This window comes from Pseudomonas sp. NFPP25 (assembly GCF_900116505.1).
Taxonomy (GTDB): domain Bacteria; phylum Pseudomonadota; class Gammaproteobacteria; order Pseudomonadales; family Pseudomonadaceae; genus Aquipseudomonas; species Aquipseudomonas protegens.
Map to the genome: position 1 here is coordinate 212,836 of NZ_FPBG01000009.1, position 55,924 is coordinate 268,759.

General features: G+C 61.0%; 55 protein-coding genes (1 of these 55 cut by a window edge). 26 read left to right on the top strand and 29 right to left on the bottom strand.

The features are described 5' to 3' along the window. The 8 genes from BM382_RS29965 to BM382_RS30000 all read right to left on the bottom strand — a co-directional run. A protein-coding gene (locus BM382_RS29965) for a glycosyltransferase family 2 protein (RefSeq protein ID WP_072444977.1) crosses the window boundary here: on the bottom strand, positions 1 to 721 show its 5' portion. Its footprint begins 104 nt before the window's first position; the window shows 721 of its 825 coding nt (coding positions 1–721); it begins with the start codon at positions 719 to 721; its stop codon lies off the left edge, out of view. 5 nt (positions 722 to 726) lie between these two features. After that, entirely contained in the window at positions 727 to 1,083 is a 357-nt protein-coding gene (locus BM382_RS29970) for a DMT family transporter (protein ID WP_072444979.1), read from the bottom strand. Then, a complete protein-coding gene (locus BM382_RS29975) occupies positions 1,080 to 1,913 on the bottom strand; it encodes a sugar phosphate isomerase/epimerase family protein (RefSeq protein WP_072444981.1) in 834 nt (277 codons plus the stop codon). Before BM382_RS29975 ends, BM382_RS29970 begins: the two co-directional genes overlap by 4 nt. After that, on the bottom strand, positions 1,910 to 2,704 hold the full coding sequence (locus tag BM382_RS29980) for an NAD-dependent epimerase/dehydratase family protein (RefSeq protein ID WP_072444983.1): 795 nt from the start codon (positions 2,702 to 2,704) through the stop codon (positions 1,910 to 1,912). The genes BM382_RS29975 and BM382_RS29980 overlap by 4 nt, the downstream gene beginning before the upstream one ends. A gap of 2 nt (positions 2,705 to 2,706) precedes the next feature. Beyond that, positions 2,707 to 3,846, bottom strand: a complete 1,140-nt coding sequence (locus BM382_RS29985; protein ID WP_072444985.1) for an FAD-dependent oxidoreductase — start codon at positions 3,844 to 3,846, stop codon at positions 2,707 to 2,709. Beyond that, positions 3,843 to 4,868, bottom strand: a complete 1,026-nt coding sequence (locus BM382_RS29990) for a glycosyltransferase (protein ID WP_072444987.1) — start codon at positions 4,866 to 4,868, stop codon at positions 3,843 to 3,845. The genes BM382_RS29985 and BM382_RS29990 overlap by 4 nt, the downstream gene beginning before the upstream one ends. Positions 4,869 to 5,366: 498 nt before the next feature. Then, the gene (gene trmA / locus BM382_RS29995; protein ID WP_011063596.1) at positions 5,367 to 6,446 is read right to left on the bottom strand and encodes a tRNA (uridine(54)-C5)-methyltransferase TrmA; all 1,080 of its coding nucleotides are present in this window, start codon (positions 6,444 to 6,446) and stop codon (positions 5,367 to 5,369) included. Next, positions 6,443 to 7,735: an NCS2 family permease gene (locus BM382_RS30000; protein WP_015637118.1), complete on the bottom strand. Its 1,293-nt coding sequence runs from the start codon at positions 7,733 to 7,735 to the stop codon at positions 6,443 to 6,445. The genes trmA and BM382_RS30000 overlap by 4 nt, the downstream gene beginning before the upstream one ends. 206 nt (positions 7,736 to 7,941) lie before the next feature. On the opposite strand from BM382_RS30000, the gene BM382_RS30005 reads away from it, so the two are divergent. Next, positions 7,942 to 8,391, top strand: coding sequence for a DUF4879 domain-containing protein (locus tag BM382_RS30005; protein WP_072444989.1), 450 nt, complete (start codon positions 7,942 to 7,944; stop codon positions 8,389 to 8,391). 66 nt (positions 8,392 to 8,457) lie between these two features. Then, positions 8,458 to 9,009 (top strand): DJ-1 family glyoxalase III, encoded by a 552-nt coding sequence (locus BM382_RS30010; protein ID WP_065363647.1) that lies wholly within the window; start codon positions 8,458 to 8,460, stop codon positions 9,007 to 9,009. A 3-nt stretch (positions 9,010 to 9,012) separates the two neighbouring features. Here BM382_RS30010 and BM382_RS30015 read toward each other — a convergent pair whose 3' ends face one another. Both BM382_RS30015 and BM382_RS30020 read right to left on the bottom strand, forming a co-directional pair. Beyond that, entirely contained in the window at positions 9,013 to 9,303 is a 291-nt protein-coding gene (locus BM382_RS30015; protein WP_072444991.1) for a HigA family addiction module antitoxin, read from the bottom strand. Positions 9,304 to 9,318: 15 nt separating this feature from the next. Continuing rightward, positions 9,319 to 9,597 carry a type II toxin-antitoxin system RelE/ParE family toxin gene (locus BM382_RS30020; protein ID WP_011063591.1) on the bottom strand — a complete coding sequence of 93 codons (279 nt, stop codon included), beginning with the start codon at positions 9,595 to 9,597 and terminating at the stop codon, positions 9,319 to 9,321. 437 nt (positions 9,598 to 10,034) lie between these two features. On the opposite strand from BM382_RS30020, the gene BM382_RS30025 reads away from it, so the two are divergent. Then, positions 10,035 to 10,319, top strand: coding sequence for a hypothetical protein (locus tag BM382_RS30025; RefSeq protein ID WP_041774485.1), 285 nt, complete (start codon positions 10,035 to 10,037; stop codon positions 10,317 to 10,319). Positions 10,320 to 10,365: 46 nt separating this feature from the next. Here the strand turns inward: BM382_RS30025 and BM382_RS30030 are convergent, their stop codons facing one another. Further along, positions 10,366 to 11,604, bottom strand: a complete 1,239-nt coding sequence (locus BM382_RS30030) for an MFS transporter (RefSeq protein ID WP_015637113.1) — start codon at positions 11,602 to 11,604, stop codon at positions 10,366 to 10,368. 572 nt (positions 11,605 to 12,176) lie between these two features. Between BM382_RS30030 and BM382_RS30035 the strand changes: the two genes are divergently transcribed. From BM382_RS30035 to BM382_RS30045, 3 genes are all read left to right on the top strand, one after another. Then, positions 12,177 to 13,616, top strand: coding sequence for a cytochrome ubiquinol oxidase subunit I (locus BM382_RS30035; protein ID WP_011063588.1), 1,440 nt, complete (start codon positions 12,177 to 12,179; stop codon positions 13,614 to 13,616). Between the two features lie 3 nt (positions 13,617 to 13,619). Next, entirely contained in the window at positions 13,620 to 14,627 is a 1,008-nt protein-coding gene (cydB, locus tag BM382_RS30040) for a cytochrome d ubiquinol oxidase subunit II (RefSeq protein WP_011063587.1), read from the top strand. A 112-nt stretch (positions 14,628 to 14,739) separates the two neighbouring features. After that, entirely contained in the window at positions 14,740 to 14,907 is a 168-nt protein-coding gene (locus BM382_RS30045; RefSeq protein ID WP_011063586.1) for a DUF2474 domain-containing protein, read from the top strand. Positions 14,908 to 15,003: 96 nt separating this feature from the next. Here the strand turns inward: BM382_RS30045 and BM382_RS30050 are convergent, their stop codons facing one another. Further along, positions 15,004 to 16,128 carry a methyltransferase gene (locus tag BM382_RS30050; RefSeq protein WP_072444993.1) on the bottom strand — a complete coding sequence of 375 codons (1,125 nt, stop codon included), beginning with the start codon at positions 16,126 to 16,128 and terminating at the stop codon, positions 15,004 to 15,006. 214 nt (positions 16,129 to 16,342) lie between these two features. On the opposite strand from BM382_RS30050, the gene BM382_RS30055 reads away from it, so the two are divergent. Next, positions 16,343 to 17,119 (top strand): ferredoxin--NADP reductase, encoded by a 777-nt coding sequence (locus BM382_RS30055; RefSeq protein WP_019095097.1) that lies wholly within the window; start codon positions 16,343 to 16,345, stop codon positions 17,117 to 17,119. 47 nt (positions 17,120 to 17,166) lie between these two features. Here the strand turns inward: BM382_RS30055 and mscL are convergent, their stop codons facing one another. Beyond that, entirely contained in the window at positions 17,167 to 17,580 is a 414-nt protein-coding gene (gene mscL, locus BM382_RS30060) for a large-conductance mechanosensitive channel protein MscL (RefSeq protein WP_011063583.1), read from the bottom strand. Between the two features lie 287 nt (positions 17,581 to 17,867). Between mscL and katB the strand changes: the two genes are divergently transcribed. From katB to BM382_RS30080, 4 genes are all read left to right on the top strand, one after another. Next, entirely contained in the window at positions 17,868 to 19,409 is a 1,542-nt protein-coding gene (gene katB / locus BM382_RS30065; RefSeq protein ID WP_053160119.1) for a catalase KatB, read from the top strand. 66 nt (positions 19,410 to 19,475) lie between these two features. Further along, a complete protein-coding gene (locus BM382_RS30070; RefSeq protein ID WP_015637109.1) occupies positions 19,476 to 20,036 on the top strand; it encodes an ankyrin repeat domain-containing protein in 561 nt (186 codons plus the stop codon). A 45-nt stretch (positions 20,037 to 20,081) separates the two neighbouring features. Next, a complete protein-coding gene (gene radA / locus BM382_RS30075) occupies positions 20,082 to 21,449 on the top strand; it encodes a DNA repair protein RadA (protein ID WP_011063580.1) in 1,368 nt (455 codons plus the stop codon). Positions 21,450 to 21,489: 40 nt separating this feature from the next. Continuing rightward, entirely contained in the window at positions 21,490 to 22,212 is a 723-nt protein-coding gene (locus BM382_RS30080; protein ID WP_011063579.1) for a hypothetical protein, read from the top strand. Between the two features lie 7 nt (positions 22,213 to 22,219). Here the strand turns inward: BM382_RS30080 and BM382_RS30085 are convergent, their stop codons facing one another. Together BM382_RS30085 and BM382_RS30090 are read right to left on the bottom strand one after the other, a co-directional pair. Next, complete coding sequence (locus BM382_RS30085; RefSeq protein ID WP_011063578.1) at positions 22,220 to 22,588, bottom strand: PilZ domain-containing protein; 369 nt, start codon at positions 22,586 to 22,588, stop codon at positions 22,220 to 22,222. Positions 22,589 to 22,642: 54 nt separating this feature from the next. Next, complete coding sequence (locus tag BM382_RS30090; protein WP_015637107.1) at positions 22,643 to 23,104, bottom strand: methyltransferase family protein; 462 nt, start codon at positions 23,102 to 23,104, stop codon at positions 22,643 to 22,645. A gap of 216 nt (positions 23,105 to 23,320) precedes the next feature. Between BM382_RS30090 and BM382_RS30095 the strand changes: the two genes are divergently transcribed. The 3 genes from BM382_RS30095 (at position 23,321) to yjiA (ending at position 26,687) form a co-directional block, all read left to right on the top strand. Next, positions 23,321 to 25,387, top strand: a complete 2,067-nt coding sequence (locus BM382_RS30095; RefSeq protein WP_011063576.1) for a carbon starvation CstA family protein — start codon at positions 23,321 to 23,323, stop codon at positions 25,385 to 25,387. Between the two features lie 16 nt (positions 25,388 to 25,403). Next, positions 25,404 to 25,601, top strand: coding sequence for a YbdD/YjiX family protein (locus BM382_RS30100; RefSeq protein ID WP_007937254.1), 198 nt, complete (start codon positions 25,404 to 25,406; stop codon positions 25,599 to 25,601). A gap of 114 nt (positions 25,602 to 25,715) precedes the next feature. Then, complete coding sequence (gene yjiA, locus BM382_RS30105) at positions 25,716 to 26,687, top strand: GTPase (protein ID WP_019095101.1); 972 nt, start codon at positions 25,716 to 25,718, stop codon at positions 26,685 to 26,687. 6 nt (positions 26,688 to 26,693) lie between these two features. Here the strand turns inward: yjiA and BM382_RS30110 are convergent, their stop codons facing one another. The 5 genes from BM382_RS30110 to BM382_RS30130 all read right to left on the bottom strand — a co-directional run bounded on the left by BM382_RS30110 (position 26,694) and on the right by BM382_RS30130 (position 35,122). Continuing rightward, entirely contained in the window at positions 26,694 to 27,389 is a 696-nt protein-coding gene (locus BM382_RS30110; protein WP_011063574.1) for a GntR family transcriptional regulator, read from the bottom strand. Positions 27,390 to 27,424: 35 nt separating this feature from the next. After that, positions 27,425 to 28,138, bottom strand: coding sequence for a FadR/GntR family transcriptional regulator (locus BM382_RS30115; RefSeq protein WP_041119954.1), 714 nt, complete (start codon positions 28,136 to 28,138; stop codon positions 27,425 to 27,427). A 79-nt stretch (positions 28,139 to 28,217) separates the two neighbouring features. After that, complete coding sequence (locus BM382_RS30120) at positions 28,218 to 29,531, bottom strand: C4-dicarboxylate transporter DctA (RefSeq protein ID WP_011063572.1); 1,314 nt, start codon at positions 29,529 to 29,531, stop codon at positions 28,218 to 28,220. A 352-nt stretch (positions 29,532 to 29,883) separates the two neighbouring features. Then, complete coding sequence (glyA, locus tag BM382_RS30125; RefSeq protein WP_019096025.1) at positions 29,884 to 31,137, bottom strand: serine hydroxymethyltransferase; 1,254 nt, start codon at positions 31,135 to 31,137, stop codon at positions 29,884 to 29,886. Between the two features lie 196 nt (positions 31,138 to 31,333). Continuing rightward, entirely contained in the window at positions 31,334 to 35,122 is a 3,789-nt protein-coding gene (locus tag BM382_RS30130; protein WP_092137501.1) for a bifunctional diguanylate cyclase/phosphodiesterase, read from the bottom strand. Between the two features lie 342 nt (positions 35,123 to 35,464). On the opposite strand from BM382_RS30130, the gene ettA reads away from it, so the two are divergent. After that, positions 35,465 to 37,129, top strand: a complete 1,665-nt coding sequence (gene ettA, locus BM382_RS30135; protein WP_011063569.1) for an energy-dependent translational throttle protein EttA — start codon at positions 35,465 to 35,467, stop codon at positions 37,127 to 37,129. Positions 37,130 to 37,416: 287 nt separating this feature from the next. Beyond that, complete coding sequence (gdhA, locus tag BM382_RS30140) at positions 37,417 to 38,754, top strand: NADP-specific glutamate dehydrogenase (protein ID WP_019093991.1); 1,338 nt, start codon at positions 37,417 to 37,419, stop codon at positions 38,752 to 38,754. Between the two features lie 6 nt (positions 38,755 to 38,760). Here gdhA and BM382_RS30145 read toward each other — a convergent pair whose 3' ends face one another. The 4 genes from BM382_RS30145 to BM382_RS30160 all read right to left on the bottom strand — a co-directional run bounded on the left by BM382_RS30145 (position 38,761) and on the right by BM382_RS30160 (position 42,276). Beyond that, on the bottom strand, positions 38,761 to 39,252 hold the full coding sequence (locus tag BM382_RS30145) for a GreA/GreB family elongation factor (protein ID WP_019093992.1): 492 nt from the start codon (positions 39,250 to 39,252) through the stop codon (positions 38,761 to 38,763). A gap of 73 nt (positions 39,253 to 39,325) precedes the next feature. Continuing rightward, positions 39,326 to 39,682 (bottom strand): hypothetical protein, encoded by a 357-nt coding sequence (locus BM382_RS30150; RefSeq protein ID WP_011063566.1) that lies wholly within the window; start codon positions 39,680 to 39,682, stop codon positions 39,326 to 39,328. 159 nt (positions 39,683 to 39,841) lie between these two features. Next, positions 39,842 to 41,695, bottom strand: a complete 1,854-nt coding sequence (locus BM382_RS30155) for an Lnb N-terminal periplasmic domain-containing protein (RefSeq protein ID WP_026020072.1) — start codon at positions 41,693 to 41,695, stop codon at positions 39,842 to 39,844. Between the two features lie 92 nt (positions 41,696 to 41,787). Beyond that, complete coding sequence (locus tag BM382_RS30160) at positions 41,788 to 42,276, bottom strand: DUF3015 domain-containing protein (protein WP_011063564.1); 489 nt, start codon at positions 42,274 to 42,276, stop codon at positions 41,788 to 41,790. Positions 42,277 to 42,552: 276 nt separating this feature from the next. Here BM382_RS30160 and BM382_RS30165 point away from each other — a divergent pair, with 276 nt between their 5' ends. Together BM382_RS30165 and BM382_RS30170 are read left to right on the top strand one after the other, a co-directional pair. Further along, positions 42,553 to 44,991, top strand: a complete 2,439-nt coding sequence (locus tag BM382_RS30165) for a Lon protease family protein (RefSeq protein WP_015637098.1) — start codon at positions 42,553 to 42,555, stop codon at positions 44,989 to 44,991. Positions 44,992 to 45,205: 214 nt separating this feature from the next. Then, complete coding sequence (locus BM382_RS30170; RefSeq protein WP_015637097.1) at positions 45,206 to 45,547, top strand: PA4575 family protein; 342 nt, start codon at positions 45,206 to 45,208, stop codon at positions 45,545 to 45,547. 3 nt (positions 45,548 to 45,550) lie between these two features. Here the strand turns inward: BM382_RS30170 and BM382_RS30175 are convergent, their stop codons facing one another. Continuing rightward, positions 45,551 to 47,377: a hypothetical protein gene (locus tag BM382_RS30175; RefSeq protein ID WP_019093993.1), complete on the bottom strand. Its 1,827-nt coding sequence runs from the start codon at positions 47,375 to 47,377 to the stop codon at positions 45,551 to 45,553. Between the two features lie 162 nt (positions 47,378 to 47,539). Here BM382_RS30175 and BM382_RS30180 point away from each other — a divergent pair, with 162 nt between their 5' ends. From BM382_RS30180 to BM382_RS30190, 3 genes are all read left to right on the top strand, one after another. Continuing rightward, complete coding sequence (locus BM382_RS30180; protein ID WP_015637095.1) at positions 47,540 to 48,028, top strand: TIGR00645 family protein; 489 nt, start codon at positions 47,540 to 47,542, stop codon at positions 48,026 to 48,028. Positions 48,029 to 48,163: 135 nt separating this feature from the next. Beyond that, positions 48,164 to 48,469, top strand: a complete 306-nt coding sequence (locus BM382_RS30185) for a DUF6482 family protein (protein WP_011063559.1) — start codon at positions 48,164 to 48,166, stop codon at positions 48,467 to 48,469. 127 nt (positions 48,470 to 48,596) lie between these two features. Beyond that, complete coding sequence (locus tag BM382_RS30190; protein ID WP_007924751.1) at positions 48,597 to 49,214, top strand: BamJ family beta-barrel-assembly machinery protein; 618 nt, start codon at positions 48,597 to 48,599, stop codon at positions 49,212 to 49,214. Between the two features lie 90 nt (positions 49,215 to 49,304). Here BM382_RS30190 and BM382_RS30195 read toward each other — a convergent pair whose 3' ends face one another. The 3 genes from BM382_RS30195 to BM382_RS30205 all read right to left on the bottom strand — a co-directional run bounded on the left by BM382_RS30195 (position 49,305) and on the right by BM382_RS30205 (position 51,202). Beyond that, positions 49,305 to 49,574 carry a PA4570 family protein gene (locus BM382_RS30195; RefSeq protein ID WP_011063558.1) on the bottom strand — a complete coding sequence of 90 codons (270 nt, stop codon included), beginning with the start codon at positions 49,572 to 49,574 and terminating at the stop codon, positions 49,305 to 49,307. Positions 49,575 to 49,778: 204 nt separating this feature from the next. After that, entirely contained in the window at positions 49,779 to 50,120 is a 342-nt protein-coding gene (locus BM382_RS30200) for a zinc ribbon domain-containing protein YjdM (RefSeq protein WP_011063557.1), read from the bottom strand. 113 nt (positions 50,121 to 50,233) lie between these two features. Continuing rightward, a complete protein-coding gene (locus tag BM382_RS30205) occupies positions 50,234 to 51,202 on the bottom strand; it encodes a polyprenyl synthetase family protein (protein ID WP_011063556.1) in 969 nt (322 codons plus the stop codon). Between the two features lie 378 nt (positions 51,203 to 51,580). Here BM382_RS30205 and rplU point away from each other — a divergent pair, with 378 nt between their 5' ends. The 5 genes from rplU to BM382_RS30230 all read left to right on the top strand — a co-directional run bounded on the left by rplU (position 51,581) and on the right by BM382_RS30230 (position 55,390). Continuing rightward, entirely contained in the window at positions 51,581 to 51,892 is a 312-nt protein-coding gene (gene rplU / locus BM382_RS30210; protein ID WP_003228361.1) for a 50S ribosomal protein L21, read from the top strand. A 35-nt stretch (positions 51,893 to 51,927) separates the two neighbouring features. Beyond that, on the top strand, positions 51,928 to 52,185 hold the full coding sequence (rpmA, locus tag BM382_RS30215) for a 50S ribosomal protein L27 (protein WP_003228360.1): 258 nt from the start codon (positions 51,928 to 51,930) through the stop codon (positions 52,183 to 52,185). A 195-nt stretch (positions 52,186 to 52,380) separates the two neighbouring features. After that, entirely contained in the window at positions 52,381 to 53,604 is a 1,224-nt protein-coding gene (gene cgtA, locus BM382_RS30220; protein WP_011063554.1) for an Obg family GTPase CgtA, read from the top strand. Positions 53,605 to 53,790: 186 nt separating this feature from the next. Then, entirely contained in the window at positions 53,791 to 54,909 is a 1,119-nt protein-coding gene (gene proB, locus BM382_RS30225) for a glutamate 5-kinase (RefSeq protein WP_011063553.1), read from the top strand. A gap of 19 nt (positions 54,910 to 54,928) precedes the next feature. Then, complete coding sequence (locus BM382_RS30230; RefSeq protein ID WP_011063552.1) at positions 54,929 to 55,390, top strand: CreA family protein; 462 nt, start codon at positions 54,929 to 54,931, stop codon at positions 55,388 to 55,390. A 116-nt stretch (positions 55,391 to 55,506) separates the two neighbouring features. On the opposite strand, the gene rpsT is transcribed toward BM382_RS30230, so the two are convergent. After that, positions 55,507 to 55,785 carry a 30S ribosomal protein S20 gene (rpsT, locus tag BM382_RS30235; protein WP_007924739.1) on the bottom strand — a complete coding sequence of 93 codons (279 nt, stop codon included), beginning with the start codon at positions 55,783 to 55,785 and terminating at the stop codon, positions 55,507 to 55,509. Positions 55,786 to 55,924: the final 139 nt, after the last annotated feature.

Genomic DNA, 55,924 nt, shown 5'->3' on the forward strand with positions numbered 1-55,924 from the left:
CGACGGGATATTTTCTGGCAGCAGGAAGCTCTACACATTTAAATCCTAATTTTGGCGCACGGTAGGATAGATAGGCGAGCAACTCATATTTTGAGAAAATATCTCTGAATATTGAAATCTCTGGATCAATGAGCATTTTTCGGCTGTAGGCTCTAAATCCTTGGGTTGTATCAGTCCATTTGAAGCCGGAGGCTAGACTCAGACAGGGCGCATGAATGAAACGAATGGCAAAGTCTCGGGACTTTGGCGTGTTTTCAGCGATACCTCCAGCAATGAATCGTGAGGCCTGAACAAAGTCCACTCCCTCTCTCAGAGCTGAAATAAATCTTGGTATTGCTTCAGGATCATCTTTATCATTGCCATCTATGGTAACGATGCCCTCATATCCCTGCTCAAGTGCGAACGCGTAGGCACAGCGAAGCTGGGCGCTGAGTTTTCCTGGGCCTGTTTTCTCGATCAATCCCCGGACACCCACTTCTTTCAAAGCGTCGAGGTTCAGGGAGCCATCCTTGCTGCCGCCATCTACAATAAGGATATCTGCTATTCCGGAAATCTTCTGGATCTCCATTTTTTTCAGAAGATTTTTAATGCGTTGTCCTTCATTGATCACGGGAATAACAACGCACCAAGGTTGTTGCCGGCCAAGCCAAAGGAGAGTTTTCATTGCAGGCACTTGCCATGTTTCATGTCCTGCAATAGAGGTGGTGGATGCTTTATTCATAAGTTTCAAGCTACTCGATAAGTGATGAGCACGACCCCGGTAATCACCAGCAAGATGCCTGCGGCAGTGGTCCAGTGAAAAGGTTCTCGGAAGATAACAACCGAAAATAAGGCGACAGTAGCCACTGCACCGGCAGTCAGCACTGGATGAGCGACGTTCAAAGGTAAGCGCCCCAGAGCGGCGGCATATAAAAGAAAAGCCCCTCCATAAAGACCAAGTCCCAACCAGAATGGCCAATTGGTCAGCGCAGACATAGGGTCGGAAATTGAGGGGAATTTACGGGGAGGCATCATGGCTAATTTTACTAAGACGCTTGCCGAAGCATTAGCTGCGATACCTAACAGCAAAATCAGCCATTTCATTGCGTAGCACCTTGGCGCTGATGATAGTATTGAATAGCGCAAGTAAGTGCGCGCTCGACAGAGTTGAGGTGCGGCTCTTCTTTAGTTGCAACCATCTCAATGGAGATCAGATGGTCTGGTAAAAATCTAGAAATGGCGCTAGCTATTGATTGATGATCTGTTTCGTGATCACCAAGAGGCAGTAGATCTGGCTCACTGGCATGGATATGCCCAATCAGACTCGCATCATTACCTAGTACTGCTGTGGCACTTTCGCCGTTAATTGTAATGGCACCAGTATCTAACTGCATCTTTATCGCTGGATGGTTAACTCTTTTCACAACGCGTGCTGTTTCTGCACTTGTAGTCATGAAGTTGGCACCATAGCAAGACGGGTTTGGTTCCAGGCAGATAATTACACCATGTTTCTGGGCTATATCACCTAGACTCGTGAAAAATGGCACGGCAATATTCATGACCTGTTCGTCGTCCAGTCCGGAACGGTCACGGTTTTTTGGAGAGCCAAATACTAGTCGTGTGGCGCCAAGTCCAGAGGCAATACGGCAGACGGCGTCAAGGTGGTTAAGTAACGCTTTTTGTGAGTCTGGCGTGCCAAATACATTCAAGCCTGTTGTTCCAAAAAGCAGAGCCTGCATGCCGGTGATTTCTATGCCCCGGTCGAACCACCACTGCTTGACCTTTGCAATCTCTTCGTCTTTGGCTGCAGTAGGATCGGGAAAATATTTGCCAGGGGCTATATCAATAGCGTCAATACTGTATCGATTCAACAGTTCTGCGATAGCAATGTCTTCAGATACATCCCAAGCGATATTTGAAATGCTGAGCCTCATGATTTGGCCCCCGACGCCAGCTTTAACGTCACCGCTTCTGACTGGGCGTAGGCTCGAATCGCCTGGATCGTTTCACGCGCGTTATATTGATGCCGGCCTTGCACGCCAAATACACTCGCATGACAAGTCTGCATGTCGTAGCGTCCGGGAGTGCTGGCCAGTTCTTGAGTAAAAGTCTTTCCAAACCCTTCAAGTGCGACATTCGCAACACTGATCGGGGCGGAGGTAAGATGAATCAAACGGAGATTTGCATGTAATGCTGTCTGGATGTCGTACCAGAGATTTACCATAGGATAAAATTGAAATACCCCACGACTTTCTATTGCGTGCAAATTATTGTCATTCAGGAAGTCAAAGACAACGTTCTTGCGTAGACCTGGCCCTACCAGCCCGGGTAGTCGAACAATCAGATGATTGGGGAAATGACCTTCCACAAACTTTTCGATTAGTCGGCGGTGCAGGCCATAAGCATGCAGTCCGCTCTCATCGATTGGTGTGGACTCATCTACTTCAACCGGGTTTTTAAAAACGTCGACAGTACTGATCAGAATGAAGGTTTTGCACTTGATTGTGCGAAGGTGTCCTATCAACGCCTCGATTTTCTTGCGATCTTCTTTAGGCTCGCGATTGGCAATCCACTTTTGAGCTGGCGCTCCTGCACAGACTATCGTATCGAATTTCTGACCTTCGATATCTTGAATGTTGGTCGAGCGGTAGAGTCGATCAAATTTTGCTTGCTTGAGAAGCGTGCTTCCTACGTATCCAGAAAATCCAACTAGTGCGTTTGTCATTATCACTCCTTCGAGCTCTTGAACTGTTCCGTGTCGAGCTTTTCAAGTACGTCGTAAATATTATCGATTTTCCCCCCAAGCACTGAATAGCAGCCCGGTAGCTCAGCGTGCTTCTCAAATAGAATGGGGCGGCCATCATCTCCTTCGTTTTTCGAGAGTACGGTCTTTACTTCAAATAATGAGTCAACATATTTGGAGTCAAGAATAGAAGGAAGATACCGCCCGACATCTCTCAACATACGGTCTACTCGAGTTTCCTGATCGTAGTCGTTCAATTTTTGATACGGATCAATTCCAGGCTCATCTTTCCAGCTGAAGTGAGGGGTGTATCGGACATGGGAAAGGGTGTGCAGATTCCGGGCGGGGAAGGGCATCATTGAAAAAAATGGCCCATCCATCACCGTTACGGCAATATTTTCCAGCACGCTCGGTACTTTTATAAGGGCCATTTCAGTAAGTTCATGCTTTAACCCATTTTTGGTGCTTGGGAAATCTCCATGAAGCTGGTTCAAACCACTGTAAGTACAGTTGAAAATGTAGTTGCATTCAAGTATGTCAATACTTTCATCATGATGCTTCGTCGTGACGCTCATGTGCTTTTCAGAAGTTCTATGTATGGCAACGGCATGTGATTGAAAGCGAACTTCAACGCCAAGTTGGTGCAACTCTTGTGTAGCCCAGTGAGAGAGCTTCGTGGTGTCGAAGGCATATTCCTTGGTAACGAAAACCTCTTCAATAAGGCGAGGTTCGAACAAAGATTTCAACTCGAGGTCCGCTGGCGTTATTTCTGCCCCTATCTCGTTGCAGAAGCGTTCGAACTGCTTGCCTGTAACCTTGGAGTTGCGACGCGCGATGGCGTACAGCTTGACGAAGTTCTGCTCAATGGCTTGCGGCCAGTCACGCGCAAACCGAGGTAAGTTGACCCGACTACGGAATGCTGTGGTAAAACTACGAGGGTAGTGGTAGCCATTGTGCACACGCGCCTGGTTATTGTATGAGGCACGAGTCAATAGGTTAGGTTCTTTCTCAAGTAAGACTATTCTGCGCAGTCCGCGTTGCTTTGCAAGATAGATGGCTATTGCCGAACCGTAGAATCCGCCACCAATTACTACGGCGTCTACCTTGTTTTCTCTCGTCGTCATGCGCTAACTCGCTCGGATGTACCAGAGTTATCAAGTGGCGGAAGATTTACCTCTTCGATATTTAGCTTTTCTCTACGGGTCATCCGAGTGCTGGTGAACTCTTGGGCGACATGATATATGGGACCCTCATTGCTAAGGCTTGCCATGTGTAGGATGTACTCGCCCAAAACTAATAGAACTAGCGAGATAAGAAAAAACATACCAGAGTGTTGCAGAGACATGCTGACCCAGCCTGGTGCCACGTCGGTCTTGAAAAGTCCAACGGCAACGACATACAGGGAATAAATTAAGTTAGCGGCTGCACCAAAAAGTGATAGAGATGTCACTAGTCTCATCGGTGCATGCGTAGTGGAAACCAACAAACGCATTCCCCGGTCAATGCTTTCACCAAGCCTTTTCATATTCTCTACAAGCGGTTTTGAACTGTATTCCATATTGATGCGCGAGAACCCACTTGTTGCAGGCAAATGCCGATAGGCAAGAGCGGGCTGTGGATGCTGAAGTATAAAATTGATCACTCGTTTACTAAGCAATCTATACTGTGGGGCGTCGTTGGCAAGATGTATGCCATTGAAGTGTTTGTACAGGTGGTTAAAGGCGGTGTAGGCTGCTCGATATGTATAAGCCTGGCGGGTCTTTTGTTTATTGTTCGCAAATACAACATCAACTCCGCAGAGCGCCTTATCAAGCATCTCAGGGAGAAAGGCGATGTCCTCTGTGAGAGGGTCGATGACTGCAACAAAATCACCTAGGGCATTCTCAAGGCCGACCCAGGACGCTGTGTCAGTATTAACTTCCTTGGTCAGTGCATACACTTGAAGGTTAGGGAGACCGGATTGACTTGTTAGGTCTTTTAGTGTGCTGATGCTGTCGTCGTCGGATGCATTGTCGACGATAATTAACTCGTAATCACTTACGAGTGATGCTAGTTGTAATTCTGCGTTTCGAAGAATACTTTCAAGTTGGGCGCTTTGATTGCGAACGATGTATACGACCGACAAAAAAGTAGGAAATAATGCCATTTTGGTGTCCCTCCCAAACCCGCGTCATGGCGAGAGTTAGCTTCATAGATAGGAAACCTAGATATTAAGCTGCTTGAGGAGGGGAGTCATCACCTGTGAGGTGATTTTATAGGTTCTAGGAGGTATTCCCGTCAATTTGGCTTAGGTGTATTGGAAGTTTTCCGGTTTATCCGCTCCGAGAGCTCTGCTCTTGTCGTTCTCTAGAGAATATGGCCGCAGGCGAGAATTTGCGGGCCTCTCACATTGCCTTATCTGAAAGCGAAGAAGAATAGAATGAGCACTCAGGCGCCATGGCTGGTGATCCCGCCGGCTTGAATTGGTTATCGAAGTGGTAGCGCGAGGCTGCTGTAAGTTGATCCTAATAACCTGTGTGATTCATTGTGATTTGGATCAGCGAAGCTCTGCCTTATCAAAATCAAGGCTGGCTGCGGGGTCAATTGTGCTGCCTTTAATGAAAACAGCCGTCACGAGGACGGCTGTTGGCTATTGCACGGCAAATCAGCGGCGGGTCAGCAGGACCCCGGATTCCATGTGGTGGGTCCAGGGGAACTGGTCGAACAGCGCGCAGCGGGTGATGCGGTGGGTGTCGTGCAACTGGGCGATGTTGGCCGCCAGAGTCTCCGGGTTGCAGGAGATGTACAGGATGTTGTCGAAGCGCCGGGTCAGTTCGCAGGTGTCCGGGTCCATGCCGGCCCGAGGCGGGTCGACGAACACGCTGCCGAATTCGTAGCTCTTCAGGTCCACGCCCTGCAGGCGGCGGAACGGACGAACTTCGTTCAAGGCTTCAGTCAGCTCCTCGGCGGACAGACGCACCAGGGTGACGTTATCCACAGCGTTTTCGCTGAGGTTGCTCAAGGCGGCATTCACCGAGGTCTTGCTGATCTCGGTGGCCAGCACCTTGCGCACCCGGGTGGCCAGGGGCAGGGTGAAGTTGCCATTGCCGCAGTACAGCTCCAGCAGGTCGTCCTGGCGCTCTCCCAGGGCTTCATAGGCCCAGTTGAGCATCTTCTGGTTCACCGTGCCGTTGGGCTGGGTGAAGGCGCCTTCGGGCTGGCGGTAGCTGAAGGTACGCCCGCCGACTTCGAGCTTTTCCACCACGTAGTCCTGGCCGATGACTTCGCGCTTGCCCTTGGAGCGACCGATCACGCTGACCTTGAGGTCGGCGGCCAATTGGCTTGCCGCCTTGTGCCAGTGCTCGTCCAGGGGGCGGTGGTAGCACAGGGTGATCATCGCGTCGCCGGCCAGGGTGGTGAGGAACTCCACCTGGAACAGCTTGTGGCTCAGGGGCGCGCTGGCTTGCCAGGCGGCCTTGAGCCGGGGCATCAACTGGTTGATGCGCTGGCTGGCGATGGGGAATTCCTCGATGAGGATCGGTGTGCGCTTGTCGTCCTGGGAGAACATCGCGTAGTGCCGTTCCCCGGCCTCGCGCCACAGGCGGAACTCTGCCCGCAGGCGGAAGTTCTGCAGGGGCGAGTCGAAGACCTGAGGCTCGGGCGCATCGAAGGGGGCCAGCAGGTCGCGCAAGCGCGCGACCTTGTCATTCAACTGGGTGGTGTAGCTTGCGGCGTCAAAAGTCATGCGGGGTAACCGAGCTTGATCACGAACAGGATCGACAGGATCACCAGGGGCGCGTTCAGCTCACGGGCACGGCCCGACAGCAGTTTGATCACGGTCCAGGCGATGAAGCCGAAGGCGATGCCGTTGGCGATGGAATAGGTGAACGGCATGGCCAGGGCGGTGACGACCACGGGAGCGGCGACGGTGATGTCTTCCCAGTCGATTTCTGCCAGGCCCGAGGTCATCAGCACGGCGACGAACAGCAGGGCCGGTGCGGTGGCGAAGGCGGGTACGCTGGCTGCCAGTGGCGAGAAGAACAGCGCCAGCAGGAACATGATCGCCACCACGATGGCGGTCAGGCCGGTGCGGCCGCCGGCGCTCACGCCCGCCGCGGATTCGATATAACTGGTGGTGGTCGAGGTGCCCAGCAGGGAGCCGGCCATGGCGGCGGTGCTGTCGGCGATCAGCGCCCGGCCCATTTTCGGCATGTGGCCGTCCTTGCCCATCAGGCCGGCGCGCTTGGCGACGCCGATCAGGGTGCCGGAGTTGTCGAACAGATCGACGAACAGGAAGGCGAAGATCACGCTGATCAGGCCGATATCCAGGGCGCCCTTGATGTCCAGTTGCAGGAAGGTCGGGGCCAGGGACGGTGGCATCGAGGTCACGCCGCCGAACGGGGTGACGCCCATGAGAATGGAGACGACGGTCACCGCGAGAATGCCGATCAGCACCGCGCCGCGCACTTTCAGGGCTTCCAGGGCCACGATCAGGGCAAAACCCAGGGCTGCGAGGATGGGGGCCGGTTTGCTCAGGTCGCCGAGGCCGACCAGGGTCGACTCGTTGCCCACGACGATCTGGGCGTTATGCAGAGCGATCAGCGCCAGGAACAGGCCGATACCGGCGGCAATGGCCGAGCGCAGGGGCAGGGGGATGCTGTTGATGATCCATTCGCGGATGCGGAAGATCGACAGCAGGAAGAACAGCACCGCCGAGATGAATACCGCACCCAGGGCCACCTGCCAGGTGTGGCCCATGTGCAGGACCACGGTGTAGGTGAAGAAGGCGTTCAGGCCCATGCCCGGTGCCAGGGCGATCGGGTAGTTGGCGATCAGGCCCATGACGGTGGAACCGATGGCCGCCGCCAGGCAGGTGGCAACGAAGATCGCGCCCTTGTCCATGCCCGTCTCGCCGAGAATGCTCGGGTTGACGAAAAGGATGTAGGCCATGGCCAGGAAGGTGGTCACGCCCGCAAGAATCTCGGTGCGCACGTTGGTGTTGTGTGCCTTGAGTTGAAACAGCCTTTCCAGCATGTCTGCTCCCCGTGGCGCCGCCGGGCGCCGTGAATGTATCGACTCCAACAGCAAAGCACAGACTTTATAAGGTGCCTGCGGATTTGCTCTGGGTCGGAAAAAGCCGCGCATCATACCAGCAGCGTGGGCCAATGGCTGCGATCGTCGGCGATGTTTTGCCGCGCTGGCAAGTAGCGCATACTGCGCCCTGGTTTTAGGGGGGATTTATGCGCAGCACAGTGAAAATGACAGCCCTGGCATTGTTCGGCGCGACAGCCTGCTGGCTGGCGGCCCCGGCCATGGCGCGCTCGGCCCCGCCGCTGAGCCGGGTGGAGATTCTCAAGGTGCTGTCACCTTCCTGCGGCCTGGAGGATGTCTCCGACGGCCGTGAACGGACCCAGTGCGATCACAACGGCCCGAACATCAAGGTCTACGTGCTGGAGATCGGCTACGGTCGCGAGCCCCATGTGACCCTGGACGGCTTCGAGGTCGATGGCACCCGTTCGCCGGTGTGCGAGGACGGCTCCAGCTATGTGCCCTGCGGCAACTCGGGGACTACCGTCGGCTATGTCTATGTCTTCGACCTGGCGGGCAAGCAGGAGGGCACCTTCAGCTTTCGCAACACCTCGCTCAACGCCCCGGGCAACAGCCTGGGCGCGCAGATCTACATCAAGTGACGGCGTCCTGAACGGCAGCCGGCAAAGCTGACTAAGCTCTAAAGACCTCCACGCGGAGTCATCCCCATGACCTTCAGAGCCCTGGTCACCCTTGCCGAAGGCATCGACGACCTGCAAAGCGTGACCCTGATCGACGTACTGCGCCGTGCCGAAGTCGAAGTGCTGGCCGCCAGCGTCGAAGGCCGGCGCATGCTCACCTGCGCCCGGGGCACCCGATTGACCGCCGACGCCATGCTGGTGGACGTGCTGGCCCAGCGCTTCGACCTGATCGTATTGCCCGGCGGCGCGGTGGGCGCCCAGCACCTGGCGGCCCATCAACCGCTGCAGCAACTGCTCAAGGATCAGGCCGCAGCGGGGCGCCTGTTCGCCGGCATCGCCGAAGCCCCGGCCCTGGCCTTGCAGGCGTATGGCGTGCTGCGCCAGCGGCGCATGACTTGCCTGCCCAGCGCCAGCCATCATCTGCTGGGCTGCACCTTTGTCGACCAGCCGGTGGTGGTGGATGGCAACTGCATCACCGCCCAGGGCTCCGCCGCGGCCCTGGCGTTTGCCCTGGCCCTGGTGGAAGCGCTGTGCGGTCGCGGCAAGCGCGCCAAGGTGGCTGGAGAGCTGCTGGTTTAGGGCTCAGCCAACATGGGCCACGATGGGCTCGATCACCGGTTGCAGTTCCTGCTCGGTGTGCCAGATGTCGTAATCGGCCTGTACCGCCAGCCAGACCTTGGCCTTGCCGATTCCGGCGCGCTCCAGCCTGACCGCCAGTTCCGCGCGGATTGGCGCATGGCCGTTCAACACCTTGGACAGGTGCGGGCGGGCGTAGCCGATATGCCGCGCGAGCTCCGTCACGCTGATGCCCAGTTCGGGCAAGATATCCAGGCGCAGGGTGTCACCGGGGTGGGGCGGGTTGTGGATGGGCATGATCCTGCCTCCTGTTCAGTGGTAGTCCAGATAATCCACCAGCTCGATATCCGAACCTACGAAACGAAAGATCACTCGCCAGTTGCCGGACACTACCAGGGACCAGTAGCCAAGCAGGTCGCCCCTGAGCGGGTGCAGCCGCCAGCCCGGCAGATTGAGGTCTGCCGGTTCGCTGGCGTGATCCATGAACGACAGCTGGCGGGCCAACCGGCGTGCATGCTCGGCCCGTATTCCACGAGTCGATCCGGTTTCATAGAAGGCGCGCAGGCCTTTGTGCTGAAAGGACTTGATCATGGGGTGCGAGTGTAAGGCGATACCTTACACGCTTCGTAGCGGTTTTGTATTGCAGAGAATGATCAATAACCTGTTACGAGGCCCCCCACGGGGCGTTTCTTTGTCGCAGCTCGGTTCGACAAGGAGTCGGGCACGGGGCTTGTGAACGGGTAACAAAGGCTAACCAGCCGCTTCTTGCACCGCCCGTCCCATCACCCCTATAGTTCGCGCCGTCGCTGCCAATTCAGCGGCCGGGTTTGGTCACCCGAAATTAGAAGGCGCACGCGCCACCCTGGTTTGCAGGCACTTTTTCGTGTCCGCACGCTTAATGGTGGGCTGTGCGCGGGACACCTTCGGGTGTGCCGGGTGCCTTCTTCCCGGTTGACCAACCTGTGCACAGTCCGCCACCCATCGTTTGGTCACGATTGGGGCGGTCATTCATAAAGAAGGATCTAATGATGAATACCCCGGAAACTGCTGCTCACTATGTGCCGCTTAAATCCAACATAAGCCGGCCAGGTGTGTTTTTTATCAACGCCAATGCCTCCCCTGAGGCGCTGCACGAAGCCGCCGAGCAACGCATGCGCACGGCTGCCAACCTGCTGGAAACCCTCTGCTGCCTGAATTTCAGCCACGGCGATGTGAAGGACATCCCGCACATCATCGACGTGCTCTATGTACTGACCCAGGATGGTTGCGACCTGCTGGAGGCGGCGAAATGGCGAGCCGCTGCTGAAGCTTAGCCCAGCCACTGAGGCTTGAACCTGGCCGCGCCAGCCCGGCGCGGCTTCAGGCCTTGGGTTGCTCGAGCCGTTCGATCATCCGATCGCGCTGGGCCAGGGTCGGGAACAGCTTGATCCAGACGCCGGTCACCAGCAGCGTGCCGACCCCGCCCAGCACCACCGCCGGCACCGTGCCGAACCAGTGGGCGGTCAGCCCGGATTCGAACTCCCCCAACTGATTCGAAGCGCCGATGAACAGGCCGTTCACCGCGCTGACCCGGCCGCGCATTTCGTCCGGGGTTTCCAGTTGCACGAAAGAGGCGCGGATCACCATGCTGATCATGTCCGCCGCCCCTAGCACCACCAGCACCGCCAGGGAAAACCAGAACGAGGTCGAGAGGCCGAAGGCGATGGTGGCCACGCCAAACACCCCGACCGCGGTGAACATCACCCGCCCGACCTTGCGCTCGACGCTAAAGCGCGCCAGCCACAGGGACATCAGCAAGGCCCCCACCGCTGGCGCCGAACGCAGCAGCCCCAGGCCCCAGGGGCCGGTGAGCAGGATGTCCTTGGCGAACACCGGCAGCAGCGCGGTGGCGCCACCCAGCAATACCGCGAACAGGTCCAGGGAGATGGCGCCGAGGATGTCCGGGCGGCTACGGATGAAGCGGATGCCCGCCAGCAGCGAATCGAGGGTGGCCTTGCCCTTGTTCAACGGGGTCTGCCGGGCCGGCAGGTTGAGCATCAGCAGGCAGGCGATCAGGTACAGGACCACGGTGGGGCCGTAGACCCAGACGCTGCCGAAGGCGTACAGCAACCCGCCCAGGGCCGGGGCGACGATGGTCGCCGACTGCTGCGCCGATTGCGCGGCGGCCACCGCCCGGGGAAACAGCGCCGCGGGCACGATGCTCGGCAGCAGGGCCTGGGTGGTGGGCATTTCGAAGGAGCGGGCGCCGCCGAGCAGGAAGGCCAGGATGAAGATCATTTCCCGGGTGACGCTGTCGGTCAGGCTGCCGACGGCCAGGGCCAGGGCGATCAGGGCTTGCAGCGACTGGCAGATGGCCGCCACCCGACGCCGGTCGTAGCGGTCGGCCACATGCCCGGTGTGCAGCATGAACAGCACCCGCGGGGCGAATTCCACCAGCCCCACCAAGCCCAGGTCCAGCACATTGCCGGTCAGTTGGTAGAGGTTCCAGCCAATGGCCACGGTGAGCATCTGGAAGCCGCTGGCGGTAAAGATCCGGGCCAGCCAGAACGCGATGAACGGACGATGGTGACGGAGCAGCAGAGGGTCTTGGCTGGGCATCGGGTGGTAGATCTGAGCGGGTAGTGCCACGAGATTATCACCAAGGTGTAACCAATAGTTGCGGCCCGGGGAAAAATCGTTAGCCGCGCATCTATCTTGTTTTTCGCTCGAACACCTGGTCGCGAACCCTGTAGCCGCTGCCGCAGGCTGCGAACGGCTCCGAAGGAGACGCCAGGATCTTGAATACGCCGCAGGTTCGACGGGAAGTTGCCAGCCAAGGCCCTGCGTACCGAACGCGGCCCGGCCTTTCGCAGCTTCGCAGGCTCAGCAGCGGTTACAGGCGTTTTGTGTGGGAAAAGCCGGGAAAACCCCGGGCTTGAGAGGGTGAGGCAAGCTGTCACGCGGCAAATAACCACAGAGTTGCATGGCGAAATTAGGACTACTCTTTCAACGTTGCTTGATCCAGATCAAAACCTTTTTGCAAAGGCTGATGTGGTGGCCCAAGTGCCAGACTCCCTGCGTAGCGATGGTTTAAAAAAGAACGAATCCGAATTCGCCGCACTCCATATCCGTGGGGGCAGTGGGTGCAGGCCTCTGGCCGGCAGCCGGTATTACCTGATAGAGGAAAGCTTATGTTCGGTTTAGAGGCTCTTGATCTCGCCCGAATTCAGTTCGCGTTCACCATCTCGTTCCATATCCTGTTCCCGGCGATCACCATCGGCCTGGCGAGCTACCTGGCGGTACTCGAAGGCCTCTGGCTGAAGACCCGCGACGACACTTACCGCGATCTCTACCACTTCTGGTCGAAGATCTTTGCCGTCAACTTCGGCATGGGCGTGGTCTCCGGCCTGGTGATGGCCTACCAGTTCGGCACCAACTGGAGCCGCTTCTCGGACTTTGCCGGGTCCGTCACCGGCCCCTTGCTCACCTATGAAGTGCTCACGGCCTTCTTCCTGGAAGCCGGTTTCCTCGGGGTGATGCTGTTCGGCTGGAACAAGGTCGGGCGCAAGCTGCACTTCTTCTCCACGGTGATGGTGGCCATCGGCACCCTGATCTCGACGTTCTGGATCCTCTCGTCCAACAGCTGGATGCAGACCCCCCAAGGCTATGAAATCGTCAACGGCCAGGTGATCCCGGTGGATTGGCTGGCGGTGATCTTCAACCCGTCATTCCCCTATCGCCTGGCGCACATGGCTGTAGCGGCGTTCGTCGCCACGGCGTTCTTCGTCGGTTCGTCCGCAGCCTGGCACTTGCTGCGCGGGCGGGACAACCCGGCCATTCGTCGCATGCTGTCGATGGCCATGTGGATGGCCCTGATCGTGGCGCCGGTGCAGGCGGTAATCGGCGACTTCCATGGCCTCAACACCCTCAAGCACCAGCCGGCGAAAATCGCCGCCATCGAAGGCCACTGGGAAAACGTCGGCAACGAGCCGACCCCGCTGATCCTCTTCGGCTGGCCGGACATGAAGGCCGAGAAAACCCGCTTCGCGGTGGAAATCCCTTACCTGGGCAGCCTGATCCTCACCCACTCGCTGGACAAGCAGGTGCCGGCGCTCAAGGAGTTCCCACCCGAGGACCGGCCCAACTCGACCATCGTCTTCTGGTCGTTCCGGATCATGGTCGGCCTGGGCATGCTGATGATCTTCACCGGCCTGTGGAGCCTCTGGCTGCGCAAGCGCGACACCCTCTACACCTCGCGCCCGTTCCTGTACCTGGCGTTGTGGATGGGCCCGTCCGGGTTGATCGCGATCCTGGCCGGCTGGTTCACCACCGAGATCGGCCGCCAGCCGTGGGTGGTCTATGGCCTGATGCGCACGGCGGATGCCTCTTCCGGCCACAGCTTTGTGCAGATGAGCATCACCCTGGCGCTGTTCGTGGTGGTGTACTTCTCGCTGTTCGGCGTGGGTATCGGCTACATGATGCGCCTGGTGCGCAAAGGCCCGGTTACCAACGAAGGTGCCGAAACCAGCCACGGTGGCCCCGGCCAGAAACGCACCCCGGCCCGTCCGCTGTCCGCAGCCGACGATGACCACGACGCCGACCACGGCACCCGCCTGAACAAGGGGAACTGAGTCATGGGTATTGATCTTCCGCTGCTCTGGGCCGTGATTATCATCTTCGGCATCATGATGTACGTGGTCATGGACGGCTTCGACCTGGGGATCGGGATTCTCTTCCCGTTCGTCAAGGACGACCGCGACCGTGACGTAATGATGAACACCGTCGCGCCTGTCTGGGACGGCAACGAAACCTGGCTGGTACTGGGGGGCGCGGCGTTGTTCGGCGCCTTCCCGCTGGCCTACTCGGTGGTGCTCTCGGCACTCTACCTGCCGCTGATCCTGATGCTGGTGGGCCTGATCTTCCGCGGCGTGGCCTTCGAGTTCCGCTTCAAGGCCAAGGAAGACAAGCGCCACATCTGGGACAAGGCCTTCATCGGCGGCTCGGTGGCGGCGACCTTCTTCCAGGGCGTGGCCCTGGGGGCATTCATCGATGGGCTGCCGGTGGTCAACCGCCAGTTCGCCGGCGGTTCCCTGGACTGGCTGACCCCCTTTACCCTGTTCTGCGGCCTGGCGCTGGTGGTGGCCTATGCCTTGCTCGGTTGCACCTGGCTGATCATGAAGACCGAAGGCAAGCTGCAACTGCAGATGCATGACCTGGCGCGGCCCCTGGCCTACGTGGTGCTGGCGGTGATCGGCGTCGTCAGCATCTGGACGCCCCTGGCCCACGCCGAGATTGCCGCGCGCTGGTTCACCCTGCCGAACCTGTTCTGGTTCCTGCCGGTGCCGATCCTGGTGCTGGTGACCATGTACGGCCTGCTCCGCGCCGTGGCCCGCAACGCCCACTACACGCCGTTCCTGCTGACCCTGGTGCTGATCTTCCTCGGCTACAGCGGCCTGGGCATCAGCCTGTGGCCGAACATAGTGCCACCGTCGATCTCCATCTGGGACGCCGCCGCGCCGCCGCAGAGCCAGGGCTTCATGCTGGTGGGCACCTTGTTCATCATCCCGTTCATCCTGGGTTATACCTTCTGGAGCTACTACGTGTTCCGCGGCAAGGTCACCCACGAAGACGGTTATCACTAGGTAGGAGCCGGCTTGCCGGCGAAGAGGCCTTCGCGCCTTGCGCCGAGCTTGCGGTCGCTTTCGCTGGCACGCCAGCTCCTACGGGAATCCGGGTTAGGCAGGAGTTGAGGTCATGAGCGGTAAACACTCTTTGCAGGAAATCGAACAGGCGGAAAAGAAGCCGCTGTGGCAGCGCCTGGGTTGGCTGGTAATGATCTGGGGTGGCAGTGTCCTGGCCCTGTTCGTGGTCGCCAGCCTGATGCGCATGTTCATGAATGCCGCAGGCCTGACCACCCACTGATCATCCCATCCCGTTGCCTTGCGGCTCGGTTTCAACCCTCCCTTGGTGGAGGGTTTTTTTTGCCTGTCGAAAAGGCCGCTGTGTTCTGGCGAGCCCTTACTTGCGGGCCTTGAGGATGACGAACTTGGGGGTTGCCGCCACTTGCTCGACGCCGCGGAACAGCCGCGCCAGCTTGCTGTGGTAGCCCAGGTGGCGGTTGCCGACGATGTACAGTGCGCCCCCTACCACCAGGGCCTCCCGGGCCTGCTGGAACATGCGCCAGGCGAGGAAGTCGCCCACCACCTGCTGCTGGTGGAACGGCGGGTTGCACAGCACCACCTCCAGGGATTGCGCTGCCTGTCCGGCCAGGCCGTCGCCGGCTCGCATTTGGGCTTCGCGCTCGCCCAGCACGGCCTGCCAGTTCTCCCGGGCCGATTGCACCGCCATGAAGGATTCGTCCACCAGGGTGTAATGGGCCTGGGGGTTGTCCAGGGCGCTGGCAATGGCCAGGACGCCGTTGCCGCAGCCCAGGTCCGCGACCCGGGCGCTGCCGAGGTTCTGCGGCAGGTGCGGGAGGAAGGCGCGGGTGCCGATGTCCAGGCCTTCGCGGCAGAACACGTTGGCGTGGTTGAGCAGCTCGATGGCCGGCTGTTCCAGGCGATAGCGGGTCGGGTAGGGCGACACGACGGGCTGCTTGTCTTGCGGCGTGGCAATCAGCAGCCGAGCCTTTTTCACCGCCAGCGAGGCCTGGACCGGGCCGATGTAGCGCTCCAGCAAATCACCGGCGGCGCGGGGCAGGTGCTTGACCATCGCCGCCGCCACCACCTGGGCGCCGGGGGCCAGTTGCCCTTGCAGGCGGATCAGTTGCTCTTCCAGCAGGGCCAGGGTCTTGGGGACGCGGATCAGCACCCGGTCGAAGGGGCCGGCCAGGGGCTCGCTGGCCGGCACCACGCGCACGGCGTCGAAGGGCAGGCCGTTGCGCACCAGGTTCTTTTCCAGGGCCAGGGCGCCCAGGTAGGAGTCGCCACTGCTGCTGACCTGGACCTTGCCCAGCAGGCTCGCGGCCAGGGCGCCGAAGCTGTCGTTGAGCACCAGCACCCGGGTGTCGCTGGCCGGTTGTTGTTCGGCCAGGTGATTGAGCAGGTATTCGTCCGCCGCGTCGAAGGCTTGCAGTGGCTCGTTCTGCTGTTCGGGCTGGCGGATCAGGTCGAGTTGGGCGAAGGAGCTTGCAAGCAGGGGCATGGGGCGGACTCTAGGTAATCGGTGAATGTCCCGGCGGTGGGGGCTGTCGAGCGCACGGGAACCCTCGGACAGCGGCAGTGCGGGCTGTTCGAAGCGGGGCTAAATGGTACGTTTTTTTGTCGCTGATTGCCCGCGCTCTATGCCACTACAAACCGCCGGTGTTTCTGCGCGGCGCTTTGCGGGACACTAGCGCATCGGTTTTGTGGAGCCTGTCATGACTGCCAGTGAAGAAAAGTACACCCGCCAGACCCTGCTCGAGGTCCAGCCCCTGACCTCCAGCCTGTTCACCCTGCGCACCACCCGGGATGCGGGGTTTCGCTTTCGTGCCGGGCAGTTCGCTCGCCTCGGGGTGACCAAGGCCGACGGCAGTACGGTGTGGCGCGCCTATTCCATGGTGTCATCGCCGTTCGATGAGTTTCTCGAGTTCTTTTCCATCGTGGTGCCCGGCGGCGAGTTCACCAGCGAGCTGAGCCGCCTGGAAGTGGGGGACAGCCTGCTGGTGGATCGCCAGGCCTTTGGCTACCTGACCCTGGACCGTTTCGTCGATGGTCGCGACCTCTGGTTGCTATCCACCGGCACCGGGATTGCGCCGTTCCTGTCGATCCTCCAGGACTTCGAGGTGTGGGAAAAATTCGAACGCATCATCCTGGTCTACAGCGTGCGCGAGGCCAAGGAGCTGGCCTATCAGCGCCTGCTGGCCGAGTTGCCCCAGCGCGAATACCTGGCGGAATTTGCCCACAAGCTGCAATTCATCAGCACCGTGACCCGCGAGCAGCATCCGGGCAGCCTCAACGGGCGCATCACCCAGTTGATCGAGAACGGTGAGCTGGAGCGTGCCGCCGGCGTGGAGCTGAGCCCCGAGCACTCCCGGGTGATGCTCTGCGGCAACCCGCAGATGATCGATGACACCCGCGCCCTGCTCAAGCAGCGGGGCATGAGCCTGAGCCTGACCCGGCGACCGGGGCAGGTGGCGGTGGAAAACTACTGGTAATGAAAACGGCGCCATCAGGGCGCCGTTGTCGTATTGCGGGATCAGCCTCAGGGCTTGTTGTTCTGAGCCTTGAGCAGATCGCGGATCTCCCCCAGCAGCTCTTCTTCCTTGGTCGGCACCGGCGGCAGCGTCGGGGCCACGGCCTCTTCGCGCTTGAGACGGTTGATCACCTTGACCCCCATGAAGATGGCGAAGGCAATGATCACGAAGTCGATGATGCTCTGGATGAACTTGCCGTACGCCAAGACCACTGCCGGCGTATCGCCCGCAGCCGCCTTGAGCGTGACCGCCAGATCCCCGAAGTTCACCCCACCGATCAGCAGGCCGATTGGCGGCATGACCACGTCGCCAACAAAGGACGAGACGATCTTGCCGAACGCGGCGCCGATGATGATACCGACGGCCATATCGACCACATTACCTTTGACCGCGAAGGCCTTGAATTCACTTAGCACGCCCATAGGTTATTCCTTGCTACAGATGAGGTTGGTTACGGCAGTGTAATTCAGCAAAAAGCATTTTGCCGAAACAACTTTTTACAGCTCGCGGGGTTATCGACCGATAAAAAGGCAAATAGTTTATTCAAAGTGCCATCAAATCGCGCGCGATATACCCCGCGCCCCACGATATAACCAGTACATTCTGTCAATCGAGCGGTTACGGCCTTTCTATTTATCTTTCAAATATTTAGTCACTAGCCTCTAGCAGGCGCATCGAGATGCGCCTTATATAACTAGAGGAATACAACATGACCGCTTCTCTTGGCCTTGGGAGTCTTTCCCAGCGACGCGTACTGGGCGTGCTTGCCGCCAGTATGCTTTCCCTTTCCGTACAGGCCGCCACGCTGACCCGCGACAACGGTGCGGCAGTGGGCGACAACCAGAATTCGCAGACTGCGGGCGCCACCGGCCCGGTGCTGTTGCAAGACGTGCAGTTGATTCAGAAACTCCAGCGGTTCGACCGCGAGCGCATTCCAGAGCGTGTGGTGCATGCCCGTGGCACGGGTGCCCACGGTACTTTCACGGTAACCGACAACCTCACGGACCTGACCCGTGCCAAGGTGTTTGCCGCCGGCGAAGTGACCCCGGTATTCGTGCGTTTCTCGGCGGTGGTGCATGGCAACCACTCCCCGGAAACCTTGCGCGATCCACGGGGCTTCGCCACCAAGTTCTATACCGCGGACGGTAACTGGGACCTGGTGGGCAACAACTTCCCGACCTTCTTCATTCGTGATGCCATCAAGTTCCCGGACATGGTGCATGCGTTCAAACCCGATCCGCGCACCAATCTCGACGATGACTCGCGGCGTTTCGACTTCTTCTCCCATGTTCCAGAAGCCACCCGTACTCTGACCGAGCTGTATTCCAACTCCGGCACTCCGGCCAGTTACCGGGAAATGGACGGTAATGGTGTGCATGCCTACAAGTTGATCAACGCCAAGGGCGAAGTGCACTACGTGAAGTTCCACTGGAAGAGCCTGCAGGGTCTGAAGAATCTCGACCCGAAACAAGTGGTGGAGGTACAGGGCCGCGATTACAGCCATATGACTAATGACTTGGTAACCCACATTAATAAAGGGGACTTTCCCAAGTGGGACTTGTATGTCCAGGTATTGAAACCCGAAGACCTGGCCAAGTTTGATTTCGACCCGCTGGACGCTACCAAGATCTGGCCCGGTGTGCCCGAGCGCAAAGTCGGGCAGATGGTGTTGAACCGCAATCCGGCCAACGTCTTCCAGGAAACCGAGCAAGTGGCCATGGCGCCGGCCAATCTGGTGCCGGGCATCGAACCGTCGGAAGACCGCCTGCTGCAAGGACGGGTGTTCTCCTATGCCGATACCCAGATGTACCGCATCGGCGCCAATGCCCTGCAACTGCCGATCAACGCGCCGAAGAACCCGGTGAACAACGGCAACCAGGACGGCGCGATGAACCTGGGCCACAGCAGCACGGGGGTCAACTACCAGCCAAGCCGCCTGATGCCACGCGAAGAGCCGCAGACCGCGCGCTACAGCCAGATGGCGCTGGCGGGCAGCACCCAGCAGGCGAAGATCCAGCGCGAGCAGAACTTCAAGCAGGCCGGTGACCTGTATCGCTCCTTCAGCAAGAAGGAACGCCAGGACCTGATCGACAGCTTCGGCGGCTCCCTGGCCACCACTGATGATGAGAGCAAGCACATCATGCTGTCGTTCCTTTACAAGGCCGACCCTGAATACGGCACTGGGGTGACCAAGGTGGCCAAGGGCGACCTGGCCCGAGTCAAGGCCCTGGCGGCGAAGTTGAGCGACTGATCGAGCGAGCCTTACCCGTCACGCCCGCCCGGGCGTGACGTCTTTTTCCGACAGAGGAGTCGCGCCATGCGTCTTTTTATAGCGCTGCTGTCAGTGGCCTGGTCGTTTGCCGCCTACGCGCAGCCTACGGCCGAAGCAGCGGCCGCCGCCGACCCGGTGGCGGTCAAGGTCCAGCTGGAAAACTACTATTTCGATGCCGCCCGCCGTGGCGATGTGGAAATGCTCGACACCTTTATCGCGGCCGGCTATTCCCTCGATACCCAGGATGAAAAGGGCTACACCGCGCTGATCCTCGCGGCCTATCACGGCCAGGGCCCGGCGGTGGAGCGCCTGCTGGCCGCTGGGGCCAACGCCTGCGCCCAGGACAAGCGTGGCAACACGGCCTTGATGGGGGCGATCTTCAAGGGCGAGGTGCAGATCGCCCGGCGCCTGCTGGCCGCCGATTGCAGTCCCGACCAGCGCAATGGCGCCGGGCAGACCGCCGCCATGTACGCCGGGTTGTTCAAGCGGGTCGAATTGCTTGACGCCCTGGCCGCCAAGGGCGCCGACCTGAATGCCGAGGATCCCCTGGGCAATAGCGCCACGCGCCTGGCCAGCGGGCAGATACGTACCGCCGCACCGCGCTGATCCGCGCCAGCTGAGCTATCATCGCGGTTTTTGCCGGGGGTTCAGATGGCCAAGGCCAAGCGCATGTACGGCTGCACCGAGTGCGGCTCCACCTTTCCCAAATGGGCCGGGCAGTGCGGTGAGTGCGGGGCCTGGAACACCCTGACCGAGACCATGATCGAAAGCGGCGGCGCGGCGGCACCTGCCGGGCGCACCGGCTGGGCCGGGCAGCAGGCGCAGATCAAGACCCTGGCGGAAGTCAGCGTCGAGGAAATCCCGCGTTTCTCCACCGCTTCCGGTGAACTCGATCGGGTGCTGGGCGGCGGCCTGGTGGACGGTTCGGTGGTGCTGATCGGTGGTGATCCGGGGATCGGCAAGTCGACCATCCTGCTGCAGACCCTGTGCAATATCGCCACGCGCATGCCGGCGCTGTATGTCACCGGTGAGGAATCCCAGCAGCAAGTGGCGATGCGCGCCCGGCGCCTGGGCCTGCCCCAGGACCAACTGCGGGTGATGACCGAGACTTGCATCGAAACCATCATCGCCACGGCCCGGGTAGAAAAACCCAAGGTCATGGTGATCGACTCGATCCAGACGATTTTCACCGAACAACTGCAGTCGGCCCCGGGCGGCGTGTCCCAGGTGCGCGAGAGCGCGGCCTTGCTGGTGCGCTACGCCAAGCAGAGCGGCACGGCGATCTTCCTCGTCGGCCACGTGACCAAGGAAGGCGCCCTGGCCGGGCCGCGGGTGCTGGAGCACATGGTGGACACCGTGCTGTATTTCGAAGGCGAATCCGACGGGCGCCTGCGCTTGCTGCGGGCGGTGAAGAACCGTTTCGGTGCGGTGAATGAGCTGGGTGTATTCGGCATGACTGACCGCGGATTGAAGGAAGTCTCCAATCCTTCGGCGATTTTCCTCACTCGTGCCCAGGAAGAGGTTCCGGGCAGCGTGGTGATGGCCACCTGGGAAGGCACCCGGCCGATGCTGGTGGAGGTCCAGGCGCTGGTGGATGACAGCCACTTGGCCAACCCGCGCCGGGTGACCCTGGGCCTGGACCAGAACCGCCTGGCCATGCTGCTGGCGGTGCTGCATCGCCATGGCGGCATCCCCACCCACGATCAGGATGTGTTCCTCAACGTGGTGGGCGGGGTCAAGGTGCTGGAAACCGCCTCCGACCTGGCGTTGATGGCCGCCGTGATGTCGAGCCTGCGCAACCGTCCGTTGCCCCATGACCTGCTGGTGTTTGGCGAAGTCGGCCTGTCGGGTGAGGTGCGCCCGGTGCCCAGCGGTCAGGAGCGCTTGAAGGAAGCGGCCAAGCACGGCTTCAAGCGAGCTATCGTGCCCAAGGGCAACGCGCCGAAAGAGGCGCCGCCGGGCTTGAAGATCATTGCCGTGACCCGCCTGGAGCAGGCGCTGGATGCACTTTTCGAGTAAGCATGCAGGTCTTTTTTGAAAGGAAGCAGGTGATATGGCCATGAGCGGATTCAGGGGGCGGGTGTTGGGTTGGGGGTTGCTGGGCTATTGCGGCCTGGCCCTGGCACAGCCGGCCGAGGTGCCGGAAGGCTATCGGATTGCCCAGCAGGTGCTGGTGGGCGACGGTTCGGTGCTGGAGGTGCTGGAGGATGTGCGCATCACCCCCCAGTTGCATGCCGATAGCTGGGGCAATGGCCTGGACGCCGACAGCTTTGCCGAGCCGGAGGGGGATCAGCCGAGCGCGCCGTTGGGAGCCCAGGCGCGCCTGGTGTCCGATAGCGGCGAGGTACTGGCGCAGAAGTCCCTGGGCTACCCGATGGCCACCGTGGAAAAGGCACCGCTGAACGGCCTGCCGTCCCCGGCGTTTTTCCTGACCATCGACCAGACCGCTCCCATGGGCAGCTACAGCGGCCCGGCCACCCAAGTGCTGATGCCGGAACAGAATCAGTTGGACCCGGTGCTGTGCCAGGGGGAGGGCGCGGAGAAGCAGCCACTGGTATTTGCCCAGACCGGCAAGGCGGCCTGGCAGATCGTACCGTCCGTTGGTGGCGGCACGGAAAGCATCCAGCAGGTGTCGTCCGCTTCATCGATGGAGAACGAAGAGTTCGTCACCACCTATCGCACCTTCCGTTATGCCGATGGCCAGTGGACTGTCGCCACGCGCCAGCAGGCGGGTTACTGGGACACGGAAAGCGAGTTTCCCGAGCCCGCGCTGTTTCCCTGAAAGGCCATTAGATATCGATCAAGGCCCCGAGCTCGCGCTCCAGCTCCTCGGGGTCTCCCAGGTTCAATTCGATCAGGCGCCTGAGGTGCTCGATGGACTCCAGGCCGATGTGCAGGCAGACGAAGCCCAGTTGGCCCTTATTGTCATGGGCCAGTTGTACGTCCATGCGCACATCCGCGTCGGAGCTCAGGTGAATGTCGGCCTCGAAGGGGCGCGCCGGGTCGCCCAGCCATGGGTCGGGGCGCTCGATCAGCAGGCCCTTCAGTGAAAGATCCAGCAGCCGTACCGGCCAGCGGTGGGTGCCTTGGCTGAGTTCGGTCCGGGCATCGAAGGCGATGCGTTTGAAGCGTCGGCGGTCGTCGTGTTGCTCGGTCATGGGCTGGCCCTCTGCATGGTGCCCTGAACTATAGACCCCGGTTCGCGCCTGTCGCTACAACCAGCGCCGGACCTTGCGGCAGTAGTCACGGTAGGGCTGGCCAAAGAGCTCCAGCAGTTGTCTCTCGTCCGGGCGGATTACCGTGCGGTTCATCAGGTACAGCAGCCCCGGCAGCAACAGCCAGGGCCACAGGTTGCCCAGCAGCAGGGCAATGGCGCAGTAGCCCAGGGTGTCGCCCAGGTTGATCGGGTTGCGCGAGATGGCGAAGGGGCCATCGCGGAGCAACTGGTCGGGCTGGTCGAAGTTGCTGGAGGTGGTGCGCTGTTGCCGGAAACGCCACATGGCCCAGAACGACAAGCCCTGCCCGAAGACGATCAGGATCACTGCCAGGCTGCGCACGCCGTTATTGACCGGCAGCGGCAAGGGCAGCCAGCCGCTGAGAAACAGCGCCAGGGTCAGGCACAGTAAATACAGGAGTGGCGGTGGCAATGGCGGTTGTTCGGGTGGCGTTGACATGGAGGTTCCTGCACCAGGGCTCAAGCGTGCGACTGTCGGCAAGTGCCCAGGGTTCCGGTTTTTTCCTGGCGGGCGCCGCTCAGGCAGATCGGGAGCAAGAAAAACCGCCCTCATAAGTTAAAAGAAGGCTCTAGACCAACGTGGGGGGTGGTCTTTAAGAGCAGTAGCGCTACACTCGAAACGCGGTTTTTCTATCCTCCTGGCTGGAATAAAAAAATGAAAAATAATAATAGCCTGTTGCGCCATGTTCCTTGGCTGCTGCTGGCAATCGTAGGAGCTTGCGCCCTTGGCGTAGTTGCATTGCGTCGCGGCGAGGCGATCAACGCCTTGTGGATTGTGGTCGCCGCCGTGGCCATCTATCTGGTGGCGTACCGGTATTACAGTCTGTTCATTGCCAACAACGTGATGCAGCTGGACCCGGGCCGGGCCACGCCCGCCGTGGTCAACAATGATGGTCTGGACTACGTCCCTACCAACAAGCACATCCTCTTCGGTCACCACTTCGCGGCCATTGCCGGCGCAGGCCCCCTGGTGGGCCCGGTGCTGGCGGCGCAGATGGGCTACCTGCCCGGCACCCTGTGGCTGATTGCCGGGGTGGTCCTGGCCGGTGCGGTGCAGGACTTCATGGTGCTGTTCCTGTCCACCCGGCGTAACGGCCGTTCCCTGGGCGACATGGTCCGTGAGGAAATGGGCCGTATCCCGGGGACCATCGCGCTGTTCGGCTGCTTCCTGATCATGATCATCATCCTCGCGGTGCTGGCGCTGATCGTGGTCAAGGCCCTGGCCGAGAGCCCGTGGGGCATCTTCACGGTGATGGCGACCATCCCGATCGCGGTGTTCATGGGCGTGTACATGCGCTACATCCGCCCGGGCCGCATTGGTGAGATCTCGTTGATCGGCGTGCTGCTGTTGCTCGGCTCCATCTGGCTGGGTGGCCAGGTGGCGGCGGATCCGGTGTGGGGCAAGATGTTCACCTTCACCGGCGTGCAGATCACCTGGATGCTGATCGGCTACGGTTTTGTCGCGGCAGTACTGCCGGTGTGGCTGATCCTGGCACCGCGGGACTACCTGTCGACCTTCCTCAAGATCGGCACCATCATCGCTCTGGCGATCGGCATCCTGATCACCATGCCCGAGCTGAAGATGCCGGCCCTGACCCAGTTCACCGACGGCACCGGCCCGGTATGGAAAGGCGGCCTTTTCCCCTTCCTGTTCATCACCATCGCCTGTGGCGCGGTCTCCGGCTTCCATGCGCTGATCTCCTCGGGCACCACGCCCAAACTGCTGGATAACGAAGCCAACGCCCGCTACATCGGCTACGGCGGCATGCTCATGGAGTCCTTCGTGGCGATCATGGCCATGGTCGCGGCCTCGGTGATCGAGCCGGGCGTGTACTTCGCCATGAACAGTCCGGCGGCCATCGTCGGCGGCGACGTGGTGGCGGTAGCCCAGACTGTCAGCAGCTGGGGCTTTGCGATCAGCCCGGACCAACTGCAGGCGGTGGCCAAGGACATCGGTGAAAACACCATCCTGGCCCGTGCCGGCGGCGCGCCGACCCTGGCAGTGGGGATCGCGCAGATCCTCCACCATGTATTGCCGGGTGAGAACACCATGGCCTTCTGGTACCACTTCGCGATCCTGTTCGAAGCCCTGTTCATCCTCACTGCGGTGGACGCCGGTACCCGTGCCGGGCGCTTCATGCTCCAGGACCTGCTGGGTTCCTTCGTTCCGGCGCTGAAACGCACCGAGTCGTGGACCGCCAACCTGATTGCCACCGCAGGCTGCGTGGCGCTCTGGGGCTACCTGCTGTACCAGGGCGTGATCGATCCTCTGGGCGGCATCAACACCCTGTGGCCGCTGTTCGGCATCTCCAACCAGATGCTGGCCGGTATCGCCCTGATGCTGGGTACCGTGGTGCTGATCAAGATGAAGCGCCAGCGCTACATCTGGGTCACCCTGCTGCCGGCTGTGTGGCTGCTGATCTGCACCACCACCGCAGGCTTCATCAAGCTGTTCGACGCCAACCCGGCGATCGGCTTCCTGTCGCTGGCGAAGAAATACAGCGATGCAATGGCCAACGGCCAGATCATCGCTCCGGCCAAGGACATCACGCAGATGCAGCACGTGATCTTCAACGCCTACACCAACGCGACCCTGACAGCCCTGTTCCTGCTGGTGGTGTTCAGCATCCTGTTCTACGCGCTCAAGGTCGGCATCGCCGCCTGGGGCAGCAAGGAGCGTACGGATAAAGAATCGCCCTATCAGGCCGTGCCGGACGCGTAACTCGAGGATTGCAACGATGTTCAATGACCTGAGTCGCCTCGGTAAATACCTCGGTCAGGCCGCGCGCCTGATGGTCGGCATGCCCGACTACGACAACTACGTCGAGCATATGCAAACCAAGCACCCGGACAAGCCGGTGATGTCGTACGAGGCGTTCTTCCGGGAACGCCAGGAGGCGCGATACGGCGGCAAGGGCGGTCCGAAGTGCTGTTGAAACACAGCGTTTGAGCTACACCCCTGTAGGAGCCGGTTTGCCGGCGATAGCGGTTCTTCGGACGCCATCGCCGACAAGCCGGCTTCTACGTTTTTATGCGTGGGAGATCCTGTTTTGCACAACCCTATTCCCGTGACCGTGCTCAGCGGTTTTCTTGGCGCCGGCAAGACCACTTTGTTGCGCCACCTGCTCAAGGCCGAGCACGGCCTGAAAATCGCCGTGATCGAGAACGAATTCAGCGATGCCGGCATCGACACCCAGTTGCTGGGCGAGCAGCCGGTACAGGTCATGACCCTGTCCAACGGCTGCGTCTGCTGCACTATCCACACCGACCTGACCAAGGCCCTGTACCTGTTGCTGGAGCGTCTGGACAGCGGCGAGATCGCCTTTGACCGGCTGGTGATCGAGTGCACCGGGCTGGCCGATCCGGCGCCGGTGGCACAGACCTTCTTCATCGATGAGGAACTGCGCGAACGCTATATCCTCGACGGCATCATCACCCTGGTGGACGCCAAGCACGCCGAGTTCCACCTGACCCAGACCATTGCCCAGGCGCAGATCGGTTTTGCCGACCGGCTGCTGGTGAGCAAGCGTGACCTGGTGGACGAGGCGACTTTCGAAGCCCTCGGCCAGCGCCTGACCCGGATCAACCGCCGGGCACCGATCCGCCTGGTGGAGCACGGCCAGATCGACCTGGCCGAACTGCTGGATGTGCGGGGGTTCAATCTCAATGCCGACCTGGGGGGCGGTCTCAGCCTGCGGCCAGTGAGCAAGGCGCCGTCAGTGGACCGGATTTCCAGCCTGGTGCTGCGCACCGAGCAAGCCCTGGACCTGGATCGCCTGAGCGAATTCATGAATGAGCTGCTGGAAGACCACGGCAAGCAACTGCTGCGCTACAAAGGTGTGCTGAGCGTTATCGACGAGCCCCGGCGCATGGTGTTCCAGGGCGTGCTCAAGCTCTATGGCTTCGATTGGGACAGCGAATGGGCCGAAGGCGAAGTGCGCGAGAGCGTGATGGTGTTCATTGCCGACGATCTGCCGGAAGAGAAGATCCGGCAGGGGTTCGAGCGGATGCTCGCGGGCTGATGGCGGCTACAGGCCGCCCAGCAGGCGCTGCTCCAGGTGCGCCAGGTGCTGGTTCATCAGGGTTTCGGCCTTTTCGGCATCGGCCTCCTGTAGTGCATCGATGATCTTCGAGTGTTCCTGCCAGGAGCAGTAGTTGCGGGCCTGGCCCTCGAACTGGGCGATGGCCAGTGAGGTCAGGGGCACCAGGCTGCCGAGGAACTGTGCCAGGGGCCCGTTGCCGGCGATTTCCGCCAGTTGCAGATGGAACTCCCCGGACAGGCGGATAGCCGGCCCGCGCTGGTCGCGGGCAATGGCCTCGCGCTCCTGGGCGATCAACTCGCGCAAGGGTTGCAACTGGCGCCGGGGCTGCTGGCAGGCCAGGCGCACCAGGGTGATTTCCGTCAGGCGCCGGGCATGCAGGATCTGCCGGGTCTGTTCCAGGTCCGGCGCCGCCACCTGGGGCCGGTAATTGGGCCGCAGGATCACCACTTGCTGATGGGAAAGCCGCGCCAGGACCTGGCGCACTATGCTGCGGCTGACGCCGAAGGCCTGCCCCAGGCTGTCTTCGGTGAAGCGGCTGCCGGGAGCGATGCGCTGTTCGAGAATGGCGTCGAAGATCTGCGGGTAGACATCATCCACCAGCAGCTTCCTTTCGCCCCGCGGGCGCCTTGGCAGGCTGGCCACCCGGGTGAAGGGATTGTTTTTCAGGGCGTAGCTGACCATGGCCTGTCTCCAGTCCGGTTGCTGACTCGGGGGGATTACTGGGCGCTGTTGCCCAGGTGATCGTCCGGGATATTCAGTTCGATGCCCATGCGCTGGCCTTCCTGGAGGATGTGCCGGCGCATCTCGGCGCTGGCCAGGGCGCTGTTCTTGTTGCGGATGGCCCGCACCACCGCCTCGTTTTCTTCCAGGCGTTCGGCCAGGTGCTCCGGTGAATTGCGCAGGATCTGTGCACTTTGCTTGAGGGCATTGCTGGTCTGTTGCACCACGTTCTGGAAGATCGGGTTGCTGGTCAGGGTGAAGAGTTCCTCGTGGAAGGCGATGTAGGCGTTGACCCCGGCTTCGCTGTCGCCGGCTTCAAGGGCTTCGCGCATGTCCATCAGGGTCAGGCGCAACTGGCCGACTTCCTTGCTGCTGATGGATTGCGCCACCAGGCCGACGATGAAGGGCTCCAGGGTGTAGCGCAGTTGCAGCACGTCTTCGAGGCTGGCCCCGGCCACTGCACTGTCGCTGCCCTGCGCTTCGTCCAGGGGGGTGTCCAGCACCACCACGCCTTTGCCGGGCATGGAGCGCACCAGGCCCAGGGTCTCCAGGACGATCACCGCTTCGCGCAGGCTGGGGCGGCTGATGCCCAGTTGCTCGGCCAATTCGCGTTGCCCTGGCAGCATGTCGCCGGAGCGCCACTGGCCGCGGGCCAGGGCGGCCCGGAGCTTTTCTACCACTGAATTCACCACTGTTGACGAGCTGATCACTGTTGACTCCATGAACGATTAATAGCGCGCTGTTGCCGCGCCGAGTGTTGTGCCTGCCGATGACAGGCACAAGATCGGGTCAAAATTCCTGCTGGTGGGCGCCGGTCACCGGTTTTCGGGCCTGGAAGGTGTAGCCCTGCTGGCCGCTGAGCACCTTGTTGGCCCGCTGCACGTCGATGTCCTTTTCCCAGCGGGCGATGGCGACGGTGGCCACGCAGTTGCCGATCAGGTTGGTCAAGGCGCGGCCAATGCCCATGAACCAGTCCACCGCCAGCACCAGCACCAGGCCCACCACCGGAATCGCCGGGATTGCAGTCAGGGTTGCCGCCAGGATCACCAGCGCCGAGCCGGGGATGCCGTGGGCGCCCTTGGAGGTGATCAGCGACACCAGAAGAATGGTCAAGAGGTCCGACATGGACAGCGGAGTGCCGGTGGCGTTGGCAATGAAGACGATGGCCAGGGTCAGGTAGATGGAGAAGCCGTCGAGGTTGAACGAGTAGCCGGTGGGAATCACCAGGCCTACGGTGGAACTGCCGATCCCCAGGTGTTCCAGCTTGCGCATGATCTGCGGCAGCACCGCGTCGGAGGAAGCGGTGCCGAGGACGATCAGCAACTCTTCGCGCAGGTACTTGAGAAAGGGCAGCATGCGCAGGCCCGACAAACGCATCACCAGGCCCAGGATCACCGCGACGAAGGCAAAGCAGGTCAGGTAGAACAGCCCCACCAGGCTGCCCAGGTGCTGCAGCGAATCCAGGCCGTACTTGCTAGTGGTGAAGGCGATGGCACCGAACACGCCGATGGGCGCCAGACGCACGATCATGCCCATGATGCGGAAGATCACATGGCTCAGTTCGTTGATCAGCCGGGAGATGCCCGAGGCGGCTTCACCCACCAGGTTAAGGGCGCTGCCGAACAGCACCGAGAACAGCAGTACCTGGAGGATGTTGTTCTCGGCGAAGGCACCGATCACCGAGGTGGGAATCAGGTCCATGAGGAACTGAGTGGTGGTGTGCATGTGCTGGCCACGCTGGGCGATGTCGCCCATGTCCGCGGTGGACAGTTGCTCCAGATGGATGTTGGCGCCGCTGCCGATGCCGGTGCTGAAGGCCATGACCAGGCCGATCACCAGGGCGATGGTGGTGAGTATTTCAAAGTAGATCACTGATTTGAGGCCGATGCGGCCGACCTTCTTCAGGTCGCCGGCACCGGAGATGCCGCTGACGACCACGCAGAACACGATCAGCCCGATCAGCATCTTGATCAGCTTGATGAAACCATCGCCTAGGGGTTTGAGCTGGGAGGAGTATTCGGGGAGGGTGAGTCCGCACACGATGCCGAGCATCAGTCCGAGGACAACCTGGAGGAAAATCGAACGCGAGCACCATCTGAGCATGGGGGGAATCCTGGTCGGTGTCCTGTCTGCCGTGCGCGGGGGATGCGCAGCGGATGGAGGACTTAATTATTGTGGTCTTACCGGTATGTCCAGTGCAGGCGCAGTCTACGCTCGGGTTTTATGGGTTTACAAGGGGGAGGGTGCAGATTGGCTTTACCGGTCTGACCAGTGGTTTTTCCTCCTCTGGCCACTGTAGCCGGTGTCGCAGGCTGCGATCGGCCGGGCCAGCCGCCCGGGCATCTTGCGTTCGCAAGACCTCGCAGTCTCCTTTCACCGCCTGTCGCCGCGGCCCTGCGGGCACAAAAAAGCCCGGCACTGGGCCGGGCTTTTTCTGCTGCAGTCTGCGGGCTGATTAAGCGCCGTATACCGGCAGCTTCTTGCAGATGGCCTTGACCTTCTCACGCACAGCGTCGATCACCGCTTCGTTGTTCAGGTCCGCCAGGATGTCGCAGATCCAGCCGGCCAGTTCCTTGCACTCGGCTTCCTTGAAGCCACGAGTGGTCACGGCCGGAGTACCGAAGCGCAGGCCGGAGGTGACGAACGGGGAGCGTGGATCGTTTGGCACGGAGTTCTTGTTCACGGTGATGAAGGCTTTGCCCAGAGCGGCGTCGGCGTCTTTACCAGAGATGTCCTGCTTGATCAGCGACAGCAGGAACAGGTGGTTCTTGGTACCACCGGACACCACGTCGAAACCGCGCTCGATGAACACTTCGGCCATGGCCTGGGCGTTCTTCACCACTTGTTCCTGGTAAGCCTTGAACTCAGGCTGCAGTGCTTCCTTGAAGCAGATGGCCTTGGCGGCGATCACGTGCTCCAGTGGGCCGCCCTGGGCGCCAGGGAATACGGCGGAGTTCAGCTTCTTCTCGATGTCGGCGTTGGCGCGAGCCAGGATCAGGCCGCCACGTGGACCGCGCAGGGTCTTGTGGGTGGTGGTGGTGACCACGTCGGCGAATGGTACTGGGTTCGGGTAGACGCCAGCGGCGACCAGACCGGCCACGTGGGCCATGTCGACGAACAGGTAGGCGCCCACTTTGTCAGCGATTTCGCGGAAACGCGGGAAGTCGAGGATCTGCGAGTAGGCGGAGAAACCGGCCACGATCATTTTCGGCTTGTGCTCGACGGCCAGGCGCTCGACTTCGTCGTAGTCGATCAGACCGTTGGCGTCGATGCCGTACTGAACAGCGTTGTACAGCTTGCCGGAGGAGGAAACGGCAGCACCGTGGGTCAGGTGACCGCCGTGGGCCAGGCTCATGCCCAGGATGGTGTCGCCACCTTGCAGCAGGGCCAGGTAGACCGCGGCGTTGGCCTGGGAGCCGGCGTGTGGCTGGACGTTGGCGTAGTCGGCGCCGAACAGCTCCTTGGCGCGGTCGATGGCCAGCTGTTCAACCACGTCGACGTATTCGCAGCCGCCGTAGTAACGCTTGCCCGGGTAACCTTCGGCGTACTTGTTGGTCAGTACCGAGCCTTGAGCTTCCATCACCGCTGGGCTGGTGTAGTTTTCCGAAGCGATCAGCTCAATGTGCTCTTCCTGGCGCTGAGCTTCTTGCTCCATGGCGGCAAAGAGATCGGCGTCGTACTTGGCAATAGTCAAATCACGGCTGAACATGGCGGTCCTCAAGGATCGGGGGCAGAAAAGGGAGGCATTCTAACCCAATGGGTTTTAGATGGCATATGAAAGGACATCATGTCGCAGACAAGTGGCCTTCACTTGGGTACGGGCTTGTATAGGAGCTGGCTTGCCAGCGAAGAGGCCCCTGAGACCGCCTTCGCCGGCAGGCCGGCAATTACGCAAGCAGGGGATGTTAGTCGAACATGAACAGGGCGTCGTTGCTGAACTGCGCCTCGAAGCGGTTGGCCGGCATCGGCCGGCCGAACAGGTAGCCCTGGACCTCGTCGCAGCCATGTTCGCGCAGGAACTCCAGCTGTTCGTGGGTTTCCACGCCTTCGGCGATCACCGCCAGGTTCAGGCTGTGGGCCATGGCGATGATGGCGCGGGCGATCTGCGCATCCTGCTCGCCGGACGGCAGGCCGTCGACGAAGGTGCGGTCGATCTTCAGCACGTCGATGGGGAACTGCTTGAGGTAGTTCAGCGATGAGTAGCCGGTGCCGAAGTCGTCCACCGCGATGCTCAGGCCGAGGTTCTTCAAGCCATCGAGAATCTGCATCGCCTCGCTGACTTCGCGCATCAGGATACTTTCGGTCAGTTCCAGCTCCAGGCACGCCGGTGGCAGGCCGGTGTCCTTGAGGATGGTGGCGATGCGCATGCCCAGCTGGCCGTCGGAGAACTGCCGGGCGGAGATGTTCACCGAAACCTTCGGCACCCGCACCTTGGCCTGGTGCCAGGACTTGAGCTGGCGGCAGGCTTCACTGATCACCCAGTCGCCCACATCCACCACCAGCCCCAGTTCTTCGAGCACCGGAATGAAGTCACCCGGCGGTACCAGGCCGCGACGCGGGTGGCGCCAGCGCAGCAGCGCCTCGGCGCCGGTCAGGCGCTTGCCGTCACCGCTGAACTGCGGTTGGTAATAAAGCACGAATTCTTCCTGCTCCAGGGCGTGGCGCAGGTCGCTTTCCAGTTCCAGGCGCTCCAGGGCGCTGGCGTTCATGTCCGCCTGGTAGAACTGGAAGTTGTTCTTGCCGCGTTCCTTGGCGTGGTACATCGCGGTGTCGGCGTTCTTCATCAGCTGGCTCAGCTCGTTGCCGTCCTGGGGGCTCAGGGCGATGCCGATACTGGCGGTAACAAAGAACTCGCGGCCTTCGAGGACGAAGGGTTTGACCAGGCTGGCGAGAATCTGCTCGGCCACATGGATCGCCCGGTTCAGGGCCATCTCACGGCTGGAGCGCGGCTGTAGGAGCAGGGTGAATTCGTCGCCGCCCATGCGTGCCACGGTGTCGTCTTCATCGACACAGCCCAGTAGGCGCGTGGCCATTTCCTTGAGCATGCGATCGCCGGCGGCATGGCCCAGGGAGTCGTTGATCGGCTTGAAGCGGTCCAGATCGAGGAACATCAGCACCACCCAGGACTTCTGTCGTTCTGCCGATTGCAGGGCGGTGTGCAGGCGGTCCTGGAACAGAGTGCGGTTGGGCAGGTGGGTCAGGGCGTCGTAGTAGGCCAGGCGGTGGATGCGCTGTTCACTGGCCTTGCGTTCGCTGATGTCGCTGAAGAAGCACACGTAGCTGGCCAGGTCGCCTTCATCGTCGAGCACTGCGGTGATCCCGACCCACGCCGGGTAGTGCTCGCCATTGCGGCGCTTGAGCCAGACTTCGCCTTCCCAGGTGCTGTGCTGGTTCAGCTGCTTGAGTACATAGCGCAGGTGGGCTTCCTGCTGGTCGTCCACGGTGAGCATGTTCGGCAACTGGTCGAGCACCTGGGACACCGCGTAGCCGCTGACCCGGCTGAACGCCTCGTTGGCCTGGACGATATAGCCGGCGGGGTCGGTGATCAGGATCGCCGAGGTCGAGTGCTCGAATACCGTGGCCGCCATGCGCAGGTCCTTTTCCGCTCGGCGCTGCTGGCTGATGTCGCGGCCGACCCCGAGCACGCCCTCGAAGGCGCCATGCTCGTCCCACACCAGTACCAGGCGCAGTTCGATGGGGATCTTGCGGCCATCGGCCCGCAGGCAGTCGAACAGGAACAGCTGGGTCTGCACCTGGCTGCGCAATTGCGCCAGTTGCTCGGGTTTGTCCAGGGCCTTGCTGACCCGGTCCATGAGGGTGTAGATGCCGCTCAGCTGCTGCGGGTTGGCGATGGTCGACTGCCAGCCGTTCTGGAAGATCCACTCCACGTCGTAGCCGAGCACCGCGTGCACCGAAGGGCTGACGTAGTTCAGCGAAAGCTTGCTGTCGGTGGAGAAGATCACGTCGCTGATGCTTTCGGCGAGCATGCGGTAGCGCTGCTCGCTGTCACGCAGGGACTCGCTGGCCTCGATCTGGTCGGTGATGTCCTTGGCCACGCCGATGATCCGCGTCACCTGGTCGTAGCGGTCCCGGGCCAGGGCCTGCTCGCGGATCTCGAAGCGCCGCCACTGGCCGCTGCGGTGGCGGAAGCGCAACTGGCATTGCAGGAGTTGGGCGTAGGCCGAATGCCGCTGTTCCTGGCGCAGGCGGTGATAGAGGTCGGCGTCTTCCGGGTGCAGGAGGATTTCCCAGAAGTACTCGCCCATCTGGTGCAGCTCGGTCTTGTTGTAGCCCAGGGTCTGGCCCAGATGGTGGTTGCTGAAGATCATCCGCTGGCTGATCACATCCTGTACGTACAGGTGATCGGGCACGGTGCGCACCACGTCCGACCAGAACCCTTCGCGCTCCAGCAGTGAAAGTTCGATCAGCTTGCGGCTGGTGATGTCGCTGATGCTGAGGATCACCGCGCTGTAGTCCGCGATGGCCTCGGGCAGGCGCAGGACCAGCCACAGATGCTGGTCGTTGCCCTGGGCGTCGCTGAGCTTGATCTCCAGTTCCAGCTGTTTCTGCTGGTTGATCACGGCTTCGAGCAACTGGCTGCCGATGGCGTTGCCGTTCTTCGGGCTGCCTTCGATCAGCAGTTGCCAGGCCTGCTCGCTGGATTCGACGTTGAGCAGGCGCAGGGCAACCTGGTTGACCTCGGTGATGCGCAATTCACTGAGCAGTTGCAGGCGGTGGCCAGGATCGCTGGCCTGCCAGCGCTTGAGTTGGTCGCTGTTGTGCAGGTTGTGCTTGTCGAGCAACCCTGGAAGCCCGGAGATATCCATGACGCACAAGGCCACGCCGGTGCCTTCGAAAATGTCCTGATAGCGCCGCCGGCCTTCGTGCAGTTGGCGCTGGCGCCGGCGCATGTTCAGCAGGGCGATCACCGGCAGCAGGGAGAAGGCCAGGCCCAGCAGGCACTTGCCAATGAAGGCCGGCAGCAGCGCCTCGAGCACGGCCCGCTGGTCGAACAGGCCGCGCAGTTGCCAGTCGCTGTTGCTCAGGGGCACCAGCAGTACGCTGCTGGCCATTTCGTCGGGATCCAGCATGCCTGGGGTCGAAGTGCTGCGCTCATCGCGCTTGATCACCTGGTGGCTGAGGCGGTTCTCGATCACCCAGGTGGGCTTGAAGCCCTCTTCGCTTTGCCGCACCAGGGTCTGCAGAAAGCTTGGAGCCAGGCGCAGGACCCAGTAGCCGCGGCTCCCGCCGCTGGACTGGTGCAGCAGGACATGCACCACCGAGCCATCGGCGGGGTTGCTGTAGTAGTAGCGTTGGGCACGGCTGCGCTGGACCAGCTCGGCGAGCCACAGGGCGTCCTGGCTATCGGTGGCGCTGTCGCTGAGGATTTGCCCCTTGCTGTCCAGCAGGGCAAAGCTGCGTACGTCCGGCAGCGAGCGCTGGAGTTTCTGAAGCAGTTGCTGTTGCTGCTGGCTGTCTTGCGGTGCCTCGATGATGGGCAGCAGATTGAGGGCGATCTGGGCGTTGAGCGCCAGGTTCAGGCTCAGGTGGTCGGCCAGGTCGGCGCTGTAGTCGATGGCATGCTGACGCTGGTCCTGGCGGGTCTGTTGCAGTTGATCGAGCAACTGCCAGAACAACAGGGCCAGCAGCAACAGCACCAGCGTCGCCAGTGCGCCTTTGAGTGTGCCACGCATAGGATAGGCCGGCCCGGGGGCAGCGGCGCGCGCGGGCTTTGGCGAAGTGACGTTGAACAAGCTGTGATCCTGCGGTTTGGCTGGGCTGGCGCGACGTGCACTATAAGCCGGACGCCCGAAGGGCGGCTAGCATGCCTTGAGTTGTGGCAAAGTGCCAGTCCCGCCTGGCTGGACCTGGATCGTGCATTGAGGTAGTTTTGCCGGTTACGCGGGAGCGTTCCAGCTCCAGACAATCAGGCTTTTTCCGCCCGTCGGTATTGATCATGGTCAATGCCGGCGCAGCGCATGGCCTGGCCCGGGCCCGGCCCGTTCTATTCATCTGTCACTGACGCTAGGTTCACCATGGCTCAATACGTCTTCACCATGCATCGGCTGGGCAAGGTTGTTCCGCCGAAGCGGGAAATCCTGAAAAACATCTCCCTGTCCTTTTTCCCTGGCGCCAAGATCGGCGTGCTGGGCCTCAACGGTTCGGGCAAGTCCACGCTGCTGAAGATCATGGCCGGCGTCGACACCGAGTTCGAGGGCGAAGCCCGCCCGATGCCGGACCTGAACATCGGTTACCTGCCCCAGGAACCCCAGCTGGACCCGGCCAAGACCGTGCGTGAAGTGGTCGAGGAAGCGGTCAGCGTGATCAAGGACGCCCAGGCGCGCCTGGACGAGGTCTACGCCGCCTATGCCGAGCCGGATGCCGACTTCGACAAGCTGGCCGCCGAGCAGGCCAAGCTGGAAGCCATCCTGCAGGCCAGCGACGGCCACAACCTGGAGCGCCAGCTGGAAGTGGCCGCCGACGCCCTGCGCCTGCCGGCCTGGGACGCCAAGGTCGAGCACCTGTCCGGTGGCGAGAAGCGTCGTGTGGCCCTGTGCCGCCTGCTGCTGTCCGCTCCGGACATGCTGCTGCTCGACGAGCCAACCAACCACCTGGACGCCGACTCCGTCGCCTGGCTGGAGCACTTCCTCCACGACTTCCCGGGCACCGTGGTTGCGATCACGCACGACCGTTACTTCCTGGACAACGTTGCCGGCTGGATTCTCGAGCTCGACCGCGGCGCCGGCATTCCTTACGAGGGCAACTACTCCGGTTGGCTGGAAGCCAAGTCCGACCGTCTGGCCCAGGAATCCAAGCAGCAGTCGGCCCATGAAAAGGCCATGAAGGAAGAGCTGGAGTGGGTGCGCAAAGGCGCCAAGGCCCGTCAGTCGAAATCCAAGGCTCGTCTGCAACGCTTCGAGGAAATGCAGTCCCAGGAATTCCAGAAGCGCAGCGAAACCAACGAGATCTACATCCCGGCCGGCCCGCGCCTGGGTGACAAGGTCATCGAATTCAAGAACGTCACCAAGGGCTACGGCGATCGCGTGCTGATCGACAACCTGTCGTTCTCCATGCCCAAGGGCGCCATTGTCGGCGTGATCGGCGGTAACGGTGCCGGTAAATCGACCCTGTTCCGCATGCTCATGGGCAAGGAAACCCCGGATTCGGGCAGCATCGAGATCGGTGAAACCGTGCAGCTTGCCTGCGTGGACCAGAGCCGTGAGGACCTGGACGGCAGCAAGACCGTGTTCCAGCAGATCTCCGACGGCTCCGACCAGATCCGCATCGGCAACTACGAGATCCCGTCTCGTACCTACGTCGGCCGTTTCAACTTCAAGGGCGGCGACCAGCAGAAGTTCGTCAAGGACCTGTCCGGTGGTGAGCGCGGCCGTCTGCACCTTGCCCTGACCCTGAAGGAGGGCGGCAACGTCCTGCTGCTCGACGAACCGTCCAACGACCTCGACGTCGAAACCCTGCGTTCCCTGGAAGAAGCCCTGCTGGACTTCCCGGGCGCCGCCATTGTGATCTCCCACGATCGGTGGTTCCTGGACCGGGTGGCGACTCACATCCTGGCGTATGAAGACGACTCCCAAGCGGTGTTCTTCGAAGGCAACTACACCGAGTACGAAGCCGACCGCAAGAAGCGCCTGGGCGAAGCCGCAGCGCAACCGCACCGGGTACGGCACAAGAAGCTGGCCTGATCGGGCAGCTGCTTGAAAAAACGGAGCCTTCGGGCTCCGTTTTTTTATGCCTGGCAGAAACCTGGGCGGTTCATTCGGGGGCGTGGCTCAACGTTCAAAGTGAGTGCAAAGCAGTCAATTTTTGTCACCAATTCGGTGCGTAAAACACCTGTAGAACCGGGCTATTTATATTTATTGCACCATTTAAATTCATATCTGCGACATTTTGCGCTGTCGCGGTGCGGATTGAATTGATAAAGTCCCGGGCAAATCTCTTCTTAACGACAATAAATTTGCCGAGACTTCCCATGATCGAATCCGTCGAAGACTTCCTCGCCCGCCTGAAAAAACGCGACCCGGACCAGCCTGAATTCCATCAGGCGGTGGAAGAGGTCCTGCGCAGCCTCTGGCCGTTTCTCGAAGCCAATCCGCACTACCTGAGCTCCGGTATTCTCGAGCGGATCTGCGAGCCGGAACGCGCGGTGGTGTTTCGCGTGTCGTGGGTCGACGATCAGGGCAAGGTCCGGGTCAACCGCGGCTTCCGCATCCAGATGAACAGCGCCATCGGCCCGTACAAGGGCGGCCTGCGCTTCCATCCCTCGGTCAACATGGGCGTGCTGAAATTCCTCGCCTTCGAGCAGACCTTCAAGAACTCCCTGACCTCCCTGCCCATGGGCGGCGGCAAGGGCGGTTCGGACTTCAACCCCAAGGGCAAGAGCGACGCCGAGGTGATGCGCTTCTGCCAGGCCTTCATGAGCGAGCTGTACCGGCATATCGGTGCCGACGTTGACGTCCCGGCCGGTGACATCGGCGTGGGTGCCCGGGAAATCGGTTTCCTCTTTGGCCAGTACAAACGCCTGAGCAACCAGTTCACGTCGGTGCTGACCGGCAAGGGCATCAGCTACGGCGGCAGCCTGATCCGCCCCGAGGCCACGGGCTTTGGCTGCGTGTACTTCGCCGAGGAAATGCTCAAGCGCCGCGGTGATCGGGTCGAAGGCAAGCGCGTGGCCATCTCCGGCTCCGGCAACGTGGCCCAGTATGCGGCGCGCAAGGTCATGGACCTGGGTGGCAAGGTGATCTCCCTGTCCGATTCCGAAGGCACCCTGTATTGCGAGTCGGGCCTGAGCGAAGAGCAGTGGCTGGCGGTACTGGAACTCAAGAACGTGCAGCGTGGGCGTATCAGCGAGCTGGCGAGCCGGTTCGGCCTGGAGTTCCGTGCCGGCAAGACTCCGTGGGACCTGCCGTGCGATATCGCCTTGCCTTGCGCCACGCAGAATGAACTGGACGCCGAGGCGGCCCGTACCCTGCTGCGCAACGGCTGTACCTGTGTCGCCGAAGGTGCCAACATGCCGACCACTCTGGAGGCTGTGGATATCTTTATCGACGCGGGCATCCTCTTCGCCCCGGGCAAGGCGTCCAACGCCGGTGGCGTGGCGGTGAGTGGCCTGGAAATGTCGCAGAACGCCATGCGCCTGCTGTGGACCGCCGGTGAAGTGGACAGCAAGCTGCACAACATCATGCAGTCGATCCACCACGCTTGCGTGCACTATGGCGAAGAGAATGGCCGGATCAACTACGTGAAGGGTGCGAACATCGCCGGCTTCGTCAAGGTCGCCGATGCCATGCTGGCCCAGGGCGTGGTCTGAACCGTCTCAGGCCGGTTCGATGCGGATGATCTCGATCAACTGATTGCCCGCCGGCCTTTGCCACAGGACTTCGTCCCCCGGTTGCGCTCCCAGTAGGGCACGACCCAGGGGCGAGGCCCAGTTGATCAGCCCCTTGGCCGCATCCGCTTGATCCTCCCCCACCAATTGCACGCTTTGCTGGCGATCCTGTTCATCGGCGAAGGTCACCCGGCTGCCGATCTGCACCTTGTCGGTTGAATTGGCCGGCGTCACCACTTGGGCGCTGTGCAGGCGCTGGGTGAAATAGCGCAGGTCGCGCTCAAGTTCGGCCATTCGCTGCTTGTCGGCGTCATCCCCCAGGTCGTTTTGCTCGCTGTGCTGGCTGTGCAGCAGGGCAACCCTGGCCTGCAATTCGGCAAGGCCCTGGGGCGTGACGTAATTGGGCTGGGCGCTGATCTGGCGCTCCACCGGCTGCTCGGCCTGGGCGGCTTGATCTTCATTGACGAAAGCGCGGCTCACGGTTTTCTCCTTGAAGGGAGGCGGGTGGACCATGGTTGCAGGCTTTTCACCTGGGCGGTTACCTGAAAGCGACCTACGGCGAACGATAGGCCCGGGCCGCATCGCGGTCCTTTTCCTGCTGCCAGGCTCGCTCGCGCTCGTCCCAGTGCCGCTCTCGATACTCGTTGCGGTCCTGGTTCTCCAGCATGGCCTGGCATTGGCGGAAACCATCGTTCCAGCCTTCGGCGTATTGCGCGTCCTTGAGGTAGCGCGGTACGTCCTTGCGAAACTCTCCGCTCATGGAGCCTGCCGCCTGGCGGCCGCTGACGCAGCCGGCATCGAAGCCATCGGCAAAGGCCGGCGGATAGCCCTGCGCCAGCAGATGCTCATGGGTTGATTCACAGCCACCGACTAGCGCCAGCAACAGCGCTGCCCACCCGTACCGCCACATTTTCGTCTCCCAGGCTTCCTCTGCGTGAAGTCTAGAAGGGCGTTTGTCAGCAAGCCGTGAAAGCCGGGTGATCAACCCATTTATCCGTGGCCGCTGGTGCAGGCTGCGACAAGGTTCGCAGCACCTTCCAGGGCCCTTGAGAGCGGCCTCTGGCTGCCTTTAGTAGTGATACCACTTGAGTTCGAGCATGACCTCGTTGACCGGAGTCGCCAGTTGGCTGAACTCCCGCTGTGCGCTCAGGCGCAGGCCCAGGTTGCGCGACAGCTCCCACTGCTGGTTGAGGCTCAGGCTGCGGCGTACCTCGCCATTGGTGAAGTAGTCGCCCTTGGCCTCAAGGCTGAAGTTGCCCAGCGGGTTTTTCCACAGCAGCCCGGAGTTGAAGCCCGCTGCCGGGGCGATGAAACCAGCAAAGTCGGCGTTGTGCTCGACTCGCACCGTGCCCAGGACAAAGCCCAGGGTGTCCTCGCCCAACTGCCAGGTGCCGCCGGCCCCGCCGTTGACGTGGCTGACCAGGGTCTCGTCGTCGTGTTTGCCCGGTACTCGCTCCAGGCCGCCGGTGACCTGCCAGGACCAGGGTTGCAGTAGGTCGTTGCGTGGGGTCAGGGAACGGATGGTCGCCAGGTCCAACTGTTGCAACTGCCAGTGGTTGCCTTCGTACTGGCGCAGCTTCATCTGCAGGATCTCGATCTGCGCCCCCAGGGGGAAGCCTTCGGCGTTGTCGTTGAGGTCGTGATAGGCCATGCGCAGGCCGTACTCGGCGAAGGCCTTGTCGTCCCGGGTGCCGACTCCCAGCTGCCAGGTGCGCGACTGGTGGCCGTCTTCCGGCAGGCCGGGGCGCTGGATCTGCAGCTCCGGTGCCGGGTTCTGGTTGATTGCCCGCAGCAGTTCGAAACTGCGTTGCGAGCGCTGCGCATCTCGTTCCAGGCCGTTGGCCCGGTAGCGTTCAAGACGGTAGGCGGCATCCACGATCAAGGCCTGGCGATCCCGGGGCAGAGCCTTCAGCTCAGGGGCCTGCAATTGCTTCTGGTCAGCGCTGACCTTGAGCACCCATTGCTGTTCTTCCGGGTCCAGGGGCTGGGCGCGGCTCAGCAGCTCCCGCTCCCGGGACGGGCGATAGTCGATGCGTTCCACCAGCCCGGCGTCCTTGACTGCCTTGACCGTATCGGTAGGGATCGCCGTCAGCGGGAACTGTTCGGTCAGGCGGAGGCTGGGGCGCGCCACTTGCAGCAGTTCCAGCAGCCGGTAGGAGCAGTTTTCATCGAAGAAGAAGTAGTCGAACTTGATCTGCTTGAGTTCCCAGACATGCTCCACCATGCGTTCGGTTTCGGCCTGGGTCAGGTTCAGGCGGTATTCCCACAGGTCGCGGTTTTCCAGGCTGCGGTATTCCGAGAGCTTCTCTTGGTAGGGCACTAGAGCGAACAGCCCCGGATAGCCGCCCATCAGGCCTTTCCAGGCGTAGAGAATGCTGTTGTCCGAGCCCTCGATATAGGCCCCGAAGTTGATTGCGTAGCTGAGCAGCGCGGTGTTGTTGCTCTGTACGTCCGCCTGATCGATGCGCAGGAGGGTGTGGCCGAACATCGACGAGGGGCTGTTCAGGTAGGCCGCGGGAAAGATCATCACCGTGCTGTGGGGCGAGACATCCTTGAACCATTGCTTGAACTCGGCGCACTCCACCGCAGGCAAGTCATTCAGGCCCAGTTGCGCCTTGAGCCAGCGGGTGCGGGACGGGTAGACGCACTGGGCATGCTGGTCACCCGCATCGGCGGGGGCGTAGAGGGCGTTAAGGGTCGCGGCCAGCTCAGCGTCGGGATGATGGGCACCGTCGGCAGCGAGGAAGAATTTCGGGTCGCTGACATAACTGCGCCAGCCGCCGAGCTTGGCAGTTTCGTAGTGACCTATGGATATCCAGAAGGGGTCATTGGCCAGTTGCTGCAAACGTTGAGGGTCGATGTGAGGCGCGGCATACAGCGGGGCGCAGACACAGAGCGCCAGGTAGGCAAGGCGTTTGAGCATGTTGGGCAACTTAAGTCGGAAATACAAAGACCCAAGGTGGGCAAGGTCCGGAAAATAAAACCCGCTCCTCGCGAGGAGCGGGTGGGGCGAGCTTAAGCTGGGGTTGCGTACTTGGCCAGGCGCGCGTCGTTTTTCAACACGGCCAGGGTATTGGTGTGCACATCTTCCGCGGTCACGTCAGCCTTGCTGAAGATCTGTTGGAAGTGCTCGTGGGTAACCGCGGCAAAGTGCGCGCGATCCTCAGGGGCTACACCGAGTACCACGGCGTAGGTGGTCAGGGCTTCGCCTTGACCCTTGGCCATGTCCTCGGAGAGCTCGTTCATCATGCCGTTCATGGCGAACCAGGACTTGCCGCCATAGGTCAGCGAGGCATTGGTCGAGCAGCCGTTGGTACCGGAGGTCATGCCGAAAGTGGCGTTGCCTGAGGTGCCGTTGGTGGTGGATGCGAGGAAGTGCGCCGGAGTGCCGCGCTGGCCTTCGAACAGCATGTTGCCCCAGCCGCAATCCGGGCCGCCTGGCGCCTGGGCCATGGCGTTGAGGGATACAGCGGTGAAAAGAGTACCGAGAAGAATCCGTTTCATAGCGTTGTTCTCTTTGTGTGCATACCAATGGACAGGGAGACTGGCCCGTGTGGGCGCCAGTGGGCCGGTTATCTATCCAGCCGCGCAGTTTGGAGTTTAGGCAGGTTCCTCAGGTTCCGTAACTATTTACAAAACAATACCTGAAACAGCTGGTTTTACTTGGTGCGGGTCGTGGCCTGCGGCTTGTCTATGCTTTCCCCTGAGGCGCGCCTTGCCAGCCGGGCATACCCGGCGCCAGAATGCCGCCATCTGCCCCGCCTGATGTAAGGAAGCCCGATGCCTGATCCTGTTGCTGCCAGCCTGCGTCTTGCGCCTGAAGCGCTGACCCGTCCTTTCTCTGCTGAACAGTTCAGCTTCTCCACCACCAATGATCTGGAGCCCTTCCGCGGTGTGCTAGGCCAGGAACGTGCGGTCGAAGCCTTGCAGTTTGGCGTGGCCATGCCGCGCCCCGGCTACAACGTCTTTGTCATGGGCGAGCCGGGCACCGGCCGCTTCTCTTTCGTCAAACGCTATCTGAAGGCCGAAGGCAAGCGCCTGCAGACCCCGTCGGACTGGGTCTATGTCAACAACTTCGACGAGCCCCGGGAACCCCGGGCACTGGAGCTGCCAGCGGGGGCCGCGGGCAGTTTCATCAGCGACATCAACGGCCTGATCGATAACCTGCTGGCCACCTTTCCGGCGGTCTTCGAGCACCCTTCGTACCAGCAGAAGAAGAGCGCCATCGATCGCGCCTTCAACCAGCGCTATGACCGTGCCCTGGATGTGATCGAGCGCCTGGCCCTGGAAAAGGACGTGGCGCTGTACCGCGACAGCAGCAACATCGCCTTTACCCCGATGTTCGAAGGCAAGGCCTTGGACGAGGCTGAGTTCGCCCAGTTGCCCGAGGCCGATCGCGAACGCTTCCACGAGGACATTTCCGCCCTGGAGGAGCGCCTCAACGAAGAACTGGCGAGCCTGCCGCAATGGAAGCGCGAGTCGAGCAACCAGTTGCGCCAGCTCAATGAAGAAACCATCACCCTGGCCCTGCAACCCTTGCTCGCGCCGCTGTCCGAGAAGTACGCGGAAAACGCCGCGGTCTGCGGTTACCTGCAGGCCATGCAGGTCTATCTGTTGAAGACCGTGGTCGAACAACTGGTGGACGACAGCAAGACCGACGCCGTGGCGCGCAAGCTGCTGGAAGAACAGTACTGCCCGAGCCTGGTGGTCGGTCACCCGGCCAGCGGTGGTGCCCCGGTGGTATTCGAGCCCCATCCGACCTACGACAACCTGTTCGGGCGCATCGAGTACAGCACCGACCAGGGGGCGCTCTACACCACCTACCGGCAGTTGCGCCCTGGCGCCTTGCACCGGGCCAATGGCGGTTTCCTGATTCTGGAAGCCGAGAAGATGCTCAGCGAACCCTTTGTCTGGGACGCGCTCAAGCGCGCCCTGCAATCGCGCAAGCTGAAGATGGAGTCGCCACTGGGCGAGATGGGCCGCCTGGCCACTGTGACCCTGACGCCGCAGGTGATTCCGCTGCAGGTCAAGGTCATCATCATTGGCGCCCGCCAGTTGTATTACACGCTGCAGGACCTGGATCCGGACTTCCAGGAGATGTTCCGGGTACTGGTGGATTTCGACGAAGACATTCCGATGGTGGACGAAAGCCTGGAGCAGTTCGCCCAGTTGCTGAAAACCCGCACCTCGGAAGAGGGCATGGCGCCACTGACCGCCGACGCCGTGGCGCGGCTGGCCACCTACAGTGCACGCCTGGCGGAGCATCAGGGGCGCTTGTCGGCGCGTATCGGTGATCTGTTCCAACTGGTCAGCGAAGCCGATTTCATCCGGCACCTGGCTTCGGATGAAATGACCGACGCCGGGCATATCGAGCGCGCGCTGAAGGCCAAGGCCACGCGTACCGGGCGGGTGTCGGCGCGGATTCTCGACGACATGCTGGCGGGCATCATCCTCATCGACACCGATGGTGCCGCGGTAGGCAAGTGCAACGGCCTGACGGTGCTGGAGGTCGGGGACTCGGCCTTTGGCGTGCCGGCGCGGATCTCGGCCACGGTCTACCCCGGCGGCAGCGGTATCGTCGACATCGAGCGCGAGGTCAATCTCGGCCAGCCGATCCACTCCAAGGGGGTGATGATCCTCACGGGTTACCTGGGCAGCCGTTACGCCCAGGAGTTCCCCCTGGCGATTTCCGCAAGCATCGCCCTGGAGCAGTCCTATGGCTATGTGGACGGTGACAGTGCTTCGCTGGGCGAGGCCTGCACGCTGATTTCGGCGCTCTCCAAAACCCCGCTCAAGCAGTGCTTCGCCATTACCGGCTCGATCAACCAGTTTGGTGAGGTGCAGGCGGTCGGCGGGGTCAACGAGAAGATCGAGGGCTTCTTCCGTCTTTGCGAGGCCCGTGGCCTGACCGGGGAGCAGGGGGCGATCATTCCCCAGGCCAACGTCGCCACACTGATGCTCGACGAGAAGGTCTTGCAGGCGGTGCGAGCCGGGCAGTTCCATGTGTATGCGGTGCGCCAGGCCGATGAGGCCCTGAGCCTCCTGGTGGGCGAGCCGGCTGGCGAGCCGGATGCCGAAGGGCAGTTCCCCGAGGGCAGCGTCAATGCGCGTGTGGTGGAGCGGCTGCGGGTGATTGCCGAGATGATCAGCGAAGACGACCTGAAGGAGGCCGAGAAGGAACAGGCCCAGGAGGCGTTGGCCGATACCAAGCCGGCGTGATGCTGTTCGATGGCGAGGGGGGTGTTCCCTCGCCATCGGCGCCAGGCCGCTGACGCCAATTTTTCAAAATAGACCATTCGGCGCCTGTTGGATCGGTCAACTTTGTTTATCAGGCTTTTCTTCTATTCTCAGGGCAAGGAGAACGACAGTCGTCGCTGGATCGAAACAGCCTTGCGTTGAAGGCTGAATAGTGGATCTACCGAGGGTCGCCGCCATGTCGCGCAACCTTTGCCTTACTCGCCAATGCCTTGGCCTGGTTACCCGTATCGAATGCATTGTTCGCCCTTTGGCGGGGGACAACGGTATGTGGACCCTTCTCTTTGCCGCCGGAATGGCCGGTGAACAACCCTCGGCGATCAAGTCCCAGGGGCCGTTCTGCGGACCTGTGGTGGCCGAATCGATCCTCGATTCGATCGTTGAAAGCCTGACTACCCACGGTTACCAACTGGCCGACGATCCGCAGATATGGTGCCTGCATCTGCAGGCCCAACTGCGGCAGATCAACGGTGAGCGGGGGCGTCATGCCGGGGATTTCCAGTTCCATCCCGAACATTGATGGCTAGGGTGGTGTCGGCTCGGCTTTGTCGAGTTTGACCTCGAAGCCGTATTCGACGGCATTGAGTTCGCTGCGCTCGTAGCTTTCCAGTTGGCTGGGCTGGCCGTAGAAGTAATGCACGTCGAACAGCGCGGGCCCGTTGTTCGAGGCGCCGTGGCTGACGGCAAGGATCTCCTTCAGGTACTGGCCACTGTCGTCCTTGGCATAGAAGCGCCAGGCATCCCCGGGAAAGAGCTTCTGGTCGACTATCAGGGCATTGCCCTTGAGCTCCAGGCCCTTGGGCAGTTGCTGGGCACTGATGGTCTTTTTCTCGATGTTGGCGAGAAACAGCGGGATAGAGCCGACGGCATAGGCCGGGGTTTCCGGGAACAGGTTCAGATCGTAGGTGATGACGCCACGCATGGGGTCGATTTCAAAGGCCTCGTCCGGCAGTTCGATCGGTTCGCCACGCTGGCCCTTGTCGTCCTGAGTGAAGAAGGTCAGCGGGGTGTCGCCGGCATTGAACTCCGAGCCCAGCAGTTCGTCGTTGAAGGTCCGCGGATGGCTGAACTCAATGCGTGCTGCACTGGCATCTTCCACCGATTGGCTGATGGTCACGGACTTTTTCAATGAATCCTCATCAAGCTCCGCGCCCTTGAGGTAGCTGGCGGCCTGATCGTCATAGACCACCACCGGCATCGGCAGTGGCTGGATGTTCTTGTCGGTGGTGAGCCGATCGAAGCGGTGTACCGGCAGGTCGAGGTCCTTGCGGGTCACGCTGGCCTGAGCGAAGTCGAGTACGGCGACCTCCAGCTTGTCGATCTGGCCGTTGAAATACACCTTGGCGTAATGCTGGGTGTGCTGCTGGTCGAAGGCTTTCTGCTCATCCTCCAGTTGCTTCTCGAAGACCTCGCTCCAGCTCTTCTGCTTCTGCATCTCGGCCAGTTGCTGGCGGTAAAAGGCGACCTGCTGGGCGCTCTCATTGATCGAGCCCGACCGAGAGAGGATTTGCCCGCTGCTGTCCCGAGCCTGCGCCAGCAAGGGGTTGAGGGAGGCGTCGTCGGCTTCCTCAGGCAGGGCGGCGTTATTGCTCAGTTCGATCTCGGCGACATTCTTTTCCAGCGCCAGCAAGGTCAGGCTGATGTTGCCGTCCTGGCGTGGCTTGCCGATGTCGGCCCGGGTCAGTTCGAAGGTCAGGGTGCGGCCGGGAGCTATCACTTCCAGCTTGCCCTGCAGCGAGACCGGCTGCGGCTGGTTCTTGTTGTCCACTTCCAGGCCCTCGATGAAGGGATAGGTCACGGTCAGGTCATCCGGGTTGGTCAGGTTGGAACTGGACGGGCTGAGTTGAATCCCCGGGTCGGTTTCCGACCATTCGGGCTGAAAGGGGATGACCTTCTTGTTGCTCAGGGTGACGGACTGCCACTCCAGGCCATGGGGAAAAGGGAACTGCGCGGGCATGTTGAAGCTGAAGGGGAACACCGGCTGCAGGTCGGTCAGGTAGTCCGAGCTGGAGGGCTTGCGCAGCACGAACAGGCCGTTGACGTAGGTGTCCACCAGCGCCTGGGCCGTGGGGTAGTGCTTGAGCAGGGCCAGGCTGTCGTCACCGTATTCGGTTTCGATCGGCTTGCTGTCGAGCTTGATCTGCGCACGCTCGAGCAGCAGCAGTGAGCCGCCGAGGTCGGCGATGGCGTCCTTGAGCTTGGGGTCCTGGATGGCGTCCAGGGATTTTTCAAACTGTGCGGTCCTCTCTTCGAGGCTGGCCTGCTTCTTTTCGTCGCTGGGTGAACAGCCGCCGCTGATCAGCAGCGCCAGACCAAGGCCGAAGCTGGCCAAAGGCAATCGCAAATCCATTTTCCAGTCTTCCTGTCCAGTGTCGGTGGGCGGTGGCAATGGCTTCGACACTAGCAGAAAAAACGTTCGGACAAACCCGTGGGTCAGGGGATTGTCTGTGGTTTATGGGCTTTTGGCGCGCTGATATACTCGCCGCCGTTTTTACACCGGGTACGAGATTCAATGGAACGTTTTATCGAAAATGCAATGTATGCCTCACGCTGGCTGCTGGCGCCGATCTACTTCGGACTGTCCCTGGGCCTGCTGGCACTGGCATTGAAGTTTTTCCAGGAAGTCTTCCACGTTATTCCCAATGTGTTCTCCATGGCCGAGTCCGACCTGATCCTGGTGCTGCTGTCGCTGATCGACATGGCGCTGGTGGGTGGCCTGCTGGTGATGGTGATGATTTCCGGCTACGAAAATTTCGTGTCGCAGCTGGACATCGATGAGGACAAGGAAAAGCTCAGCTGGCTGGGCAAGATGGATTCTTCGTCGCTGAAGATGAAAGTGGCGGCGTCCATCGTCGCGATCTCCTCGATCCACCTGCTGCGGGTGTTCATGGACGCCAAGAACACCCCCACCGAGTACCTGCTGTGGTACGTGGTGATCCACATGACCTTCGTGATCTCGGCATTTGCCATGGGGTACCTGGACAAGCTGACCAAGCACTGACCGCCCCCTGCCCACCGGACACTTGCCGCCCGGCCGTTGCGAAACGGACGGGCGGCGTTGTTTGTGGCTTGTGCTTTTTCCGGGCGGGGCATATGCCTGTAGGGGTCATGGCTTTCAATTGCACGAGGTGCGCTCATGAACCTGCAGGAAATGAATGCCTACGCCATTGCCGGAAAAGTCGATGAGTTGAACCTGATTTCGCTGGAAGGCGGAATCTACCTGCTTGAGGCGCGCATGCACGGGGCTGCATACCCGTTGAGCGATGCCCATGGGCAGATGTTTCATCTGCGTTCGGTGGAGCATGCCCGTGAAGTGCTGCAGTCGTTTCCCAAGCTGCCGTTCAACCTGATCCACACCTCGGTGCATGACGAGATGTGCGGGTTGTCTGCCAGCGCCGAGGAAAGCCTCAAGGTGCCAATCACCCTGCACTCCGGCTGGTAGCGCCGGGGTTGCGCTGATTGTCGCCGGACTTCTGTGCTAGTCTGCTCGCCCTTTTGGTTCCGGGCGCTCCGGAAGGTGCTGTGTTTCCACGGCCTTTCCCGAGCCGTCCGCACAGCGGAGCAGTGTCATGTCCGAAGTAAATCTGTCCACCGACGAAACCCGCGTCAGCTACGGCATCGGCCGTCAGCTGGGCGACCAACTGCGTGACAACCCGCCCCCGGGCGTGAGCCTAGATGCAATCCTGGCCGGTCTGACCGACGCTTTCGCCGGTAAGCCGAGCCGTGTGGGTCAGGAAGAAATGTCTGCCAGCTTCAAAGTCATCCGCGAAATCATGCAGGCTGAAGCCGCTGCCAAGGCCGAAGCGGCTGCCGGTGCCGGTCTGGCATTCCTGGCGGAAAACGCCAAGCGTGAAGGCATCACCACCCTGGCTTCCGGCCTGCAGTTCGAAGTGCTGACCCAGGGCGAAGGCGCCAAGCCATCCCGTGAAGACAGCGTTCGCACTCACTACCACGGCACCCTGATCGACGGCACTGTGTTCGACAGCTCCTACGAGCGCGGCCAGCCTGCCGAATTCCCGGTTGGCGGCGTGATCGCTGGCTGGACCGAAGCGCTGCAACTGATGAACGCCGGTAGCAAATGGCGCCTGTACGTGCCGAGCGAACTGGCTTACGGCGCACAAGGCGTGGGCAGCATCCCGCCGCACAGCGTCCTGGTGTTCGACGTCGAGCTGCTGGACGTTCTGTAACCCCTGTAGGAGCCAGCTTGCTGGCGATGAAGGCTGCGCACTCGCGGTCTGCTCATCGCCGGCAAGCTTGCCCCTTGATCGGCTTAGGTTTCATAGACGGATTTTTGCGCCCAGGCTTTGACCATCGGTGCCGGTCGGCCGCAAGGCTCTGGCGTAGCAGAACAAAAACAGGTTGCGCACCAATTCCTTGAGTACCAGCGGTTCGCTGGAGCTCAGGCCGTTCAGGTCCAGATCTCCCTGGTCCTGCAGCTCGTTCAGGGCTTCCTCTTCCAGTACCGCACAGACTTCCCCGGTTTCCCGATGCAGGATTCGCAGGTAAGGGTGTGGGCGGTCCAGCCAGGCATCAATCAAATAAGTCATGGTCGTCATCTCCTTGAATGGGGTTCAATGAGAATAATTCTTATTCAATGAATAGCAAGTGCCTATTGGCGGTTTCTGCTTTTTTCTGTGCAGAAATTGTTTTCGATCAAATCGACTGGCTTTCTGCTAGTAAGGTTGCGGGATGACCGAGTGGGGAGGGGCGTAGGGGGGGACCCTCTCGCGGCGGGCGCGAGAGGGGGGGATTCAGACCTTGCGGACGAACTCGGACTTGAGTTTCATCGGGCCGATACCGTCGATCTTGCAGTCGATGTCATGGTCGCCATCGCACAGGCGGATGTTCTTGACCTTGGTGCCGACCTTGACCACCAGCGAGGTGCCCTTGACCTTGAGGTCCTTGATCACGGTAATGGTGTCGCCGTCTTGCAGCACGTTGCCCACCGAATCTTTCTTCACGGCTTCATCGGATACGGCTTCGGCTTCACCGCTGGCGGACCACTCGTGGGCGCACTCAGGGCAGATCAGCTGGGTGCCGTCCTCGTAGGTGTATTCGGAATTGCATTTTGGGCAGGGTGGCAAAGTGCTCACTTAAGCTCCTCAAAGTCAGGATGGCTAAAAAGCGCACATTGTATAGGGTTTTGTGGGCGAGAGGGGATGAAGGGCAACGAGCCGGCTCCTGTGATGAGCAGGAGCCGGGCTGTTTAGTGGGTGCGGGCGACGGCGAATTCGCTCAGTTCCACCAGGGCATCGCGGTACTCGCTCGGTGGCAGGGCTTCCAGGCAAGTGATGGCGCGCGCAACGTAATCGCGGGCCAGTTGTGCGGTGTAGTCCAGGGAACCCGAGGCCTCGACGGCGGCACGGATGCTTTCCAGATCTTCGATGCCGCCTTTCTGGATCGCCTGGCGAACCAGGGCTGCCTGCTCCGGTGTGCCTTCGCGCATGGTGTAGATCAGCGGCAGCGTCGGCTTGCCTTCTGCCAGATCGTCACCGACGTTCTTGCCCAGGGTCTCGGCATCGCCGCGGTAGTCCAGCAGGTCGTCCACCAGTTGGAAGGCCACGCCCAGATGGTCGCCAAAGGTGCGCAGGGCCTCGGCCTGTTCCTCGGTGGCGCCGGCCAGTGCGGCGGCGCTGTGGGTCGAGGCTTCGAAGAGCATCGCGGTCTTGCCGCGGATGACTTCCATGTAGGTTTCTTCGGTGGTGCTGGCGTCACGCACCTTGGAGAGCTGCAGGACTTCGCCTTCAGCGATGATCCGGGTGGCCTGGGACAGGATGCGCATGACCGGCATCGAGCCGAGCTCGACCATCATTTCGAACGAGCGCGAGTACAGGAAGTCGCCCACCAGTACGCTGGGAGCGTTGCCCCACATGGCGTTGGCGGTTGAGCGGCCACGGCGCATGCCGGACATGTCGACCACGTCGTCATGCAGCAGAGTGGCGGTGTGCAGGAATTCGATGGTGGCGGCCAGCAGGCGCAGGTCGTCGCCTTCGCGGCCCAGGGCCTTGCCGCACAGCAGCACCAATAAAGGACGCAGGCGCTTGCCTCCGGCCGAGGTGATGTAATCGCCGATTTTGGAAACCAGCGGAACTCGGGAGGTCAGCTGTTTCTTGATGATGCCGTCGACGGCGCTAAAATCGTCCGCCACCGCGCGGTAGAAAGCTTGGGGTTGCATCAGCGACAGGTGCTCCAGAAGGGTTGCGCGGCATGCTAGGACCCACGTCCGCGGGTGTCAAGGCGCGGTCCCGCACGGCTAAAGCCCCGACGGGCTGTAATTTGTCAGGGCAAAACACTGGGGTATAGTCGCGTGCTGCCATTAAACCCTGGTTTCAGGGGGTTAGGTCCCCGGCGCCAGGGCTGGCAGCGTTGTCCGACGTGGCCTGAACGGCACTTGCAAGGCCATTGAGCCTTGCGTACAATCGCGCACCCTGAACTTCCTGGGCAGCACCTGCCTTACGCAATTGCACTTGGGCCGTTCCAGCCCCATGCAGCCATGCCAGCCAATACCTCTTCTTATAAAGAGCTGGGTGAGCAGGATTATCGGAGAAATACCATGTACGCAGTAATCGTTACCGGCGGTAAGCAATACAAGGTCGCTGAAGGTGAATACCTGAAGATCGAAAAACTGGAAGTCGCTACTGGCGAATCCGTGACTTTTGACCGCGTTCTGTTGGTCGCCAACGGCGACGACGTGAACATCGGCGCACCTGTTGTTGCTGGCGCAACCGTCAAGGCTGAAGTGATCTCCCAAGGTCGTCACGATAAAGTCCGCATCATCAAGTTCCGTCGCCGTAAGCACCACATGAAGCGTATGGGCCACCGCCAGTGGTTCACCGAGATCAAAATCACCGGTATTCAGGCTTAATTTCAGCCTAATTCCTCACTAGGAGAATTGAACTCATGGCACACAAAAAAGCTGGTGGTAGTACCCGTAACGGTCGCGACTCAGAAGCCAAACGCCTTGGCGTGAAGATGTATGGCGGCCAGGTCATCAAGGCCGGCAACATCATCGTGCGTCAGCGCGGCACCCAATTCCACGCTGGCTACGGCGTTGGCATGGGTAAAGATCACACCCTGTTTGCGAAAATCGAAGGCGTGATCAAGTTTGAAGTAAAAGGCGCCTTCGGTCGTCGTTACGTGAGCGTCGTCGCAGCTTAATTGCGCGATCGCTGGAAAAGCCCTGTCTCGCGACGGGGCTTTTTCGTTTGTGGGATGAGTCTCTTGCAAAACTGTTTGTACGAGCTGCCAGCGTTGGATGTTTCGGTCGTTGATTGAGGTCGCTGCGCTCATTTTTGCAAGAGTCTTATGTCTTAGTGCTTTTCAGCTCGCCCGTGTGGCGAGAGGCGTTTGAACATGAAGTTTGTTGATGAAGTATCGATTCGAGTAAAGGCTGGCGACGGCGGCAATGGTTGCATGAGTTTCCGTCGGGAAAAGTTCATCGAGAACGGTGGTCCCAACGGTGGTGATGGTGGTGATGGCGGCTCGATCTACATGGTCGCCGACGAAAACCTCAATACCCTGGTGGACTACCGCTACACCCGGCACTTCGATGCCGAGCGCGGCTCCAACGGCGGCAGTACCGACTGTACCGGCAAGAAGGGTGAGGATCTGGAGCTGCGGGTTCCGGTCGGTACCACGATCATTGATGCGGGCACTCAGGAAGTCATTGGCGACCTGACCAAGGCTGGCCAGCGGTTGATGGTGGTGCAGGGCGGCTGGCACGGTTTGGGCAACACCCGTTTCAAGTCCAGTACCAACCGTGCGCCGCGCCAGACCACTCCGGGCAAGCCGGGTGAGCAGCGTGATCTCAAGCTGGAGCTGAAGGTGTTGGCGGACGTGGGTCTGCTGGGCTTGCCGAATGCGGGCAAAAGTACCTTTATCCGCTCGGTGTCCGCGGCCAAGCCGAAGGTGGCCGATTACCCGTTCACCACTCTGGTGCCGAACCTGGGTGTGGTCAGCGTCGATCGCTGGAAGAGCTTCGTGATCGCCGACATTCCGGGTCTGATCGAGGGTGCTTCCGATGGTGCCGGCCTGGGGATTCGCTTCCTCAAGCACCTGGCGCGTACGCGCATCCTGCTGCACCTGGTGGACATGGCGCCGCTGGATGAAAGCAGCCCGGCGGATGCGGCAGAGGTGATTGTCAATGAGTTGATGAAGTTCAGCCCGTCCCTGGCCGAGCGCGAGCGCTGGCTGGTGCTGAACAAGTCTGATCAGATCCTCGAGGAAGAGCGCGAGGAGCGGGTCAAGGAAATCGTTGATCGCCTGGAGTGGACGGGGCCGGTATACGTGATCTCGGCCATCTCCAAGGATGGTACCGAGCGCTTGAGCCGCGACATCATGCGTTACCTGGAGGATCGTGCCGATCGCCTGGCAGCCGACCCTGCCTATGCCGACGAGCTGGCTGAGCTGGATCAGCGCATCGAAGACGAGGCGCGTGCCCAGTTGCAAGCCCTCGACGATCAGCGTGCTCTGCGCCGCAGTGGCGTGAAGAGCGTCCATGACATCGGTGACGATGACTGGGATGAAGAAGACGTTGACGATGAAGATGGTCCGGAAATCATTTACGTCCGCGACTGATTCGGCAGAAGCGGGCTTGCCCCGCGAAGACGGTTTATCTGGCAGGGTGCGGTGTTATCATCGCTGCCAAGCCAGCTTCCAAGGCGCCGCTCATTTGAGCGGCGTTTTGGTGTCTGCAGGATACAAATACGAATAACCCCATGAGTGGCGCTCGGTCGCGTCGCTCGCTGGCAAAGGTTGAATAAGATGCGGAGCAAGGTGACAGGTGCGCAGCGCTGGGTCGTTAAGATCGGCAGTGCGCTGCTGACGGCGGACGGCAAGGGGCTGGATCGCACGGCAATGGGTGTGTGGGTGGAGCAGATGGTGGCCTTGCATGAGGCCGGCGTCGAGCTGGTACTGGTTTCCTCCGGTGCTGTAGCGGCCGGCATGAGTCGCCTGGGCTGGACCGCACGACCGAGTGCGATGCATGAGTTGCAGGCCGCTGCGGCCATCGGCCAGATGGGGCTGGTGCAGGCCTGGGAGTCGAGCTTTGCCGAGCATGGCCGGCATACTGCACAGATTCTCCTGACCCATGACGACCTCTCCGATCGCAAGCGCTACCTCAATGCTCGCAGTACCTTGCGTGCCCTGGTGGAGCTCAAGGTGATCCCGGTGATCAACGAGAACGACACCGTGGTGACCGACGAGATCCGCTTTGGCGACAACGATACTCTGGCGGCGCTGGTGGCCAACCTGGTTGAGGCTGATCTGCTGGTGATTCTTACCGACCGTGACGGCATGTTCGATGCCGACCCGCGTAACAATCCTGATGCCCAGCTGATCTATGAGGCGCGGGCCGACGACCCGGCGCTGGATGCGGTGGCCGGTGGTACGGGCGGTGCGCTGGGGCGTGGCGGCATGCAGACCAAGTTGCGTGCGGCGCGGCTGGCTGCGCGTTCCGGGGCGCATACAATCATCGTTGGTGGGCGTCTGGATCGCGTGCTGGACCGCCTCAAGGCTGGCGAGCGCATCGGCACCTTGCTGTCGCCGGAGCGCGGCATGCTGGCGGCGCGCAAGCAGTGGCTGGCCGGGCATCTGCAGACCCGCGGCACCCTGGTGCTGGATGAGGGGGCGGTGTCGGCTCTGTCCCAGGGTAACAAGAGCCTGTTGCCGGTGGGGGTCAAGCAGGTCCAGGGTGGTTTCCGGCGTGGTGAGATGGTGGTGTGCGTAGCGCCGGATGGTCGTGAAATTGCTCGTGGCCTGGCCAACTACAGTGCGCTTGAGGCGCAGAAGATCATTGGTCAGCCGTCCGACGCTATTGTCGGTGTCCTGGGGTATATGGCGGAGCCTGAACTGGTACACCGCGATAACCTGATTCTGGTGTAAGTGGCGTAAGGAAAAGCGTATGCGCGTAGCAAAAGGATTGTTGGGCTTGCTCTTGGCGATGCCGTTCATGGCTTCGGCCGAGGAGATTGGCCAGGTGTCCACGGTGTTCAAGTTTGTCGGGCCGAATGACCGGATCGTGGTCGAGGCGTTCGATGATCCCAAGGTCGATGGGGTGACGTGCTATCTGTCGCGAGCCAAGACGGGTGGGCTCAAGGGTGGCCTGGGCCTGGCGGAAGATCGTGCGGAAGCCTCCATTGCCTGTCGTCAGGTGGGGCCTATTGCGTTCAAGGGTGAGCTCAAGGATGGCGACGAGGTATTCAAGGAGCGCACCTCGCTGGTATTCAAGACCATGCAGGTGGTGCGTTTCCTGGATAAGAAGCGCAATACCCTGGTGTACCTGGTCTACAGCGATCGCCTGATCGAGGGCAGTCCGCAGAATGCGGTGACGGCTATCCCGATCCTGCCCTGGCCGCACCCGTAACGGAGTTTCTCCTGGCATGCTGGCCCTCTGTTGAAGGCGGGGCTGGTTTGCCGGGTGGGTAAATCGTGGGCAATAAAAAACCGACCCTTGGGTCGGTTTTTTAACAAGCGTGTCGCTTAGGCTGCAGCAGCAAGGTTCAGAGCCTTGATGTGGCCATTCAGACGACCTTTATGGCGAGCAGCCTTGTTCTTGTGGATGATGCCTTTATCGGCCATGCGGTCGATAACTGGCACAGCCAGAACATAAGCAGCTTGCGCTTTTTCAGCGTCTTTTGCGTCGATGGCTTTAACTACATTCTTGATGTAGGTACGAACCATGGAACGCAGGCTGGCGTTGTGGCTGCGACGCTTCTCAGCCTGTTTTGCACGTTTTTTGGCGGAAGGTGAGTTGGCCACCGTCGAGCTCCTCGAAAGACTTTTTGGGAAATAGCAAACAAAATAGGCCGCGAATCATGCCGATGAGTTGAAGTCTTGTCAAGGGCGGGTGATGCGTTCCGCTGAGTGGTCGATCTGAAGAGGCGGGATATTTATTTCC

Bases quoted from the DNA above. Each gene is read 5' to 3' on its own strand.
- mscL (WP_011063583.1), bottom strand. From the start codon at position 17,580: ATGGGCGTGCTAAGTGAATTCAAGGCCTTCGCGGTCAAAGGTAATGTG.
- BM382_RS30190 (WP_007924751.1), top strand. From the start codon at position 48,597: ATGTCCGAAGTAAATCTGTCCACCGACGAAACCCGCGTCAGCTACGGC.
- BM382_RS30005 (WP_072444989.1), top strand. From the start codon at position 7,942: ATGCGCAGCACAGTGAAAATGACAGCCCTGGCATTGTTCGGCGCGACA.
- BM382_RS30045 (WP_011063586.1), top strand. From the start codon at position 14,740: ATGAGCGGTAAACACTCTTTGCAGGAAATCGAACAGGCGGAAAAGAAG.
- rpmA (WP_003228360.1), top strand. From the start codon at position 51,928: ATGGCACACAAAAAAGCTGGTGGTAGTACCCGTAACGGTCGCGACTCA.
- BM382_RS30055 (WP_019095097.1), top strand. From the start codon at position 16,343: ATGACTGCCAGTGAAGAAAAGTACACCCGCCAGACCCTGCTCGAGGTC.
- glyA (WP_019096025.1), bottom strand. From the start codon at position 31,137: ATGTTCAGCCGTGATTTGACTATTGCCAAGTACGACGCCGATCTCTTT.
- BM382_RS29970 (WP_072444979.1), bottom strand. From the start codon at position 1,083: ATGAAATGGCTGATTTTGCTGTTAGGTATCGCAGCTAATGCTTCGGCA.
- trmA (WP_011063596.1), bottom strand. From the start codon at position 6,446: ATGACTTTTGACGCCGCAAGCTACACCACCCAGTTGAATGACAAGGTC.
- BM382_RS30180 (WP_015637095.1), top strand. From the start codon at position 47,540: ATGGAACGTTTTATCGAAAATGCAATGTATGCCTCACGCTGGCTGCTG.
- rplU (WP_003228361.1), top strand. From the start codon at position 51,581: ATGTACGCAGTAATCGTTACCGGCGGTAAGCAATACAAGGTCGCTGAA.
- BM382_RS30085 (WP_011063578.1), bottom strand. From the start codon at position 22,588: ATGACCGAGCAACACGACGACCGCCGACGCTTCAAACGCATCGCCTTC.
- BM382_RS29990 (WP_072444987.1), bottom strand. From the start codon at position 4,868: ATGGCATTATTTCCTACTTTTTTGTCGGTCGTATACATCGTTCGCAAT.
- BM382_RS30120 (WP_011063572.1), bottom strand. From the start codon at position 29,531: ATGCTCAGATGGTGCTCGCGTTCGATTTTCCTCCAGGTTGTCCTCGGA.
- BM382_RS30025 (WP_041774485.1), top strand. From the start codon at position 10,035: ATGAATACCCCGGAAACTGCTGCTCACTATGTGCCGCTTAAATCCAAC.
- BM382_RS30015 (WP_072444991.1), bottom strand. From the start codon at position 9,303: ATGCCCATCCACAACCCGCCCCACCCCGGTGACACCCTGCGCCTGGAT.
- BM382_RS30090 (WP_015637107.1), bottom strand. From the start codon at position 23,104: ATGTCAACGCCACCCGAACAACCGCCATTGCCACCGCCACTCCTGTAT.
- BM382_RS30205 (WP_011063556.1), bottom strand. From the start codon at position 51,202: ATGCAACCCCAAGCTTTCTACCGCGCGGTGGCGGACGATTTTAGCGCC.
- BM382_RS30155 (WP_026020072.1), bottom strand. From the start codon at position 41,695: ATGCTCAAACGCCTTGCCTACCTGGCGCTCTGTGTCTGCGCCCCGCTG.
- BM382_RS30160 (WP_011063564.1), bottom strand. From the start codon at position 42,276: ATGAAACGGATTCTTCTCGGTACTCTTTTCACCGCTGTATCCCTCAAC.
- BM382_RS30050 (WP_072444993.1), bottom strand. From the start codon at position 16,128: ATGCCCCTGCTTGCAAGCTCCTTCGCCCAACTCGACCTGATCCGCCAG.
- BM382_RS30030 (WP_015637113.1), bottom strand. From the start codon at position 11,604: ATGCCCAGCCAAGACCCTCTGCTGCTCCGTCACCATCGTCCGTTCATC.
- BM382_RS29985 (WP_072444985.1), bottom strand. From the start codon at position 3,846: ATGACGACGAGAGAAAACAAGGTAGACGCCGTAGTAATTGGTGGCGGA.
- BM382_RS30110 (WP_011063574.1), bottom strand. From the start codon at position 27,389: ATGGTCAGCTACGCCCTGAAAAACAATCCCTTCACCCGGGTGGCCAGC.
- radA (WP_011063580.1), top strand. From the start codon at position 20,082: ATGGCCAAGGCCAAGCGCATGTACGGCTGCACCGAGTGCGGCTCCACC.
- BM382_RS30170 (WP_015637097.1), top strand. From the start codon at position 45,206: ATGTCGCGCAACCTTTGCCTTACTCGCCAATGCCTTGGCCTGGTTACC.
- BM382_RS29980 (WP_072444983.1), bottom strand. From the start codon at position 2,704: ATGACAAACGCACTAGTTGGATTTTCTGGATACGTAGGAAGCACGCTT.
- BM382_RS30000 (WP_015637118.1), bottom strand. From the start codon at position 7,735: ATGCTGGAAAGGCTGTTTCAACTCAAGGCACACAACACCAACGTGCGC.
- BM382_RS30165 (WP_015637098.1), top strand. From the start codon at position 42,553: ATGCCTGATCCTGTTGCTGCCAGCCTGCGTCTTGCGCCTGAAGCGCTG.
- BM382_RS30020 (WP_011063591.1), bottom strand. From the start codon at position 9,597: ATGATCAAGTCCTTTCAGCACAAAGGCCTGCGCGCCTTCTATGAAACC.
- BM382_RS30195 (WP_011063558.1), bottom strand. From the start codon at position 49,574: ATGACTTATTTGATTGATGCCTGGCTGGACCGCCCACACCCTTACCTG.
- cgtA (WP_011063554.1), top strand. From the start codon at position 52,381: ATGAAGTTTGTTGATGAAGTATCGATTCGAGTAAAGGCTGGCGACGGC.
- BM382_RS30175 (WP_019093993.1), bottom strand. From the start codon at position 47,377: ATGGATTTGCGATTGCCTTTGGCCAGCTTCGGCCTTGGTCTGGCGCTG.
- gdhA (WP_019093991.1), top strand. From the start codon at position 37,417: ATGATCGAATCCGTCGAAGACTTCCTCGCCCGCCTGAAAAAACGCGAC.
- BM382_RS30130 (WP_092137501.1), bottom strand. From the start codon at position 35,122: ATGCGTGGCACACTCAAAGGCGCACTGGCGACGCTGGTGCTGTTGCTG.
- BM382_RS30035 (WP_011063588.1), top strand. From the start codon at position 12,177: ATGTTCGGTTTAGAGGCTCTTGATCTCGCCCGAATTCAGTTCGCGTTC.
- BM382_RS30100 (WP_007937254.1), top strand. From the start codon at position 25,404: ATGTTCAATGACCTGAGTCGCCTCGGTAAATACCTCGGTCAGGCCGCG.
- BM382_RS29975 (WP_072444981.1), bottom strand. From the start codon at position 1,913: ATGAGGCTCAGCATTTCAAATATCGCTTGGGATGTATCTGAAGACATT.
- ettA (WP_011063569.1), top strand. From the start codon at position 35,465: ATGGCTCAATACGTCTTCACCATGCATCGGCTGGGCAAGGTTGTTCCG.
- proB (WP_011063553.1), top strand. From the start codon at position 53,791: ATGCGGAGCAAGGTGACAGGTGCGCAGCGCTGGGTCGTTAAGATCGGC.
- BM382_RS30010 (WP_065363647.1), top strand. From the start codon at position 8,458: ATGACCTTCAGAGCCCTGGTCACCCTTGCCGAAGGCATCGACGACCTG.
- BM382_RS30080 (WP_011063579.1), top strand. From the start codon at position 21,490: ATGAGCGGATTCAGGGGGCGGGTGTTGGGTTGGGGGTTGCTGGGCTAT.
- katB (WP_053160119.1), top strand. From the start codon at position 17,868: ATGACCGCTTCTCTTGGCCTTGGGAGTCTTTCCCAGCGACGCGTACTG.
- cydB (WP_011063587.1), top strand. From the start codon at position 13,620: ATGGGTATTGATCTTCCGCTGCTCTGGGCCGTGATTATCATCTTCGGC.
- BM382_RS30070 (WP_015637109.1), top strand. From the start codon at position 19,476: ATGCGTCTTTTTATAGCGCTGCTGTCAGTGGCCTGGTCGTTTGCCGCC.
- BM382_RS30095 (WP_011063576.1), top strand. From the start codon at position 23,321: ATGAAAAATAATAATAGCCTGTTGCGCCATGTTCCTTGGCTGCTGCTG.
- BM382_RS30150 (WP_011063566.1), bottom strand. From the start codon at position 39,682: ATGTGGCGGTACGGGTGGGCAGCGCTGTTGCTGGCGCTAGTCGGTGGC.
- BM382_RS30185 (WP_011063559.1), top strand. From the start codon at position 48,164: ATGAACCTGCAGGAAATGAATGCCTACGCCATTGCCGGAAAAGTCGAT.
- BM382_RS30230 (WP_011063552.1), top strand. From the start codon at position 54,929: ATGCGCGTAGCAAAAGGATTGTTGGGCTTGCTCTTGGCGATGCCGTTC.